This window comes from Pseudomonas sp. GZJR-8 (assembly GCF_002916705.1).
Classification (GTDB): domain Bacteria; phylum Pseudomonadota; class Gammaproteobacteria; order Pseudomonadales; family Pseudomonadaceae; genus Aquipseudomonas; species Aquipseudomonas synxantha_A.
This window is the reverse complement of sequence record NZ_JXSI01000015.1, coordinates 1-57,671: the sequence shown is the minus strand read 5'-3', so window position 1 is coordinate 57,671 and position 57,671 is coordinate 1. Positions and strand designations below refer to the sequence as shown.

General features: G+C 63.9%; 36 protein-coding genes. 15 read left to right on the top strand and 21 right to left on the bottom strand.

Annotated features, from left to right (window positions below; all coding sequences use genetic code 11):
* Positions 1 to 126: 126 nt before the first annotated feature.
* A complete protein-coding gene (locus TK42_RS23955; protein ID WP_103735306.1) occupies positions 127 to 1,332 on the top strand; it encodes a XylR family transcriptional regulator in 1,206 nt (401 codons plus the stop codon).
* Here the strand turns inward: TK42_RS23955 and TK42_RS23950 are convergent.
* From TK42_RS23950 to TK42_RS23885, 14 genes are read right to left on the bottom strand one after another with little or no spacing between them, the layout of a single operon-like run.
* The gene (locus tag TK42_RS23950; RefSeq protein ID WP_103735305.1) at positions 1,220 to 2,647 is read right to left on the bottom strand and encodes an isochorismate synthase; all 1,428 of its coding nucleotides are present in this window, start codon (positions 2,645 to 2,647) and stop codon (positions 1,220 to 1,222) included. The genes TK42_RS23955 and TK42_RS23950 overlap by 113 nt on opposite strands.
* A complete protein-coding gene (locus TK42_RS23945; RefSeq protein ID WP_005787433.1) occupies positions 2,644 to 2,952 on the bottom strand; it encodes an isochorismate lyase in 309 nt (102 codons plus the stop codon). The genes TK42_RS23950 and TK42_RS23945 overlap by 4 nt, the downstream gene beginning before the upstream one ends.
* On the bottom strand, positions 2,949 to 3,695 hold the full coding sequence (locus tag TK42_RS23940; RefSeq protein ID WP_103735304.1) for a thioesterase II family protein: 747 nt from the start codon (positions 3,693 to 3,695) through the stop codon (positions 2,949 to 2,951). Before TK42_RS23940 ends, TK42_RS23945 begins: the two co-directional genes overlap by 4 nt.
* Complete coding sequence (locus TK42_RS23935; protein ID WP_103735303.1) at positions 3,692 to 5,290, bottom strand: (2,3-dihydroxybenzoyl)adenylate synthase; 1,599 nt, start codon at positions 5,288 to 5,290, stop codon at positions 3,692 to 3,694. Before TK42_RS23935 ends, TK42_RS23940 begins: the two co-directional genes overlap by 4 nt.
* On the bottom strand, positions 5,283 to 6,002 hold the full coding sequence (locus tag TK42_RS23930) for a VOC family protein (protein ID WP_032876535.1): 720 nt from the start codon (positions 6,000 to 6,002) through the stop codon (positions 5,283 to 5,285). Before TK42_RS23930 ends, TK42_RS23935 begins: the two co-directional genes overlap by 8 nt.
* Positions 5,999 to 7,138, bottom strand: a complete 1,140-nt coding sequence (locus TK42_RS23925; protein ID WP_078821034.1) for a Gfo/Idh/MocA family oxidoreductase — start codon at positions 7,136 to 7,138, stop codon at positions 5,999 to 6,001. Before TK42_RS23925 ends, TK42_RS23930 begins: the two co-directional genes overlap by 4 nt.
* Positions 7,135 to 8,313 (bottom strand): cytochrome P450, encoded by a 1,179-nt coding sequence (locus TK42_RS23920; RefSeq protein ID WP_103735302.1) that lies wholly within the window; start codon positions 8,311 to 8,313, stop codon positions 7,135 to 7,137. Before TK42_RS23920 ends, TK42_RS23925 begins: the two co-directional genes overlap by 4 nt.
* Positions 8,310 to 9,986, bottom strand: coding sequence for a class I SAM-dependent methyltransferase (locus tag TK42_RS23915; RefSeq protein WP_103735301.1), 1,677 nt, complete (start codon positions 9,984 to 9,986; stop codon positions 8,310 to 8,312). Before TK42_RS23915 ends, TK42_RS23920 begins: the two co-directional genes overlap by 4 nt.
* 2 nt (positions 9,987 to 9,988) lie before the next feature.
* The gene (locus TK42_RS23910) at positions 9,989 to 11,017 is read right to left on the bottom strand and encodes a class I SAM-dependent methyltransferase (protein ID WP_103735300.1); all 1,029 of its coding nucleotides are present in this window, start codon (positions 11,015 to 11,017) and stop codon (positions 9,989 to 9,991) included.
* Positions 11,014 to 12,117, bottom strand: coding sequence for a saccharopine dehydrogenase NADP-binding domain-containing protein (locus tag TK42_RS23905; RefSeq protein ID WP_103735299.1), 1,104 nt, complete (start codon positions 12,115 to 12,117; stop codon positions 11,014 to 11,016). The genes TK42_RS23910 and TK42_RS23905 overlap by 4 nt, the downstream gene beginning before the upstream one ends.
* Positions 12,111 to 13,856: an ABC transporter ATP-binding protein gene (locus TK42_RS23900; protein ID WP_103735298.1), complete on the bottom strand. Its 1,746-nt coding sequence runs from the start codon at positions 13,854 to 13,856 to the stop codon at positions 12,111 to 12,113. Before TK42_RS23900 ends, TK42_RS23905 begins: the two co-directional genes overlap by 7 nt.
* Positions 13,853 to 15,592, bottom strand: coding sequence for an ABC transporter ATP-binding protein (locus tag TK42_RS23895; RefSeq protein ID WP_103735297.1), 1,740 nt, complete (start codon positions 15,590 to 15,592; stop codon positions 13,853 to 13,855). The genes TK42_RS23900 and TK42_RS23895 overlap by 4 nt, the downstream gene beginning before the upstream one ends.
* Positions 15,589 to 21,042: a non-ribosomal peptide synthetase gene (locus TK42_RS23890; protein ID WP_103735296.1), complete on the bottom strand. Its 5,454-nt coding sequence runs from the start codon at positions 21,040 to 21,042 to the stop codon at positions 15,589 to 15,591. The genes TK42_RS23895 and TK42_RS23890 overlap by 4 nt, the downstream gene beginning before the upstream one ends.
* A 38-nt stretch (positions 21,043 to 21,080) precedes the next feature.
* Entirely contained in the window at positions 21,081 to 27,491 is a 6,411-nt protein-coding gene (locus TK42_RS23885) for a non-ribosomal peptide synthetase (RefSeq protein WP_103735295.1), read from the bottom strand.
* 300 nt (positions 27,492 to 27,791) lie between these two features.
* Between TK42_RS23885 and TK42_RS23880 the strand changes: the two genes are divergently transcribed.
* The 3 genes from TK42_RS23880 to TK42_RS23870 are packed head-to-tail and all read left to right on the top strand — an operon-like array spanning position 27,792 to position 33,916.
* Complete coding sequence (locus TK42_RS23880) at positions 27,792 to 28,676, top strand: ABC transporter ATP-binding protein (RefSeq protein WP_032876507.1); 885 nt, start codon at positions 27,792 to 27,794, stop codon at positions 28,674 to 28,676.
* Positions 28,673 to 31,735: a hypothetical protein gene (locus TK42_RS23875; RefSeq protein ID WP_103735294.1), complete on the top strand. Its 3,063-nt coding sequence runs from the start codon at positions 28,673 to 28,675 to the stop codon at positions 31,733 to 31,735. The genes TK42_RS23880 and TK42_RS23875 overlap by 4 nt, the downstream gene beginning before the upstream one ends.
* A gap of 33 nt (positions 31,736 to 31,768) precedes the next feature.
* A complete protein-coding gene (locus tag TK42_RS23870; RefSeq protein WP_103735293.1) occupies positions 31,769 to 33,916 on the top strand; it encodes a TonB-dependent receptor in 2,148 nt (715 codons plus the stop codon).
* A 617-nt stretch (positions 33,917 to 34,533) separates the two neighbouring features.
* Here TK42_RS23870 and TK42_RS23860 read toward each other — a convergent pair.
* Entirely contained in the window at positions 34,534 to 36,582 is a 2,049-nt protein-coding gene (locus TK42_RS23860) for a TonB-dependent receptor (protein ID WP_256584794.1), read from the bottom strand.
* 238 nt (positions 36,583 to 36,820) lie between these two features.
* Between TK42_RS23860 and TK42_RS23855 the strand changes: the two genes are divergently transcribed.
* Positions 36,821 to 37,804, top strand: coding sequence for an AraC family transcriptional regulator (locus TK42_RS23855; RefSeq protein ID WP_248131616.1), 984 nt, complete (start codon positions 36,821 to 36,823; stop codon positions 37,802 to 37,804).
* Here TK42_RS23855 and TK42_RS23850 read toward each other — a convergent pair whose 3' ends face one another.
* The 3 genes from TK42_RS23850 to TK42_RS23840 all read right to left on the bottom strand — a co-directional run bounded on the left by TK42_RS23850 (position 37,805) and on the right by TK42_RS23840 (position 42,502).
* Complete coding sequence (locus TK42_RS23850) at positions 37,805 to 39,049, bottom strand: carbohydrate porin (RefSeq protein ID WP_103735291.1); 1,245 nt, start codon at positions 39,047 to 39,049, stop codon at positions 37,805 to 37,807.
* Positions 39,050 to 39,103: 54 nt separating this feature from the next.
* Positions 39,104 to 41,512 carry a glucose/quinate/shikimate family membrane-bound PQQ-dependent dehydrogenase gene (locus TK42_RS23845; protein ID WP_103735290.1) on the bottom strand — a complete coding sequence of 803 codons (2,409 nt, stop codon included), beginning with the start codon at positions 41,510 to 41,512 and terminating at the stop codon, positions 39,104 to 39,106.
* 114 nt (positions 41,513 to 41,626) lie between these two features.
* On the bottom strand, positions 41,627 to 42,502 hold the full coding sequence (locus TK42_RS23840; protein ID WP_005787467.1) for a bestrophin family protein: 876 nt from the start codon (positions 42,500 to 42,502) through the stop codon (positions 41,627 to 41,629).
* 331 nt (positions 42,503 to 42,833) lie between these two features.
* On the opposite strand from TK42_RS23840, the gene TK42_RS23835 reads away from it, so the two are divergent.
* Both TK42_RS23835 and TK42_RS23830 read left to right on the top strand, forming a co-directional pair.
* A complete protein-coding gene (locus TK42_RS23835) occupies positions 42,834 to 43,685 on the top strand; it encodes a hypothetical protein (protein WP_228309729.1) in 852 nt (283 codons plus the stop codon).
* Between the two features lie 2 nt (positions 43,686 to 43,687).
* Positions 43,688 to 44,716, top strand: coding sequence for a GGDEF domain-containing protein (locus TK42_RS23830; protein ID WP_103735289.1), 1,029 nt, complete (start codon positions 43,688 to 43,690; stop codon positions 44,714 to 44,716).
* A 15-nt stretch (positions 44,717 to 44,731) separates the two neighbouring features.
* Here the strand turns inward: TK42_RS23830 and TK42_RS23825 are convergent, their stop codons facing one another.
* On the bottom strand, positions 44,732 to 45,031 hold the full coding sequence (locus TK42_RS23825; RefSeq protein WP_057704144.1) for a helix-turn-helix transcriptional regulator: 300 nt from the start codon (positions 45,029 to 45,031) through the stop codon (positions 44,732 to 44,734).
* Positions 45,032 to 45,122: 91 nt separating this feature from the next.
* On the opposite strand from TK42_RS23825, the gene TK42_RS23820 reads away from it, so the two are divergent.
* The 3 genes from TK42_RS23820 to TK42_RS23810 all read left to right on the top strand — a co-directional run bounded on the left by TK42_RS23820 (position 45,123) and on the right by TK42_RS23810 (position 49,394).
* Positions 45,123 to 46,214: an NADH:flavin oxidoreductase/NADH oxidase gene (locus TK42_RS23820; protein ID WP_032876480.1), complete on the top strand. Its 1,092-nt coding sequence runs from the start codon at positions 45,123 to 45,125 to the stop codon at positions 46,212 to 46,214.
* A gap of 204 nt (positions 46,215 to 46,418) precedes the next feature.
* The gene (locus tag TK42_RS23815; RefSeq protein ID WP_032876478.1) at positions 46,419 to 48,554 is read left to right on the top strand and encodes a TonB-dependent siderophore receptor; all 2,136 of its coding nucleotides are present in this window, start codon (positions 46,419 to 46,421) and stop codon (positions 48,552 to 48,554) included.
* A gap of 240 nt (positions 48,555 to 48,794) precedes the next feature.
* On the top strand, positions 48,795 to 49,394 hold the full coding sequence (locus tag TK42_RS23810) for a hypothetical protein (RefSeq protein WP_032876475.1): 600 nt from the start codon (positions 48,795 to 48,797) through the stop codon (positions 49,392 to 49,394).
* A gap of 16 nt (positions 49,395 to 49,410) precedes the next feature.
* Here TK42_RS23810 and TK42_RS23805 read toward each other — a convergent pair whose 3' ends face one another.
* Both TK42_RS23805 and TK42_RS23800 read right to left on the bottom strand, forming a co-directional pair.
* Positions 49,411 to 50,133, bottom strand: coding sequence for a FadR/GntR family transcriptional regulator (locus TK42_RS23805; RefSeq protein ID WP_005787481.1), 723 nt, complete (start codon positions 50,131 to 50,133; stop codon positions 49,411 to 49,413).
* 48 nt (positions 50,134 to 50,181) lie between these two features.
* A complete protein-coding gene (locus TK42_RS23800) occupies positions 50,182 to 51,918 on the bottom strand; it encodes an IlvD/Edd family dehydratase (RefSeq protein ID WP_103735288.1) in 1,737 nt (578 codons plus the stop codon).
* 191 nt (positions 51,919 to 52,109) lie between these two features.
* Between TK42_RS23800 and TK42_RS23795 the strand changes: the two genes are divergently transcribed.
* The 5 genes from TK42_RS23795 to TK42_RS23775 form a co-directional block, all read left to right on the top strand.
* Positions 52,110 to 53,432 (top strand): MFS transporter, encoded by a 1,323-nt coding sequence (locus tag TK42_RS23795; protein ID WP_078821050.1) that lies wholly within the window; start codon positions 52,110 to 52,112, stop codon positions 53,430 to 53,432.
* Positions 53,433 to 53,448: 16 nt separating this feature from the next.
* Positions 53,449 to 54,441: an AraD1 family protein gene (gene araD1, locus TK42_RS23790; RefSeq protein WP_103735287.1), complete on the top strand. Its 993-nt coding sequence runs from the start codon at positions 53,449 to 53,451 to the stop codon at positions 54,439 to 54,441.
* Between the two features lie 10 nt (positions 54,442 to 54,451).
* Positions 54,452 to 56,032: an aldehyde dehydrogenase (NADP(+)) gene (locus TK42_RS23785; RefSeq protein WP_103735286.1), complete on the top strand. Its 1,581-nt coding sequence runs from the start codon at positions 54,452 to 54,454 to the stop codon at positions 56,030 to 56,032.
* 16 nt (positions 56,033 to 56,048) lie between these two features.
* Entirely contained in the window at positions 56,049 to 56,912 is an 864-nt protein-coding gene (locus tag TK42_RS23780) for an SMP-30/gluconolactonase/LRE family protein (protein ID WP_103735285.1), read from the top strand.
* Positions 56,913 to 56,949: 37 nt separating this feature from the next.
* Positions 56,950 to 57,671 (top strand): substrate-binding domain-containing protein (locus tag TK42_RS23775; RefSeq protein WP_103735284.1); only part of this gene is annotated, 722 nt, incomplete at its 3' end.

Sequence of the window (57,671 nt, the reverse complement as noted above, 5' to 3'; positions counted from 1 at the left end):
TGTTCTGGGCGGTGTCTGGATACTAGCAACGGCGCCCTGGGCGCTGATTATGAAAATCACCAAGGTGTAGTGCGATTTTGCACAGCGAGGTCTAGTCTGCACCTACCGGCCCCAAGGACAAAAACAATGAAAACCCTACCGCCCGTGCACCGCATCGCTTTGCTCTTCAACGGCAGCAAAATCTACGACCGCGGCATCATCACCGGTATCGGCAATTACCTGAGCAGCACCCGCGCGTCCTGGGACTTGTTCCTGGAAGAGGATTTTCTCTGCCGTCTGCGCGGTATCGAGCGTTGGCAGGGAGACGGCATCATTGCCGACTTCGATGACCCGTTGATCGGCGAGGCGCTGGCCGGGAGTCGGATACCGGTGGTGGCGGTGGGGGGATCTTACGAGGATGTCAGCGCGTACCCCAAGGGCATTCCCTATGTCGCGACCGATAACCACGCCTTGATGAAGCTGGCCTACGAACACTTGATCGAGGCCGGGCTGACGCGCTTTGCCTGTTTCAGCCTGCCCGAAGCCCAGGCCAATCGTTGGGCGCAGGAGCGTGAGAAAGCCTTTCGCGGCTTGGTGCAACGCGATGGCTTGCCGGTGGAGATCTATCGCGGCCTGGGCACCAGTGCGCCGTTGTGGGACAGCGCGGTGGAGCAGCAGATTGCCTGGCTGCACAGCCTGCCCAAGCCCATCGGTATTATCGCGGTCACCGATGCTCGCGCCCGGCAGTTGTTGCAAGCTTGCCTGACGGCGGGCATTGCGGTGCCGGAGGAGGTGGCGTTGATTGGTATCGACAACGACCCGCTGACTCGGACCCTGACGCGGGTGCCGCTGAGTTCGGTGATCCAGGGCACCGAGACCATGGGCCGTACTGCCGCGGCCTTGCTGCATCAGATGCTGCACGGCAAGCCCTGCACCGGCACGCAGGTGCTGGTACCGCCGGATGCGATCAACGTGCAAGCCTCCAGCCTGCATCAGCCCTTGGGCAACCCTTATGTGATGCAGGCATTGCTGTTTATCCGCCAGTACGCGTGCCAGGGGATCAAGACCGACCAGGTCGCCGCCTATGTCGGGGTCTCACGCTCGTCATTGGAAGCGCACTTTCGCAAGGTGCGCGGGTGCAGCGTGCATGACGAAATCCTGCGCTTCAAACTCGCGGCCGCCGCCAAGGGCCTGGAGAACCAGGACCTGGCCATCGCCGACATCGCCGCCCGCTGCGGCTTCACCTCTGCGCAGTACTTGCATACGGTGTTTCGCCGCGAGTTTGGCTGTACGCCACGTCAGTATCAGCAGGGCAGGCCAGTTGCAGCGCCTGTTGCATGCTTGCCAGCTTGATCTGGGTTTCTTCGTACTCATTGGCCGGCAATGAGCCTTCGACAATGCCGCAGCCGGCAAACGCATGACAGTGCCTGGGGGTGATCAGCGCCGAGCGCAGGGCCACGAGAAAATCGCCATTGCCCTCGGCGTCCAGCCAGCCCACTGGCGCGGCATACCAGCCGCGATCAAAGCCTTCGTGTTCACGGATAAAATCCAGCGCAGGCGTGCGCGGTAGGCCGCCGACCGCGGGGGTAGGGTGCAAGGCTTGGATACCGTCCAGCAGGCGCTTGCCGGTGTTGAGCCTCGCGGTGATGGGCGTGCTCAAATGCTGCACGGTGGCAAGTTTCAGCAAGTTGGGGTGTGGCGCGGCGTGCAGGTCGCTGACCTTGTCACCCAAGGCTTGGGTAATGGTCTGTACCACCAGTCGATGCTCGTGCTGCTCTTTCGGATCGGCCAATAAACGTTCCCCCAGCGCCTGATCTTCATTGGGCTTTAACCCACGACGGGTGCTGCCTGCCAGGGCGTGGGTGGTGAGACGGCCCGCCTCGCAACTGAGCAACCGCTCGGGTGTGGCGCCCATGAAGCAGTGTTCGCCCCGGTGAATCGCGAACAAGTGCGAGGCGTTACGCCGAGCGTGCAGGCGGCCCATCACCGCGCCAGTGTCGAGCGCGGCGTCCAGGTGGTGGTCGATATGCCGCGCCAGCACCACCTTGCTCAAGTCACCCCGGGCGATGACGTTCAAGGCGGTGTCGACCTTGGCCTGCCATTGATCCCGCGGCAGTGCGACGCGTTCCACTACATGGGGGGCGGGGGCAACGTGGGTGGCTGGGTTGAGCAGTTGTTCAAGGGCGGCCAGGCTTGCTTGCACCAAGGTCGCAGGATCGCTGCCGGGCTCGACCACACGCTGGCAGCGCAGCCAGCGCCCGTGGCTGTCCTCGCTGAGCAACCAGTGGGCAAGGTGGAAACTGGCATCGGCAAACGGCGCCCAATGGGATGCGCAGGGCTGCTGCTCATCAAAGCGCATACCGCCCAGCAGCAAGGGCGGATGCGGGCCGTCCACCAGCGCATCGGCGCACAGTGCGAACCATTGGCGATCCACTTCGGCCATGCGCTGGGGCCCCGAGGCTTCGATCTGCCAGGTGCAGCCGAGGCCGAACAAACTTAAGTCCGGCGAGTGCGCACACCAGAAGAAACCCTGGCGATGGGCCTTGTACACTACCAGGGGCGCCAGCGTCGGCGCGGGGTAGGCGCTGACGGCAATAACGGGGCGCTGGTACGCCACCGCCCGTTGGTGCGCGGCCTGGAAGGTCTTGAGCAAATCGGCCGCGTTCATACGCACTGGCTCTTTTTCTGTAGCCAGAAGGCCGTCTGCTCGGCGATGTACCAGTGGATGATCTGGTTGAACAGGCCCTCGACAAACTCGCCATCCAGCCCGACCTCCTGCGCCCACTGCCGGCGCTGGGGCAACATCGCCGCAACGCGATCGGGTGCGGCAATGCTGGCCTGGTCGGGTTTGAATGCGGAGGCGGCCTTGACGTATTGCATGCGCAGGCCGAGGGCGTCGATGATCTGCTTGTCGAGGCTGTCGATGGCATGGCGAATGTCGTGAAGGCCAGTGCAGTGTTCCGGGGTTTTCATCGTGCGTCTCCCTGAAGGTAGGCGGTGCGCTGCAACAGGTGGTCGATCACCGGTCGCGGCTGATGCTTGAGGTAAAAGTGGTCGCCGTCGAACAGGCGGATGTCCGGGGTATGGCGGCTCAGGTCGGCCCAGGCGCGAGCCTGCTCCAGGCTGACTTCGGCGTCATCGCGGGCCAGCAGCACGTCCAGCGGTGCCGTTAACGGCTGCAGGTTCGCGGGCCGCCAGGTTTCAATGGCCTGGTAGTCGCTGCGCAACGCCGGCAGAAACAGCGTGCGTAACTGCGGGTTGGCCCACAGGTCTGCGGCCTGGCTGTCCTGGCGCAGGATGTCGGCAATCAACGCGCTGTCGTCCTGGCGATGCAGGTCGCTGGACGGCTGCCGGTGCGGCGGTGCGTGGGCCGAAACAAACACGTGGTCAGGGCCGACACCGTCGGCCTCCAGCAGCGTGCCGACGGCATAGGCAAGCGCCGCGCCCATGCTGTGGCCGAACAGCCACAGGGGCCGCGCAGGCAAGGTCAGCAACGCCTGGCTGATGTGCTCGGCGAGGGTCGCCAGGCATGGGATATGCGCTTCGTTGAAGCGCTCTTCGCGCCCGGGGTACTGCACTGCCAACAGGTCAATGTCACCCGGCAAATGCGCCAGCCACGGCCGAAAAAAGCTCGCGCTGCCACCGGCGTGGGGCAGGCACACCAGGCGTGCGCGGGGCTGTTGCCCCTCACGCAATACACGTAGCCACGGGCTCATAAGGCCAGCACCTGTTCCGCCAGGGCCTTGCGGTTGACCTTGCCCAGGCGCGTCAGCGGAAACTCGCGCAGCACCTGCAAGCGGTCTGGCAACTTGTAGGCCGCCAGCCCACGCTCGCGCAGCCAGGCGTTGATCGACGCCAGGTCCAATGGCGCGCCGTGGGCCAGTACGCAGGCGCAACTGCGCTCACCCAGCAACTCGTCGGCCAGCGCCACCAGCGCCACATCGCGGATCAGCGGATGGCCGAGCAGCAGGTTCTCGATCTCTTCCACCGGAATCTTTTCGCCGCCCCGGTTGATCACATCCTTGCTGCGCCCCTCGACGATCAAATGCCCTTCGGGCAGGCGCCGTACCAGGTCGCCGCTGCGATAAAAGCCATCGGCGGTAAAGGCGCGCTGGTTGTGCTCGCGAGCGTTGTAGTAACCGCGAATGGTGTAGGGCCCGCGCACCAGCAATTCACCGACGGCGCCGGGAGCCACCGGCACATCGTCGGCATCGACGATACGGATCTCATCCGCAGCGGTCAGCGGCAGGCCCTGGGTGTCGAAGACCAGCGCCTGCGGGTCATCCAGCCTGGTAAAGCACAGCAATCCTTCGGCCATGCCGTACACCTGTTGCAGGCCACAGCCCAGGGTGGGGCGGATGCGTGCGGCGATCTCGGCCTTGAGGCGTGCGCCACCGACTTGCAGCCATTGCAGGCTGCTGAGGTCGTTGTCGGACCATTGCGCCACTTCCAGCCACAGCAACACCAATGGCGGAATCAACGCCGTGTGGGTAATGCGTTCGCGCTCGATCAGTTCGAAGGCGGTGTCGGGGCTTGGTTCCGGCGCCAGTACCAGGGTGGCGCCGACACTGAACACCCCGAGTGCCCCCGGCGAGGCCAGCGGGAAGTTATGTGCCACCGGCAGCGCCGCCAGGTAACGGGTGTGGCGGTCGAAACCGCAGGCTTGCGCCGCCAGCCGGGCATTGCACGCATAGTCGTCATGGGTGCGCGGGATCAGCTTGGGCAGGCCAGTGGTGCCGCCGGACAGCAATAGCACCGCCACATCGCGAGCGTCCGGCGCCGGGAACGGGTGAGGCGCGGCGACGCAGTCGGCCAGGGCCACGAATTCCTCGGCCGCGCCTACCACCCACACCTGTTGCAGGCTCGACACCTGGCTACGCAAAGTGCGCGCCAGGGGCCGATAATCGAAGCCCAAGTGCTGGTCGATAATCACATAGGCCACCGCTTGGCTAAGGTGCGCCAAGTGGGCCAATTCATGTTCGCGGTGGGCCGGCAACGCAAACACCGGGATCGCTCCCAGGCGCAACAGAGCGAAGGTCAGGCTGAAAAACTCGGCGATATTGGGCAGTTGCACCAGCACTCGCTGGCCGGCGACCAGCCCGCGCGCGGCGAGGCCGGCGGCCAGGCGGTCGGCGTGTTGGTCCAGCTCGGCGTAGCTCCAGCGTCGGTTGCCGTCCACCAGCGCCTCTTGCTGCGGCGTACGCTGGGCTTGCTCACGCAGCAGTTGGCCCAGTGGCGCGCCTTGCCAGTAGCCTTGCTCGCGGTAGCGGCGGATAAAATCTTCGGGCCAGTCTGTGAATCCATCAAGCATGGCTATCTCCATGTGCAGTCGGGCAGCTCAGCAATTGCGCACCGTGTAACGTCAATGGTTGCGCCAGGCCGGCGACTTGCACCGCCTGTACGCCGGTAAATTCGGCGGGTTGCAGGTGCAACATCGGGTCATCGCCCGCGAGCAGGTTGAGGGCGGTGCGGTCGGCGGGGCTTACGCCCAAGTGAATGGCCGCCAGCCCCGTGGCGCCGTTGGGATGGATCAGTCGCTGCGGGTGCTGGGAGGGTGAATAGGGCGTGACCAGAAACGGCAGGCGCTCATGCCGTGGGTAAACAAACCGAAAGCGCGTCTGGCTGCCGTCCGCACAGGTGCGTTGCCACTTCACCACACGGCCCATGGCCACGCCGCCGGCCGCCAGGTTTGTCAGACGGGGTGCCAGGGCCAGGTCATCGCAGAGCAGCGCGAGGTCGCAAAACCCCTCACCCTGGGCAGCCCAGCGCAACATGCGCCGCCCGGCGCCACGCCCGGCCAGGCAGTCGATGGGCCACTTGAACAACCAGGCATGACGCGGGGTGGTGAGCAGCTCGATGATCGGCCCGCGGCTGAACCAGATATGCGCATGTTGCGCGCGGGCCTCGGCGGTGGCGTAGATGACCTCGAAACCGGCGGCGCGAAAGTTCGCCACCGCCTGGTGCAGGTCGCGAACCCACAGCAGCACATGGCTGCAGGACGAACGGGATTGGGCAGTGTTCAAAAGGGCAGGGCTCCCACGAGTTGCGCGCTGGGGTCAGCGCCAGGCGGCTGTACGGCGTCGGCGCAGCGATGCAGTTCGGTCATCGGCAGCGCACGGGGAATCGGCGGTTCAATCAGTTCCGGCATGCCGATCAGGCTGTTCATTTCACGCCAGGCCATCGACACCTCGGTGGCCCACATGCCGCTGCGCAGGCGCTGCGCCGGTTCGGCGATGTCGGCGCACAGCGCATCCAGGGCGAGGCTGACCGCATCGGGCCAGAGCTGGTTGAACACCTGGTGATAGCTGGCGGGTATGTGCGGGTCGAGCACCACCATGCTCGGCCCGGCCAATCGTTCACTGCCTTTGCCTGCCATGATCAGGCGGTCGGTGTCGTCCCGTGGTGCGTGCAGGCGTGGGTTCCACAGCACCGGGCCGTGGGTGTCGCACAGGCTCAGCACGCCGCCTTCACAGCCGACTTCAAGGCGATGCAGCAGGAACGAGTGGTTATCCGGGTCCTGGGGGTGCACCTGGTTTTGCACGCGCAGGCTGATCGGCACGCCATTGAAGCTGGCGTTCAACCGCGTGAAGGGCTGCGCACCGACACTGGCGGCCGGCGCCGCAAATACCCAGGGCCGCAAACCACCGGCCAGGCGCCCGAGAATATCCAGCAACGGGTAGGCCACCTGGCTGTTACAGGCCGCGTCGATATAGGCCAGCCCTTGTTGCTCACGCAGGTACGCGGCTACCGCCAGAAAACGCCGGATCGCAAGGATATTCGGGTACAGCGTATTGACCGCATAGGCCGCCTGGCCCTGACGCGCCGCCTGCATGCACGCGGCGATTTCGCGGTGATGCACCGGGTGTTCCTGCAATACGTGAATGCCACGGCGCAAGAACTGCTGGGCCAGTTCGCTGCCCACGCCACCGGTGGCGCCGGAACGCACCACCACGCAGGCAATGTCGACGCTATCGGGCACCTGCTCGACGGCCTCGTACAGCGCCACCCCGTAGTGATCGGCGCAGGCCTTTGAATAGGCATTGCCACGCGACAGGATGCCGACCAATTCATAGCGCTCATGGGCACGAGCCAAGGCTTGCAGGTAGATGCGGCCGAACGCGGTGCCGGCGACGATCACGCGTGGACGAGCGCGGCTCATGACCAGGTCACCGGCAGGCAGTGGGCACCGCGAAAGAACGTCGCCGTTTTCCACTGCACCTGCCCGCAGCGTTGCAGGTTGGGCAGGCGTTCTACCAAGGCTTGCAACGCCTCTTGCAACTCCACCCGCGCCAGCGCCGAGCCGATGCAGTGATGCAGGCCGTGGCCGAAGCCGAAATGGCCGCCGGCATCGCGTTGCAGGTTGAGGGTTTGCGGGTCGGCAAAGCGCGCCGGGTCATGGTTGGCCGCACCGATGGACGCGAAAACGGCTTCGCCCTGGCGAACCAGGGTTTCACCCACCTGGATATCTTCGAGGGCGTAATGCACAAACATCGCCGCCGACGCCAGCGGGATATAGCGCAGCAGTTCTTCCACCGCCTGCGGAATCTGCTCGGGATGGGCCTTGAGTTGTTGCCACTGTTCGGGGTTGTCCAGCAACACCAGAATGAAATTGGGGATCTGCGAAGCACTGCCTTCGTAGCCGGCGACGAGGATGGCGATGCACAACAGCAGCAGTTGGTCTTCGCTCAGGCGCTCGCCTTGGTCATCGGCCTGGGCCAGGGCGGTCATGAAATCGTCCTGAGGCTGACGGCGCCGCTCGGCGACCAGGCCCTTGATGTACTCGGCCAGTTCACCCAAGTGCTGTTGGGTCAACGCGGCGTCTTCGGCGCGGGTCGACAGCAATGAGTCGTTCCATACCTTAAAGCGTTCACGGTCTTGCAGCGGTACGCCCAGCAGCTCGCAAATCAACGCCAGGGGCAACGGTAAGGCATAGTCGCTAACCAAGTCGGCGGGCGGGCCGGCGGCGAGCATACGGTCGATCAACTCATGGGCGTAGGCCCGGGCATGGGGGCGCAGTGCTTCGACGCGCCGCCGGGTAAACGCCTGGGCGGCGCGGGAGCGGATCCGAGTGAGTTGCGGCGGGTCCATCATCACGATGCCGCCGGCAATTCGCGGGAATGCTCGCGGGGCATCGTCGCGGCGAAATGCTTCGCTGCGGCTGAAGCGCCGGTCGCCCAGCACCAGGCGCACATCGTCATAGCGCGTGGCGAGCCAGGCGGGCGCGCCGATGGGCATCTGGATACGCAGCAGGCCCGGTGCTTGCTGGGCATGGCGGTAAGGCTCGGCGAGCTCCAGGTCGGTGAAGGCATTGAAAGGGTAGGCCAGCGGGGTCATGGCAAGTCCTTGGCGGTAGGCAGGTCGGGCAAACGGTCGAGCAGTTCCAGGTGCAGGTCTGGGTGTTCCAGGTGCGCGGCCAGCGCGGCGCGGCTCAAGCGTTGGCAGGGCACTTGGGCGACGAACACACGATGGCCGAGCGACGCCAGCGGGTGGTCGGCGGCGGGCAGGCTGCGATTGCCCTGGAACCCGGCGCGGGCCAGGGCGGTTTGCCATTGGTTGAGGTCCAGGAAGGTACTGCTGCTCAGCGCGCGCTCATCGCTGGCCTGGTTGAGCATGAAAGCCTGGGAGGCCATCACCCAGAACTCCTCCTGGGTCGGCTCGCTGAACACCAGCCAGCCGCCGGGTTTGAGCAAGGCGAGCAGGGTGGCCAGGGAGCGCTCGGTGTCGCGGGCGGCATTCAGCACGCCCCCGGCGACGATCAGGTCCCAACTCTGGGTGCGATAGCCTTGGGCAGGGGCGGGGCGGTCGATATCAAACACCCCGTGGCGCACCCACGGCCAGGCGTGCAGACGCTCGGCGGCCTGTTCGCTGAAGTAGCGCGACACGTCGGTGCACAGATAGTCCACCGTGACCTTGGCCAGGGCCGGCACTACGGCCTGGGTGGTGGAACCGGTGCCGGCACCGACTTCCAGCACCCGCAAGGGCTCGGTGCCGCTCTGGCGCGCAGCCCAGGCGCCAATCCAGTGAGCCACGGCGCGATGCTGGTACTGCGCCGCCAGGCTTTCGCGGTACAACGCTGCCGCACGTTCGGTGCGGCCTTCGGGAAACAGCAGGTGCACCGCTGCGCACTCACCGCGCATCAACGCCGGCAACTGGCGAGCGTTGTCGCGCGCGTAATCGAGGGTGGCGCTGCCGCCAGTGTTGCGCGCCCAGTCCAGGCTCAACTGTGCCCAGATTCCCTCCAGGCTGGCGTCGCTCCAGGTGCTGGCGTCGAGGTTGGGATGCAGGTGGTCGCCTTGGCGGCGCAGCAAATCCTCGGCTTGGAGCACGTCGAGCCAGCGTGCGATGAGCGGGCGGTGGCCGGGGGCGATGCCGGCATTGGCGAGGCTGTGCGCCACATCGTTGAGCGGTGCGGGCAGCAGGCCGCACTGCTCCAGGCCATTGAGCATCGACAGCAAAGCGGCGTGGCTCAAGCGCTGGTTCAACTGTACGGCGTCGGTCAGCTGCGTGACGCTGAACTGCTGATCGACGGCGGCTGCGGTCGCGTCCAACTGATCGTCCACTGTCGCCGGTTTGCAAGGCTGGGGCACCGCGAACAGCGTCGTGCCGTGCAGCGCCACCGCATTCACCTGGGGATGTTCCAGTGCCCGCTGGCACCAGCGCTGGTGCTCACGCTTGACGCTGACCAGGTCGCGCCCGTCATCGGTAAAACCCTCTACGTGGCAATCGAGCTGCGCCGCTGCCCGTTCCGCCAACTGCCAGTCGCCCGGTCGGAGGCTGATGAACAACAGTTGTTGCAGATGGCTCAGATCACTCAGGGCCAGGGCGGGAAAGTCCAGCAGACGCTCCAGTTGTTCGGCGCTCATCATTACCACCGCCGGACGCTGGCGTTCGAGCACTGCCAGCAAACGGGCCGGGGCCTGTTGATGCAGGCCCAGGTCGGTAAAGACCGGCAAGCGCCAGGGGTGCTTGCCGGCGGGCAGTTCGATCAGCAAGGTGTCGATATTCATGCTCAAACTCCTCTGGCCTGGAACAAGCGCTGCCCCGCAGCAGCGAGCGGTTCGCCCGCGTCAGGCCATACCTCCAGCAACTCAAAACCTGCGACCTGCAAGGCCTGGCGCCACGCGTCGACGGCCATGAAGGCTTCATCGCCAGCACGCAGCGGCGCATCGGCCGGCGGCGACAGCAACAGGTGCATGAAGGTCAGCATCGCCGGGTTGTCGGCGATGGATTCACTGAACAGCAAGGCGCCGCCGTCGCGCAGGCTGGTGCGGATCTGGCCGAGGCAGTTGGGCAGGTCGCGGGCGTTGTGCAGCGCGTTGCCGGCAATCACCAGGTCTTGGCTGCGGGGCGCTATGCCCTGGTCGCTGAAGCGGCGATTGAGATCGAGCAGGCCGAACTGCATCCCCGGCTCAAGACGAAACTGACGCTGGGCCGCACTGGTGAACAGCGAGCTGATGTCGGTAAAGCGATAATCCTTCTCGCGTTCTTGCAGCGCCGTCAGCACCGTAGCGGTGGTGCAACCGGCGCCGCCGCCCAGCTCCAGCACCTGCAGCGGCCCGGCAGCGGCGCTGACTTGCCGCGCCCGGGCCCCCAAGGCTTGATTGATCGCCGCAGTGAAGTGGTTGTGCTGGTAGGTGCCCATCACCTTCACCGGGTCCCCGCCAAGCATCAGCAAGTGGGTGAGGGTGAACTGATCGCGCAGCAGGTCGGGCAGGCATTCGATCACTTGGGTATGCAGGCGCGCCATGCTGGCTGGAAAGCCCAATGCGGCATACAGGCGCGGCAGTTCACCCACTTGCGGGTCATCGGGGGGCACTTGCCAACCCAGGCGTTTACCTTCCTCGTGCAGCAGGCCGGCACGGGTCAACGCGGCCAGCCAGCGGCGTACCACCCAGGCATGACGGGCCGCCGTGCCCAGGGCCTGGTTGATGTGCTCGGCAGTGCGCCACGCCTGCAACGGCAACGCCTGGCTGTGCAGTAACACCTGGGCCATCACGCCCAGGCTCAAGTGTTCCAGCTCGTTCAGGGCGGTGTTCATAGGCAACCTTCTTGGGCGACATGCAGTTGATCGAGCGGGCCGTGCAACAGGTTCAAGCTAAGAATCGCCGAGGTGCACAGCAGGCGCTCCAGGCTGGCGGCGGGCGGCAGGGCCTGGGCCGCTTCATGGCAGCCGGCGCTGATCTCACCCTCCACCACGCTGATCACCGTGATCGCGGCCATGGCTGCGGTGAGCGCCGCATTGCCTGCGCCACTGAGCACCAGGCTGCGGGTCCGGACCTCGCTATCGTGCAGGCCCTCCAGTTGCAGCAGCAGGGTGACGAAGGGCGCCTGGCCGCTGAGGTCCAGGCGGCTGGCTTCGCACAACCGCTGCACCGCTTCTGCCCTTGGCAAGCCGTGAGCCTGGTCAAATGCCTTGAGCACGTAGCCGTCGGTGATCACGTTGAACCACTGGCCGACGTCCAGGTTCAGGTCCATGGCCAGACGTTCACCCTCAAGGTTCAGGTAGGGCAACAGGTGAACCGAGCCGGGAAAGCACGGCACCGACACCTCGCGCCGGCGCCGCAGTGCGCGGCTGCGACGCCCGTGTTGCCAGGCCGCCAACGGCTCGCTGCTGCCGTCCACCGCACCGTGCAAAAAGTCGTCGGCAGCCACGGCGGTAAAGTGATCGCGCAAGCCGAAATAGCTGGTCAGGCTGCGCACCTGAGTGAACGCCTGCTCGGCCAGCCAGCGCGGCAGCAGGCCGGTGAGCCCCGGTTGCAGGCCTGCGCCCAATATCGCGCAGCGGCCACGCCATTGGGCGGGGTCGAGGTGCATATGACCGGCGGCGTCGACGTAATGGGCGTCGGCCTGCAACGCTGCCAGCGCGGCACGGTCCTGCACGCGCCACGAGGGGCCCGCGCAGTTGAGCAGCACATCGCAACCGCGGGCGAAGGTGGCCAAAGCCTCGGCACCGTTGAAGTCCACTGCGGCCCATTGCAAACGGGCTTGGGGCCATTGCTGCTGGAGAACCTGCACGCAGTGCGCGCCCTTGGCGGCATCGCGCCCACCCAGGCGCAGCTCGTTCACTCCCAGCGTCAACAACGCCTTGGCGCTGGCCAGCCCCACGTCGCCACTGGCGCCCAACACCCCGATCAGCATGGCTGCGCCTCGGCTTTCAAGCGCCAGCCGCCGGCGCGCTGGCGGTCATGCCAGAACCCGGCGTAGCGACCGTTTTGGGCAAGTAATTGTGCGTGCGTCCCCGATTCCACCAATCGGCCTTCATCCAGCACCAGTATCTGGTCGGCGGCCATGATGGTGGGCAGGCGGTGGGCGATCACCAGCACTGTGGCATTTTTCATCAGGGCGTGAATCGCCGTCTGCACGAAGGCTTCGTTGTGCGGGTCCAGGGCCGCCGTGGCTTCATCCAGCAGTACGATGGGCGCCCGCTTGAGCAGGGCCCGGGCCAGGGATACCCGTTGGCGTTCGCCGCCGGACAGCGCCGCGCCACCTTCGCCTACCGGGGTGTTCCAGCCCTGGGGCAGGCGCGCGACGATTTCATCCACACCGGCCAATCGCGCCGCTTCGGCCACTTGCTCGGCGCTGGCGTCCGGGTTGCCGACGCGAATGTTGGCCTCCAGGCTGTCGTCGAACAGGTAGACGTCCTGCATCACCAGAGATAACTGCGCCATCAGCGCTGCGTTGGACAGCTCGCGTACGTCTACACCGCCAACCCTGACGCTGCCCTCGCTGGCATCGAAAAAGCGCATCAACAAGCGGGTGACAGTGGTTTTGCCCGAGCCCGAAGCGCCGACAATCGCGGTCATCGAATGCGCCGGTGCGCTGAAGGTCAGGTTATGCAGCACCTTTGGCCCGCTGGGGTACCCGAAGCTGACCTTGTCGAAGGCCAGGGTGCCGGGTGCCGTCAGCGGTTGGCTCACCGCGGGTTCCGGCAGCGGCGGCTCGCGCAGGATGCCCACCAGTTGCTCCAGGTCGTTAGCGGCCATGCGTAACAGACCACTGCGCGCCGCCGCTTCGGCCAGCGGCCCGACAAAACGTGCCGCCAGAGCGAGTAAGGCGACCAACTGGATGGCGTCGATTTCGCCATGGGCGGCCAGGGCGATTCCCACGCCCACCAGCAACGCAAACGCCAGTTGCACGGTCAGGCCACCGGCCAGCAACTTGGGAAAGGTCTGCGACAGCATCGAGCCGCCCGCGTGTTTCTGCACCAGGTTGGCGGCCTGCAACGGCGCGTAGCCGTCCTGGGTGCGACCAAAGGCGCGCAGCACTGGCTGGTAGCGGGCGAACTCGACCACGCGGTTACCGGCCAGAGTCGCGGCGGCTTCCACGCGCGCATCATTGCTGCCGATGGCGGCGGCCGACCAGTGATGGGTGAAGTAGATCAGCGGCGCGCACAATGCGGCGGTCAGGCCCAGGCGCCAGTCGAACACGAACAGGGTCAGCGCCACGGTAGCCGGCACTACCACGCCAGACACCACCGGCCCCAGGTAATGGGCAAACAAGCCGGTGACCATCAGCGTGCCGCTGGTGGCACTGCGCGACAGACGCCCGACCTTCTCGGAGTTGAACCAGCCCAGCGGCAGGCTGACCAGGTGCTGGCCAAGGCGGTCATGCAAGGTGGTCAACACCAGCAGCGCCAGGGCAAAGCCCTTCATGGCCTGCTGGTAATGGGCGATGCAGGTCAGCACCACCATCGCCGCCAGGCCAGCCAGCCAGAGGGACGCGCTGTGCAGGTCACCGGCAATCAGCGCGTGCAGGATCGGCACCAGCAACGCCACGGCCAGCCCTTGCAACACGGCACTGGTCACCAGCCAGGCGAGGTAGCGGTACAGGCGTGCGGCGTGGGCCGGGCCCAATAAAGTCACGAGGCTGCGGATCACAAGGACATCTCCAGGTCGGGGGCGGTGGTTTCGGTGCCGGCGCGCCACAGGCGGGCATAGGTGCCGTTCGCCGCCAGCAATTGCTCGTGAGTACCGTTTTCCAGCACGCGGCCCTGGTCGAGCACCACGATCTGGTCGACGCCGCAGATACTCGCCAGACGGTGGGCAATCACCAGTACCGTGCGGCCGCGGGCCAGGGCAGAGAGGGCATCCTGGATCAGCGCTTCGGATTCAGGGTCGGCGTGGGAGGTGGCTTCATCGAGGATCAGCACCGGCGTATCGGCCAGCAGCGTGCGAGCGATGGACAAGCGCTGGGCTTCACCGCCGGAAAAAATCGCGTCTTCGCCGATCACCGACTGATAGCCGCGGGGCAGGGCGCGGATGCGTTGATGAATCTGCGCGGAGCGTGCCGCGGCCTCGACGTCGGCATCGCTGGCCTCGGGGCGGCCCAAGCGTAGATTGTCGGCGACGGTGCCGTGCACCAGTTGCGCGTCCTGCAACACAAAGCCCACGTGTTGATACAGCTGGCGCGGGTCAATCTCGCGCACATCCACACCACCCACGCAGACCCGCCCGGCGTTGACGTCGTGAAAGCGCGGTACCAACTTGGCCAGGGTCGATTTGCCCGCGCCGGAGGCACCCACCAGCGCAGTGACGCTGCCGGCCGGGCAGTGCAGGTCGACGCCATTGAGGATCAGGTGCTCGGGGTCATAGCCGAACTGCACCTGTTCAAAACGAATATCACTGCCCTGGGGCATCCTGCACACCTTGGGCGTGGGCAGTTCCTCAACCTCAAGCAGCGCCTCGATGCGGTCGGCGGCCGCGAGGGCAGTGCGCTGGGCGGTGAGGCTCTGGTTGATCACCAGCAACGACTGCGGAATCACCACGGCTACCAGGGTTTCGGCGAACAACTCCAGCGCTGTAATCCAGCCCTGGGCCAGCAACAGGCTGCCCACCCCCAGGCTCACCAACAGAATTACCGGCACGCTCAGGGCCATCGATGAAAACGCTTCCAGGCGCAGCAGCGGCCGCACCCAGCCAGCGTATTGCGTGCTGAACTGGTCGACCGCCTGCTGATAGCTGCGATGGGCCTGGCCCACCTGGCCGAACGCCTTGACCACGGCAATACCGTGGACAAACTCGACAATCGCCGCGCTGACCCGGGTCATGCTCTTGTCGAGCAACTGCATCTTGGCGCCGAAGCCGCGCATCATCAGGCTGTAGGCCACCGCGTAGATCGGCTGGGTCAGCACCGCCAGCAGCGCCAGGCGCCAGTTCAATGTGGCCAACCAGATCAGCCCTGCCAGCGGGGTGACTATCGCCGCCGTCACTTCCACTGCGTGATGGGCAACCAGGTGGTGCAGGTCTTCCAGGTCGTCCTGCACCACTTTGCGCACCGCGCCGGAGGTGGTGTCGGTGTACCAGCCCAGCGGCACGCGCCCCAGCTTGCGCACCATGGCTTCGCGCAAGCTCGATTGCAGGCGGTGGTCGGCCAGGTGGGTCAGCCACAGCGCGACGCCGCTGGCCATCCAGCCAAGGCTCAGGGCGACCACTACCAGCGCCGCCCACAGCCACAACGTGTGGCTGTGGGCATTGCCGGCCAGCAGCAAGCGGCCCAGTTCGGTCAGGCCGATAAAGGGCACCAGGTTGACCAGTGCGCCGACGGCGGCGAATACCACACCGAGGCGGATCAGGCGGTTGACCGGGCGTTTGAGGGTATCGAGTGCGGTGCTCATGAGTTTTTCCGAAGGGCCTCAAGCAGGTGCGCGGTGACGGTGTGCACGTGGGGTGGCTCGATCACGCTGAAATGGTTGCCCGGCACGTCGATCAGGTTGAATTGCCCCAGGCACGCGTCCTCCCAGAACGGCGCCGCCAGATGGCCGACGCCGCCGGTGATCCCGAACGATTGCTGCTCCAGACAGCGCAGGTAGGTCATGTTGCCGAGGAACGGCGGCGGATCGAACCGTGCCGCCCGCATACTGTGGCGGCATACGCGGAACAGCGTGGGCACCAGCTCCGAGCCGATGGGCACCCCGGCCTGGCCGGACGCCAGGCGCGCATACTCGGCCAGGCGTTCTTCCTGGCTGCGCGCCGACTGTTGCTGCACCGCCAATGCCAGCGCCTCCAGGCCCGGGTCACCGCCCAAGGCAGCCATGGCCCCGGCGGGGACGCGGCGGTTGTCGCGGGCCATCAGCAGGTCGATGGCGCGGTACACGTCGTAGTCTTCGATATGCGCGCCGAACACGGTTTTCACCGGGTCCAGGTTGAGGTTGGGCACGAAGATCGCCTCATAGGCCAGCTCTTCGTCGGTGTCGATAAACATCGGGATACTGTCGATCAGGCTCAGGTCCACCACCTCCATGCCACGTTCCAGCAGGCGCCGGGCGACTTCGGTGGCGAGCAGGCCGCCCAGGCAGTAGCCGATCAACTGGAAGCGCTGATGGCCGTCGGCGATCAAGCGTTCGGTGTAGTCCTGGGCCACGCTTTCGATCAGGCGCTTGGGTTCCAGGGCCAGGTACTGCGCGGTGTCGGCCACCGCAAAACCGATCACCGGGCCGGCCTGCTGAGCGGCGAGTGAGCGGCCCAGGTGCTGGAAATAATCCAGGGTGCCGAGGGCCGCGTGGAACATCACCCGCACCGGGCCGACGTCGCCGCCGCCAAAGGGCACCACCAACGCGTTGCTGTTGGATGAACGCTGGGATTGGCCGGGCTTGACCGCAGACGGTGCGCTTTCTCCATGGTTGAGCAGGCGCGCCAGTGCGCTGACAGTCGGCTCGTTGAGCATCTGCCGCAACAGGGTGTCGTAGCTCAGGCGTTGCGCCTGGGGCAGTTGTTCGCGCAACTGGCCGGCGACCCGGGCGAGGATCAGCGAGTCGGCGCCTTTTTCGTAGAAGCTGTCGTCGGCACCGATCTGCGCCAGGCCCAGGGCCTCGGCCCACACTTGGCAAAGCTGCGCGGTGAGTGGGTCACTGGGTACCTGCTCGCTGCTGGCGGCTTGGGTATCCACGGCGGGGCGCCAGTTGGCCAGAGTCTTGCGGTCGACCTTGCCGTTGGCGGTCAAGGGCAGGCGGTCGAGTACTTGTACGTGCGCCGGCAGCATGTAGTCCGGCAGGCGTTGCGCGAGAGCGCGGCGCAGGCTGTCGACGCTCAGACGCTGGAACCCGGCCTTGAAGCGTGCGGCGAATACTTGCATACCCAGGGCCGCCAGCGGGTGGTCGGCGTGGGGCAGGGCCGGCAGGCTTTCGCCGCCGAATGCCTGGATACGCTCACGCCAGGTGTCGGCGCTGCACAAGCCGCTGCGGCCTTGGTCGTGATCGCCGCCTGACGGCGTCATCATGAAGCCCTGGGTCAGCAGAATCGGCGGCCATTCGCCGGTCGGCTCGCTGAACACCAGCCAGCCACCCGGGCTGAGCAGTTCGGTGATCTGGCCGAGGGCGTTGTCGATGTCCTTGACGCTGTTGAGCATGCCCGCGCACAGCACGATATCCACGCTGTTGCTGGCCAGGCCCTGGGGGCGGATGGGCTGATCGATGTCCAGCACGCCATAACGCACCCAGGCGTGGTCGGCAAAGCGTTGCCTGGCCGTCGGCAGGAAAAACGCGGTCATGTCGGTGAACAGGTAATCCACTTCGAGCCCATCGAGCAGGCTGATCACCGGTGCACTGGTGGCTCCGGTGCCCGCGCCGATTTCGAGGATGCGCAGCGGGCCGTCGCCGTCGTGGTGGGTAGCAAGGCGGTTGATCAGCGCAGCGATGCTGTGGTTGTTGTAGCGTGACACGGCATCCCCGCCATACAGCTGCAATGCCAGGTCTTGCTCGCCCTGAGGGAACAACAGGTCGAACGGGTTGACATCGCCGCGCAGCAGTTTTTGCAGTTGCCCGACGTGGTTGAGCTGGTAGTCGAGCAGCGTCTGGCTGCACAGCCCGGATGCGACCGCCTGTTCCACCCGGCCCCAGGCCAGCGCCGGGTTTGGCGCGCTGTCGAGCAGGCGATAGCGGGACTGTTCACCGTGCAACAGGCCCGCGTCACACAAGGCCGCGAGCCAGCGCCGCACCAGCCAGTGATGGCGGGGCTGCGCTTGCAGGGCCTGCAGGACGGTGGGTGCATCCGGTTCGGCCCACGCGCCGCTGAATAGATTGGCCTTGAGCATCACGTCCAGCATCGAACTCAACGCTGCGCCACTGAGGTCCGCCTGATAGTCGCGTACCTGTTGGGGGTCAAAGCTGCCGACCTGGCTGTCGGCGTAGCGCTGCACCGCCGTCAGCAACGGCGCACCGGGTAGCGGTTCGGGTTCGGCCCGCGCAGGCGTGACGAAGGCCAGCAGTTCGTCGCTGAACAGGCTGACCGCGCTGTCCACGCCCGGGGTGGAGAGCAGTGCGGCGTCGATTTCGCCCAGTTCCACCCGATGTCCACGGATCTTGACCTGGCCGTCGTTACGGCCGAGGAACTCCAGTTCACCCCCCGGCAGATAGCGGCCACGGTCACCGGTGCGGTACAGGCGCTGACCGTCGAGCGGGTGTGCAAAGAAGCGTGCCTCAGTCAACGCCGGGTCGCCCAGGTAACCCTGGGCCAGGCCGACGCCGGTGATGTACAGGTCACCCGGCACCCAGGTCGGCGCGTCGCGCCATTGGTTGTCCAGCACGCGAAAGCCCTGGTTGGCCAGCGGCAAGCCGTAGGGAATGCTGCGCCACGCGGGGTCAATTGCGCCGATGGGATGCAGGTTGGACCAGATCGAGGCTTCGGTGGCACCGCCCAGGGCCACCAGGGCCAGGCCCGGCAACAGCGCGTGCAGTTGCGGCGCCAGGTTCAGCGCGATCCAGTCACCCGACAACAACGCCAGGCGCAGGCTGTCGAGGGGGCGCGGCTCGGCTTGCAGGTAGTGGGCCAGCATCTGCAATTGCGCCGGTACCGAGTTCCACAGAGTCACCTGATGGCGCTGCACCAGCTCGGCCCAGTGCGACGGGTCGGCGCCGCGTGCCGGGTCGGGCAGCACCAGGGTGCCGCCCACCGCGAGGGGGCCGAACAGGTCATACACCGACAAATCGAAACTCAGTTGCGCCAGGCCCAACACGCGGTCGGCGGCGTTGACCGCAAAGCGCCGGTTGATGTCCTGCACGGTATTGAGCGCAGCGCGATGGCTGATCATCACGCCCTTGGGTTCACCGGTGGAGCCGGAGGTGTAGATCACATAAGCGAGATCGTCGGGGCTGCCGTGCGGTGCCGGGAAGTCCGATGGGGTCGACGCCAGTTGATCCACGGCATGCCAGTGCAAGCCCTCCGGCAATGGGGTGTGGGGCAGGGCCTGGGACTGGCCGAGCACGTGGCGCACCTTGGCGCTGTGCAGCACGCGGTCGCGGCGGGCGGCCGGGGCATGGCTGTCCAGAGGCAGGTAGGCGGCGCCGGCCAGGAGCACGCCGTAGGCCGCCACCACTTGGTCACGGCCCTTGGGCATCAGGATCGCCACCGGTTCCTGGGCGCGGCAACCGGCGGCGCTGAGGGCGGCAGCGACTGCCAAGGCACGCTCCATCAGGGCGGCGTAGGTCAGGCTGCCGTGGGCATCGATCACTGCCAGGGCCTGCGGCTGTTCCCAGGCCATGCTCAGCAGGCTGTCATGCAGGCGGCCGGTGGGCAGCGGCGCGGCGGTGGCATTGGCGGCCAGGCGCTCACGTTGTTGCCAGGCCGGCAACGGCACTTGCATGGGGTGGTCCCAGGCGGCCGGGTCGAGGGCCAGTAACTGTAACTCGGCGACGAATGCCTGCTGCATGTCTTCGATCAGGCCGTCGGGGAACACGCCTTGGCGCACATCCCAGTGGATGTGCAAACCCTGCGCGTCGTCCATCACCTGGCAGTCGAGGGTCACCTGCGGAGTTTGGGTGATGCCGTGGCCGACCTGTCGCTGGCTGGCGGGAGGTGGTTCGATCGCCAGGCCGATAGCACTGGTGAACACCACCGGCATGGACGCCGCTTCACGCCCGCGCCGGCGACCGATTTCGCGCATCACCTGGATGCCGGAAAACAGCCGGTGCTCCAGGTCGGCAAACAGTTGATTGCCCAGTTGGCGTGCTTGGCTGGTGAAATCCTGGCCCTGGGGATCATTGACCTGCAACAGGCTGACCGAGGTGAAATCCCCAACCAGTTGACCCACTTGCGGATGCAGTGGCAAGCGGTTGAGCAGTGTCAGATTGAGGCTGAAGGTGGGTTGCTGGCTCCAGCGTTGCAAGGTGCCGACGTAGGCGCTGAGCACCACGATGGACGGGGTAAGGCCGAGGGCGCCTGCGGCGCTTTTCAAGGCTGCCCATGACTGTGTGTCGAGTTGCGCGCAGTGGCGCTGGAAGCGCGGCACGCTGGTGTCTTCGCCGCTCAGGGGCGCCGGCAGTTGCGGGGCGGGGGGCAGTTCATCGATACGCGCCATCCAGTAGTCACGGTCGCGTTGGTGGCGGCTGCCTTCGAGCAGGCCCCGTTCGGCCAGCAGGTAGTCGCGAAAGGTGATGTCCAGGCTGGGCAAGTTGGCCTGGGGGTCGTGCAGTAGCTGTTCCAGTTCATTGAACAGCAGTTGCGCGCTGGCCCAGTCGGCAATCAATGAGTCCATGGAGAAGTGCAGGGTGTCGCCGCTGTCGCTGCGGCTCAGGCGCAATTCGAATAGCGGCCAGATATCGGTAGGGTAGAGCTTCTGCTCCATGGCCTCACGTATCTGCTGCACGGCGTGCTGGTGCTGTTCACGAGTGGCGCCGCGCAGGTCGGCGACGTCCACCGGGTAATGGGCGACTTCGGCCAGCACGCGCTGGGAGCCTTCGCTGGCGATCACCACGCGCAGCATGTCGTGCCGGGCAATCAGGCGGTTCCAGGCGTGTTCGACCTGCTGCGGGTCGAGGCTCGGCCAGCTCAGTTCGAGGTAACCGTGGCAGGCCACGTTGCCGTAGCCGAATGATGACTGGCGGCCGAGCAGGTAGGCGTTCTGCACATCGGTGAGCGGGAACGGCGCGTGACGCTGTGCCGGGTCGGCCATTACCTGGGGCCGCTCCTGGGTTTGCAGCAGGTGCAGGATCTGCTGCTTGTGCTCGCGCAGTTGCGCCAGGCGCTCGGCGTCGAGCAGGCCCTGGGGCGCGCGGAATTTGAGTTGGCCATCCTGGGGCCAGAGTTCGACGCCCAGGGACTTGAGTTCGCTTAACAGTTTGGCGGCGGGCATGGGGGCAGCTCCTGGGATAAGGGCAGGTTGCGCGGGCATCAGATGACGCCCTCTTCAACGGTGTGCGGGGTGGGTTGGCGCTCTACCGCGTGGGCCACTTCCATCAGGCTGGCGGCGCCGAACAACTGGCCCATGGGCAATTCCAGGCCAACACGGCTGCGCAGCATTTCGAGAAACCGCGTGGCCAGCAGGCTGTCGCCGCCCAGGCGGAAAAAATTGTCGTGGCGCGACACGCTGGGCACGTTGAGCAACTGCTGCCACAGCTCGGCGACCAGTTGTTCTGCGGCGCTCAGCGGGGCTTCATCCACGACGCAGTGGGACCGGGCAGCTGCCGCCAATGGCGCAAGCAAGGCACGGCGATCCACCTTGCCATTGCTGCTCAGGGGAAGGCGTTCCAGCACCAGGATCTGTTCCGGGCGCATATAGGCGGGCAGGCATTGCACCAGGTGCTTGGCCAGCACCTCGGCGCAGGTGCTGGCGGTGACAGCAGCCAGCAGGCGCTGATCCTCGACCAGCACCACGGCACGGTTCACGCAGGGATGACGGGCCAGCGCGGCTTCGATTTCCCCCAGCTCGATACGATGGCCGTGAATCTTCACCTGGGTGTCGGCACGCCCGAGAAACTCCAGCAACCCACCCGGGTGGTAGCGGCCCAGGTCGCCGGTGCGGTACCAACCCTCGACAAAGCGCTCGGCATTCAATTGCGGCGCATGGCGATAGCCGCGTGCGACGCCGGCGCCGCCAATCCACAACTCGCCCGTGACCCAGTCCGGGCAGTCGCGGCCAAGGGCGTCGACCACGCGGTAAGCCTGGTTCGCCAGCGGCACGCCGTAGGGGATCGAGCGCCAGCCCGGCAACAGTTGCCGTACCTCGTAATGGTTGGACCAGATCGCCGCTTCGGTGGCGCCGCCCAAGGCAATAAAGCGGCAATCCTGGGCTTGTTGGCGCAGGCGTTGCGGCAGGTCGAGGCCGATCCAGTCGCCCGACAGCAGGGCCACCTTCAGCGCCAGGGGTTGGCGCTCAAGGGCGTTGGCTTCCAGCAGCATGTCGAGCAGCGCCGGTACGCTGTTCCACAGGCTCACGCGGTGGTGTCGCAGGGCCTTGAGCCAGGCGCGGGCGTCGCGGCGCTGGTCTTCGTCGATCAACACCAGGGCCGCGCCCGCCGAGAGCAGGCCGAACACGTCATACACCGACAGGTCGAAGTCCAGCGCCGACAGCGCCAGACCGCGGTCCGACGCGTCGATGCCGTAGCAGCGGTTGATCTCGGCCACGGTGTTCATGGCGGCGCGGTGGGTGATTTCCACGCCCTTGGGCTGGCCGGTGGAGCCGGAGGTGTAAATCACGTAGGCCAGTTGGTTGGCGCACACGGCCAGCGGTGCCGATAGCGGTTCGGCGCTTTGCGCCTGGGACGGCTTCAGATGCTTGACGCCTGGCAGCTGTGGGTCGTGCTCGGCGAGGATCAGGCTGACGCCGGCCTGTTGCAGAATGCGTTGGCAACGCTGCAACGGCTGGTCGACACCCACTGGCAGGTAGGCGGCGCCGGCGGCCAGCACGGCCAATACACTCGCGATCTGTTGCGGGCCCTTGGCCAGGGACACCGCCACCAGGTCACCGGCTGTCACCCCTGCGTCCATCAGGCTACGGGCGATGCGCAACGCCCGTTCGGCCAGTTCGCCGTAGCTCAGGCTGTCATGCTCACCCCACAACAGCGCAGGGCGATGCGGGGCGTGGTGCGCGTGCTGGAAAAAGCCCTGATGCAAGGTCGGATCAACCGGCACGCCGGGGCCGGGAGCATTCAGGCGGGCGCGCAGTTGCGCCTGGGCCAGGGGCAGCAAGTCTGGCGGCGCGTCGTCCCAGGCGTGTTCGGCCAGCCAGTGGAGGCTGCGCAGGTAGGCGTCGAACATGGCTTCGACCAGCCCTTCGGGGAACAGGCCGACCACGCGGTCCCAGTTCAGGGCGATGCCGCCGTCGGCTTCCACCACCTGATGATCGAGCCATACCTGTGGGGTTTGGGTCAGGCCGAATACCTGCCGGGCGAACGGCCCGTCTACCGGTGCGGCGGTGCCATCCGGCACCCCCAGGGCACTGGTGAAGACCACCGGCATGTTGACCTGCTGTTCGCCGCGTTGCCGCGCCAGTTGACGCAGCAAGTTCACCGAACCGATGCAGCGGTGTTCCAGCGCATCGCCGAGTTGCTGCTGGGTGCGCCGTGCGCAGTCGATCCAGCGTTCGCCGACCTTGGGCGCATAGCCGAGCACGGTCAGGGAGGTGAAATCGCCCATGACCTGATCGATCTGCGGATGCACCGGCCGGCGGTCAAACAGGGTCAGGTTGAGACTCAGGTCGGGGCGCGCACTCCAGCGCCCGAGGGTTTCGGCAAACGCGCAGAGCAGTACCGCCGAAGCAGTCAGGCCGTATTGCTGGGCCTTGGCCAGGATCGCTTGCCAGGCATCGGCCTTGACCTGCCCTTGCAGGCGCTCGAAGCGCGGTTGGCCCACGTTGGCGGGGTCGGTTGCCAGGGGCAGTTGCGGGTGCGGCGGCAACGTGGGCAGGCGTTCCTGCCAGAACTGTTGCGCGGCGTGCAATTCGTCAGGTTCCACATGGGATTGCACTTGATAGTCGCGAAATGAAAGCTGCAGCGGTGCCAGGGCCAGCGTCGGCTCGCGGTACAACGCGTCGAGTTCGGCATAGAAACGCAGGATGCTCAGGGCATCAAGAATCAGGTTGTCCAGGCTGATCGCCAGCCGCGTGTGCCGGCCCTGGGTCACGGCCTGCACATCGAACAGCGGCCATTGGGCGGGATCGAACACGCGGTGGGCACAGTGTTCGCGCAGGTCTTCAAGGCAGGCGTAGCGCTGGCCGATCACGAAGGTGGGCACCTGGGGGAGGATGCGTGCCTGGCCTGTGTGGTCGAACACCGTGCGCAGCGTTTCGTGGCGTTCGATCAGGCGTGCCAATGCGTGTTGCAGGCGTGGCAGGTCGAGGTCTTCGACGTCGTATTCGCGGTAGAAGTGGCAGCTCACGCCGCCCAATACCAGGCTGGGGTCGCGGCCCAGCCAGTAGGCTTGCTGCACCTCGGTCATGGGGAAGGGCGCGTGACGTTGGTCGAGGTCCGGTACCACGGTGCGTTGTGTTTCGGCCTGGGCCTGTTGATGCAGGCCTGTGCAGAACTGCGCCAGCACCGGCTTGGCAAACACCTGGGCGATCCGTGCGCCCCCCAGCCCTTGTTCGGCCAGCAGGCGCACCAGGCGCGTGGCGCTCAGGGAGTCGCCACCGAGGGCAAAGAAGTTGTGCTCACGGCAGACCTCGCCACAGCCGAGCAATTGCTGCCAGGCGCGGGCCACCTGTTGTTCGATGGCTCCGCAGGGTGGCGACAGCTGGGCAGGGACGGCGCTGCTGTGGTCGGCCAGCCAGCCGTTGAGTGCGTTGCGATCCACCTTGCCATTGCTTGTCAGGGGCCACTGCGCGCAGCCGAGAATCAGGCTGGGAATCATATAGGCCGGCAGGCGCTCGGCCAGGTCCGGCAGCTCCAGCACTGTGGGCTGCTCCGGGCCATTTGCAAGGCGCACCGCCGCTGCCAGGTGCTGGCCGACCAGCAGCGCCACCGCCTGTTCGACGCCGGGGCACGCCAGCAGCGCCTGTTCTACTTCACCGGCTTCGATGCGGTAGCCATGCAATTTGAGTTGGAAGTCTGTGCGCCCCAGAAACTCGACCGTGCCGTCGGGGTGGTAGCGCGCACTGTCGCCGGTGCGGTACCAACGCAGGCCCTGGTACTGCACAAATCGTTCGGCGCTGCGTACCGGGTCGCCACGGTAACCCTCGGCCACCCCGGCGCCACCGATCCACAGTTCACCGGCCACCCAATCCGGGCAGTCATGGCCATGCCGGTCGACGATGCGCAGGCTGACGTTATCCAGCGGCTTGCCGTAGGGCAGGCAATGCCAGTGCAGTGCCTGGCCGGGGGCGACTTCGAACAGCGTCGAGTGAATCGCCGCTTCCGTTGCGCCGCCCAGGGCCATGAAGCGGCAACCGGGCGCCTGGGCCCACAGACGTGGCGCCAACTGCGGCGCGACCTTGTCACCACCGAGCAATACAGCGCGCAGGGGCAGTGGGGCGTCGGCGCAACTCAGCAACATGTCGAGTAGCGCCGGCACGCAATTGAGCACAGTGGCGCGGTGCTGCACGGCCAGTTCACGCCAGCGTGGGGCGTCGCGTTGCAATTGGGGCTCGATGAGGATCACCGCCGCGCCGTTGGCCAGCGCGGCAAACAGGTCAAACACCGACAGGTCGAATTCCAGCGCGGAGAGCGCCAGGATTCGGTCTTCGCCATTGAGCTGCAAACGCCGTTGCAGGTCTTCCAGGGTGTTGGCGGCGGCCAGGTGGCTGACCTCTACGCCCTTGGGCTCACCAGTGGAACCGGAGGTATATAGAACATAGGCCAGGTCGCTGATCGCACCGGGGCGCGGCGCCTGCAACGCGGTGTCGGCGTGCGGCAAGCGGGTGAGCAGCAAGCGTGCGCCGGACGACTGGCAGATCTTGCGGCAACGCGCCTCGGGCTGGTCAGCGCCGATGGGCAGGTAGGTGGCGCTGCACGCCAGGATGCCCAGCACAGCGATCACCTGCTCGGGGCCTTTGGGCAGTTGCAACGCCACGATGTCACCGCGCAGCACGCCCTGGCCTTCGAGGTAGGCCCCTACGGCGAGGGCTCGCTCGGCCAGCTCGCCGTAGCTGATGATGTGGTTGCCGTGCAGCAGTGCGGGCCGGGCGGGCGTCAACTGCGCCTGGGTGAAAAAACCTTCGTGCAGGCGTGTTACCGGTAATGCTGTGCGCTGGCCCTGGGTGGCGCGGCGTACGTCAAGCTGGCTGGCGGGAAGCAGCGCCGGCACCGTCTGATCCCAGGCCGCAGCGTCATGGCACAGGCGCTGCAACAGGCCGGTATAGGCATCGAACAGGCCATCGAGCACGCCCTCGGCGAACAACCCTTCGCGGGCGTCGAGGTTGACCAGAATGCCGCCGTCCAGCTCGGTGACCTGGGCGTCCAGCCACACCTGCGGGCCCTGGGAAATGATCCAGGCCGGCTGGCCGAAACTCTCCTGCACGCCCTCGGCGAACAGTTCCCCCAGGCCCAGCGCGCTGGTGTACACCACCGGCGCCAGCACTTGCTCGCCGCGATGGCGGGACAGTTCACGCAACACCTCAAGGCCGGAAAACGCACTGTGTGCGGCATCGCCATGAAAGCGTCGTTGCAGCGCCGTGGCTCGGGCGGCGAAGGTGCCGGTCATGCGGCCGTCCCAGGCCAGCAGGATCGAGGAGGTGAAGTCACCGACCAGGCGCTCGACATCGGTATGTAAAGGCACACGGTTGAACAGCGGCAGGTTGAGCAGCAGCTCAGGCGTCTCGCACCAGGCGCCAAGGGCTTCGCAAAACACCGCGGCCAGGGCCATGGCCGGGGTCAGGGCGTGCTCGCGGGCGTGGCGTTCGAACGCCTGGCGTTGGGACGCCGACAACCAGTGGTGACGGCGGCGCACCTGGCGCTCATCGCCCTGGCTCTTGATGGGCAAGCGTGGGGCGCCGGGCAAGGCGTCCAGGCGCTGCAACCAGTAGTCGCGGGCGTGTCGATGGCGCTCGCGGTGCTCGGGGCTGGCGTGCTCCAGGCGCAGGTCGGCCAGGTAACGGGGGAAGCTGTAATCCAGCGCGGGCAGCGGCTGTAGGCGGTACAACTGCACCAGGTCGCCGAGCAGGGTACGCAGGCTCAAGGCGTCGGCGGCGAGCATGTCGAGGTTCAGGTGCAGGCGCGTGCCCTGGGGCAACAGTGATAACTGGATGTCCAGCACCTGGCCGTGTTCCACGGCCAACTGGCGATGGGAAAGTTCGGCGCGCAAGACGTGCAGATGGTGTTGCCGCTGTTCGGCATCGGCCTGGCGCAGGTCATGCACTTTGAGTCCCGGCCATGGACTGCGGGGCAGGATCTGCTGGCGGCCATCGTCGAGGAATTGCGCCCGCAACATGGGGTGGCGGGCCAACAAGGCGTGCACGGCGGCTTCCAGGCGGGCCGGGTCGACGTCGTGACCGTCGAATTCGTTATAGAAGTGTGCAGCCACACCACCCAGTGCCTGGCCAGGGGCACGGCCGATCCAGTACGCATGTTGCATGGGGGCCAGTTCGAAGGGCTGGCCATCGTCGGCGCTGTGATTGACGGGCGCGGCAGGAGCCGGCGCGGTGTCGAGCAGGGCCAGCCAGGCGCACAGGCGCGGGTCGGCCACCAGCTCGGCGAAACGTGCGGCCAGACCCTGACGCCGCCATTGGCCTGCCAGGCGGATCAGGGTGACCGAATCCAGGCCCCATTCGATCAGGTTGGCCTCCAGAGGGATCTGCTCGGCAGGCTGTCCCAGGGCTTCGGACAGGGAACGGCGCAGCAGGGTTAGGGTTGAGGTGCTGGGAGTGGCCATGGCTCAACGTCTTCTCATCGCTAGGGCCCGGACCGGCGTTGGCCCAGGCGCTGAGGGGCAGGTAATTGCGTGGAAGGAGATGCTAGTCATTCTCATTGTCTCGACTACCCGGATCGAATCGTTTTTGCCCCGTATCCGTTTCCCTCGCGCGGTTTCGGGCGTGTGAGGGGTGGGGCATAACGCCGATCAGCGTGCGGGATACGGTTGGAAAATGACTTGAATCGGGTAGAGCCGCGCCGCCGCCCTTGACTACCGTCGCTCGCCGCCCTTTTGCAGGGCTTGTCCTTGAGGGAGTTGTGGATGTCAGTCGATTCGGGTTTGCAGGTGCGCGGTTTGTGCAAGCGCTACAACAATGGCGTTGAGGCGCTGCGCGGCGTTGACCTGAATGTGGGGCCGGGCATGTACGGTTTGCTCGGCCCCAATGGCGCGGGCAAAAGCAGCCTGATGCGCACCCTGGCGACCTTGCAGCAGCCGGACGCCGGCAGCATCCACTTGGATGGTGTGGATGTGTTGGCCGATGCCGAGCATTTGCGTCGTCGCCTGGGTTACTTGCCACAGCAGCTGGGGGCGTATCCGGGGGTGAGTGCGCGGGATTTGCTTGATCGGTTTGCCTGGCTCAAGGGGCGTACCGACACTCGCCAGCGCCGCGAGGAAGTCGAGGGCTTGCTGGCCAAGGTCAACCTGCAGGAAGCCGCGCACCGGGCGCTGGCCACGTATTCGGGCGGCATGTTGCGTCGCTTCGGCATCGCCATGGCCCTGATCGGCTCGCCGCGCTTGCTGATCGTCGATGAGCCGACCGCCGGGCTCGACCCGGCCGAGCGCAACCGTTTTCACCGAGTGTTGGCGGATGTGGCGGCCGAGTCCATCGTGTTGCTCTCGACCCATATCGTTGAAGACGTCGAGAACCTGTGCAGCCGCCTGGCGGTGCTGGCCGCTGGGCAGATTATTGTCGAAGGGCGCCCGGCGGATTTGCTCGAGGCTGAGCAGGGCCGTTTATGGGAGGCGTCGTTCGGTCGTGGTGAGCCGCTGCCCGACGCCTTGCATGTGGCGGCGAGCCCCGACGGCAGCCGCGTGATCGTGCACGGCGAACGTCCGGCTGACCCGCGCTTCAGGCCCCACGCGCCGCGCCTGGAAGACATCTATTACCTGGCGCTGGCCCAGGCTGGCGAGGCAGTCGCGGCATGAATACCTTTGCTCTCTTGATGCGCGAGGCCTGGGTGCAAGTGCGCGCCGGACTGCGCAGCGGCATTCCACTCCTGGTGTTCCTGGGCCTCACCGGCTATTTGCTGATGTCCCTGACCAATGCCGACTATGTGCAGAAAATGGGCGCCAGCGACATCGCACGCAATGCGCCGAGCCTTATCTACCTGATGTCGTGCGGGTGCATGTTTTTCCTGTTTTTCGCCTGGGCCTGGGTGTTCGCCCAACCGGCACTGCGCGACCGCGAGGCGCAATTGGAAGAGGTGCTGCTCGCCTTGCCGCTGTCGCTGCCGGCGCTGCTGTGGGGGCGCTTTATCGGCGCGGCGCTGGTGGGTGGCTTGCTCGCCAGTTCGCTGATCGTGGGCTTTCTGGTCAGCCCGGTACTGGGCTGGCTCGGCTGGGTGCCGGCCGCGAGTATCGGTGCACCGATGTGGTCGGCGCTGGGGTTTGCCTGGGTTGCGTTGCTGTTGCCGGTCAGCACCGGGGTTGGGGCCTTGTATTACCTGCTGGCCTTGCGCAGCCGTGGCCTGGCGGCACCGTTTGGGTTGGCGACGGTGTTGATGCTGCTGTGGATGTTTGCCGTGGTGGTGCTCAAGGGGGGGCATATCAACCCGCTGTTGGCTGCCAGCCTGGACCCGTCGCTGTTCACCTTTGCCCAGGCCCAGGTCGAGACCTGGAGCGCCGCGCAGAAATCCCAATCGCTGTTGGCCTTGACCCCGGGGTTCTGGCTTAACCGGCTGTTGTGGTGTGTTGTGCCGCTGCTGTTATTGGCCGCTGTATTGGCGCGCACCACGCGCCAGGGCTTGATGGGCAAACGCAGCGGGGCAGTGCTGGCGGAGCCGCCGATGTTACTGACAGGCGCAGTGACCTTGCCTGGCCCGCTGACCCATAGCCAATGGTCGCGCGCCCTGGGGCATGAGGCACGTTGGCAGGTACGCCAGCTGTTTGCCCGGCGCCTCTGGTGGGTGGCGCTCGGCTTGCTGTTGGTGATGGGCGTGCTCAGTGGCTTTGTCCACGGCGTGTGGCATGCGCGAGGGCCGATGGTGCCCCGGGCGGACCTGACCCTGCCGTTGTTGTCGAGTGCGTTGTTCCTGGTGATGGCCTTTATGGTTGCGGCGCTGGTTGGGCTGGTGTGCCGACGCGATGACGTCGAAGGGTTTGGCGCTATGTTGCAGGCAACTGCGGCCCCGGCGTGGTTGCGATTGCTGGGGCGGGTGGCTTGTGTGCTGCTGGCGACCCTGACGCTTGCGCTGGTGCCGGGCCTGGCCAGCTTGCTGATCAGTGCGATTGCCGCGCCCGACAGCCTGGCGCCGGGCTTTGTGCTGGTGTATCAGGCGTTGGTGTTCGCGCCTCCATTGGTGGAGCTGGCGATGCTCACAGTGCTGGTGCATGCGCTGATCCGCCGATCCGGGCTGGCGTATGCCGCCTCGATGCTGCTGACGTTTTTCCTGGTACTCAACCATGAGTTGGGCCTGGTCACCTATCCGCCCTATGCCATGGCGATTCCTGCGCATGTGAGCGTGTCGCTGCTGACCGGCTGGGCGCCGTGGCTGGCGTTTCTGACGACCTTGGCCGGTTGGAAACTGGCCGGTTGCCTGGTCATGCTCGCGATCGCGGCACTGGCCTTGCCCCGTGGGCCGGAGCGTCGTCGATTGAGCGACGTGCGCCGCGGTTTGCTCGGCTTGCCCGGTGTGTTGCTGGCTCTGGGTGCTGTCGGCTTGCTTGGCAGCGGCGTGTTGTTGCAGCTGCATTTGGTGGAGCAGGGCGATTACCAGTCTGTCGCCGAGCAACGCGCCGAACGCGCCGACTGGGAACGGCGCTGGCTGCCCGGGGCGAGTGCCTGGCAGGTGGCGGGCGGGCAGTTGCAGGTGCAGGTCGATTCGGCCGCCCGGCAGGTGGTGGGCCAGTGGACGTTGGATGGGGTGCTCACTACCGGCCTCGATGCCGAGTTGCCACCGGGTATGCAGGTGACCGCGGTCAGCGTGATGGGGCGCCCCGTTGTGTTTGAACACGCCACCGAGCACCTGCGGGTGCCGTTGGAGGGGTGCGCGGCGAGCGGTTGTCAGGTGGTGTTGAACTGGACGGTGAGTGCTGACGGCTGGCCTGCCGAGGGTGAAGCATTCTGGCTTGGGCCTCAGGGTGTGTGGCTGCAAGCGCACCGTGTGGTGCCACGCTTGGGCCTGGACAGCGAGCGGTTGTTGCGTGCACCGGCCCAGCGTAGCGAAGCCGGGTTGCCGACAGCGGTGCCCCGGTTGCCGACGGGCGCTGCGGTGGCGGTGGATGCCGTTGCACCGGCCGGGCACTGGCAATGGCAGCTTGAGGTCGATGGCCAGGCCATTACCGGCAGCAGTGAGGGGCCGCTGGACTTTGCCTATGCCACGTCGGCTCAGAAGGATATCAGCCGCGAGAACACCGCCCGTGAAGTGCAGGAGGACCTGGACGCGATGAGCGCCTGTGTGGCGCGGCGTCTGGGCAGCCGTCCCAGCGTCGAACAACTGAGTCAGTGGCCTGTCGGCATGGGTGCCAGCCGTCTGAGTCATGGCCATTTACTGCTTGGCCAGTCACCCAGTTGGGACGTGGCGCCGACAGGCGTTGGGCGCTGGACGCGCCGTGCCCATATCGCCGAACTGCTTGCCCGCCAATCGCTGGTCGAGGCGAGCAACCTGCGCCAAACCCCCGGCTACCTGTGGCTCAGCCAGGGTGTGGCAGGTGCGCTGGGCCTGCTGTGTGTGGAGGACATCGACGGTGCTGATGCCCGTGCAGCGTTGGTCAAGCTGATGGCCGACGACCTGACCCGTGCCCTGGGCAATGACGGTGAGCCCGTCGGCACCCTGGCCGATGCCCGCGAACAGGGGTGGGCCGCCAGTTATGCCGCACTGGTCAGCCTTGACTGGGTCGCCGGGCAAACTCCCGAACAGCTCACGGCGCTGACCGCCGATGTCCGTAACGGCCAGGGATGGCCAACCGCGATCCAGGGCCTGCTGGGCGCGCCCTCCGATCCTGTGATTGCTGCCGCGCTCAAGCGCTGGGGGCCTGTGCAATGAAGTTGAATCATCCCTGTCTTTTGGAGCTTTGCCATGTCATCTGAACTGTCTATCCAGCCGTTGCGTCGTCCTTTCGGTTGGCGCGCTAACGTATTGACCCAAGCCATGGCGCTGACCTTGTCCAGCCAGATGTGCACGGCCTATGCCGCTGACTATCAACCCGCCGCCAGTAGCGAGACCATCGAGCTGGCGCCAGTAACGGTCAGTGCGCGGTTGAACCAGGAAAGTGCCAAGGACATTCCGTTCGGCCTCTCGGTGCTTGACGGGCAAACCCTGGAGACGCGTCGCCTGCGCACCCTGGAGGATGCCTTGCGCACCACGCCGGGGGTGGATGTGAACTCCTGGGGCGGCGCCAACGATGCCAACGTACGCATCCGCGGGGTCGGCTCGCTGAACCAAATGAGCATGGATGACGGCTCGGTGGTGCTGAACGTGGACGGCGTGCCGATGTCGGTGCGCAACGCGGCAATGGCCACCCTCGACGTGCAGCAAGTGGAAGTGCTCAAGGGGCCGCAAGGCACGTTGTTCGGACGTAACAGCGAGGCCGGCGCGATTAACGTCACCACCCGCAAACCCACCCGTGAGCTGGAAGGCTATGTGCGCGGCGAAGTGGGCAACCAGGGCCAGTTCATGACCGAGGGCGCAGTGGGCGGGCCGCTGACCGAGTCCCTGGCCGGGCGACTTGCCGTGCGGCGCAGCGGCTTTGATAACTGGGTCGATGACCAGCAGGATGGCGACCCCCTGACCAAGCCCCGCGACCTGGCATTGCGCGGCAGCCTGTTGTGGGACAACGATGAAGGGACCACCGGCCTGCTGACCGTCGAGCGCCAGCGCGCCGATCATTATGCCGGCTCGGAGATCCTGCGCCCGTTCGGCAATCGCCCGAGTCTCGATTACACCCCGGGTACGTTCAATGGCAACAAGAAGACCAACGAGCGTTATTCCTTCGAGCTCAACCATGACCTGGCCCAGGCCCGGATCACCTCGATCAGCGCCTACACCAGCACCGACTTCAATGCGGTCAAGGGTTATGACCGCAACATCACCCAGGCGCTGTATGGTCAACCGTTTGAATACCTGATCGAAGACTCGGCCCACGAGCGGGTCTGGAGCCAGGACCTGCGGCTGGGTTCGCTGGCGGATGCCGAGGTGTTCTGGGTGACCGGGGTGAACCTGTCGCGCTCCGAGCGCAGCTTTGACTCCAACAACTTCACCAACGGCGCGAAGCAGTTGCGCGACTTCACCACCAACAGTTATGCCGCCTACGGCGAAGTCACCTTCCCGATTGCCGAAGACTGGAAACTCACCACCGGCCTGCGCCACACCTGGGACCGCAAGACCTACGGCGCCGACTACAGCGGTGGCGGCAAGCTGGTCAGCGACAGCCGACGCTTGCAGGACGATTACAACACCGGGCGCGTGGCCCTGAACTACGCGTGGACGCCGCAGACCAATGTGTATGCGGTGTTGTCGCGGGGCTATAAGTCGGCCGGGTTCAACGACTACGCCACCTCGATCAAGGACAGCGAACCCTACAAGGCGGCCAAGGTGAACTCCGCCGAGGTCGGCTTCAAGCATGAAAGCGAAGGCGGTGCACTGAGCCTGGAAGGCGCGTTGTTCATTACGCGTGTGCAGGATGATCACTTGCTGGGTTATGACTTCACATCCCTGGCAGTCAGCGCAGTGAATGCTGATACCCGCAGCAAAGGCGCCGAGTTGTCGAGTACCTGGCATGTCACCGATGAACTGACCCTGGGCAGCGCCATCAGCTACACCAACGCGGTAGTGACCTCGGACGCACCGGGTGTGTCCGGTGGTGATGTGGCCAAGGGCAGCCGTGTGCCGGATGTGCCGTTGTGGAGTGGCAACTTCAGTGTGGCCTGGAAGAAGCCTTTGGGTGAACTGCTGGGCTTGCCCGCACCGCGCTTGAACACCTTGCTCAACTACCGCGTACAGAAAAACCGCCCGGCTGATCCGCAGAATCACTACGATCTCAAGGGCTATGCCAAGCTGGACTTGCACCTTGGAGTAGAGAGTGGGGGGTCGGAGGTATATCTGTGGGGCGATAACTTGTTGGATGCGCGGTATGACCTGTATGGCGCGTATTCCACTGATACGGTGCTGACCGGGATGCCGGGGCGCGGGCGTTCGGCGGGGGTGGGGTATAGCTATCAGTTCTGAGGCAGCCACTGGGTGCAATGTGGGAGGGGCTTGCTCCCGCTGGCGACCTGACAGCCTATAGCTATCTAACTGATGCCCTACGATCCAAATGTGGGAGGGGGCTTGCCCCCGATGGCGACCTGACAGTTGACCAGGATGTTGGATCAGACCGAGTACATATCCGTTATTTAGGTAACGGCTGCTATTGGTTCCGCTTTTACAGCGGGTCACTTTGAAAAGCGCAAAGTAACCAAACGCGCTTGCCCCACCACTCGGCACCTCGCTTAGGCTCGGTGTGCCCGTAATCCGCCATGGATTTGGGGGGCCGCCGCCACGCGCCATCCATGGCGCGGGGCGGCTAAACCGGCATCCCTGCCGGTTTACCCCCCAAATCCCTGTCGAATTCCGGCCAGCGTGGTTTAACGGGGCGCCTGAGATCAAAAGCAGATCAAGATCAAGATCAAGATCAAGATCGGCTCGCTGCGCATCGTGGTTACCGTCGGCTGCTACACAGCTGTGTAGATACCCATGCCCCGATGGGGGAGTGTCAGTCAGGACATTTGTGACTGATCCACCGCCATCGGGAGCAAGCCCCCTCCCACATTTGAACTCAGGACAGCCGGCCGAATCGCGTCGGTTCAGAATTGATAGGTATAGCCCACGCCCACCGTCCTCCGACGCGACGGCCCACCATAGGCCACCGGGTCACTGTAGAAACCATAGGTGTCATACGTCTGGTTCAACAGATTGTCGGCAAACGCATACACCTCGCCAAACTTGCTCTCCAGGCCCGCCCGCAGGTCGAGTTTCTCGTAGTTGTCCAGGTTGAAGTGGTTCTGCGGGTCAGCCGCGCGTTCACCAACCAGGTGGTAGTTGAGGCTGGTGTTGAGGCTGGTCTGGCCAAGGCTGGCGAAGTTGCCCAGGGGGTGTTTCCAGCTGGCGTTGACGTTGCCGCTCCAGCGGGGCACATCCGGGGTGCGGTTGCCGGCGGCGACGTCACCGGCCTGGATGCCTTGCACGCCGCTGGTGATCTTGGCATCGAGGTAGGTCGCGCTGGCGGCCAGAGTCAGGCCGTAGTCGAAGCGCCAGCTACCTTCCAGTTCGGCGCCGCGGGTGCGGGTGTCGGCGTTGAAGGCGTTGGTGGCGAAGGTCGCCGCGTCGTAGCCAAGCAAGTGATCATCGTGCACGCGGGTGTAGAACAGCGCGCCGTTGAGGCTGCCGCGACGGTCGTCGGTCTCGCTCTTGAACCCCAGTTCGGCGGCCCTGCTGACGGCGGCCTTGTAGGGTTCGCTGTCGCTGACCTGGGAGGCATAATCATTGAACCCGCCGGATTTATACCCTCTTGCCAATTGCACGTAGACGTTGGTCTGTGGGGTGATCGCATAACTCAGGGCGACGCGGCCGGTGCCATAGTGGTCGGTGAGTGCGCGCGAGTCGTCCACGGCGCTCGAACCTGCGAAGTATTGGCCGTCGTAGGTCTTGCGGTCCCAGGAATGGCGGTAGCCGGTAGTGAGTTTCAGGCGTTCGGTGAGCGGGACAGTCACTTCGCCGTAGCCTGCGTAGGTGGTGGTAGTGAAGTCGCGGAACTTGGCGCCGGAGGTGCCGTAGGTGTTGCGTGGGGTGTCGTAGCTGCGTTCATTGCGGCTGGCGGCGACGCCGGCGACCCAGAACACGTCGGAATCGGGCAATGAGCCCAGGTGTATATCCTGGCTCCAGCTGCGCTCGAAGGATTTGTCCACCACCCAGAACTCACCGGGCGTGCCATAGAGGGCGCCCATCAGCTTGCTGTCGTAGGCGATCAAGCCGGTGAAGTCGGCAGTGCCAGTGGCGGTGGTGGAGGTCAGCCGACTGTTGGCGAAGTCGTGGTCGACCTTGATCGTGTAGCGCTCGGTGGTCTTTTCGTTGTCGTCGAACAGGCCAGGCGTCAGGTCCAGGCTCGGGTGGCTGCCGTAGGGGCGCAGTACCAGGGAATTGGTGGCGCGTTCGGTCTGCTGGCGTTCGGCGCTGAACAGCACGTGGGTGTCATCGTTGAGGTCCCACAACAAGCTGGCGCGATAGGCTTCGTTGCGCGGTTTGGTAATGGGGTTATGGGTCTGGTCGTTGTCGATCCAGCTGTCGTAGCCGGCACGTCGCACCGCCAGGCGGCCGCTGAGGCTGTCACTGAGCGGTCCGCCAATGGCGCCTTCGGTGAGGAACTGGCCTTTCTGGCCGACTTCACCACGCACATAACCTTCGAGTTCCCGGCTGGGTTGGCGGGTGGTGATATTCACGGCACCGGCCTGGCCGATTGCGCCGGACAGTGTGCCCTGCGGCCCCTTGAGCACTTCGATGCGGTCGACGTCGAGGGTGCCGAACCCCAGGCTGCGCGACGACACAGGTACGCCGTCGATATTGAACGCGACCGAACTGTCGTCCATGGACATCTGGTAAAGCGAACCGACACCGCGGATCAACACGTTGAAGTCGTTGGGCCCGCCGGAAGAATTGACGCTGACCCCTGAGGTATTGCGCAGTGCGCTTTCCAGGGTATCGAGGCGTTGGGTACGCAGTTGTTCGCCATCGACCACACTGACGCTGATCGGTACTTCCTTGGAATCTTCCTGGGCCAAGCGCGCCGTTACCGTGGAGGCGGGCAGTTGCAGAGGTTCGCCGAGGGTGGCGGCGAAGGCGGTAGGGGTCAGTGTCAAAGCAATCGCTATTGTTATACTATTACGTTTGTAGCAAGATTGACGGGTAGCCGCCGTGTTGCATCGTGCAGACATGATGGGACCTTGACTGAGAGTTCTGATCGGCGTGCGTTGCTCAGGGGCAGCAGCAATCTGGCTTGGCACGTGCGGTGCGCCAAATGCTAATAATTATCAATTGCAGAGTTCTACCCCGATGTGGTCTGATTCGAGCCGTATCCGGTCAGCCAGGAGATTTACGATGTCAGCCGTTCAGGGAGGCGCAGGAGAACCGATGCCGGTCTCGCGAATCATTACGGGAGGGTTTGGTAGCGATCTGGGGCCGGGAGCGCATTGCCGGGTCACGCGTATGACCCTGCAGGAGGGCCTGGACATCGTTCGTTGGCAGAGCACCTTTGAGCAGCCGGTAGAGTTGCCCTTGCAAGACGACAGCGAGTGCATTCACTTCAGCTTCACCAACCTGTTAAAGGGCAAGGCCGCGTGCAGCTTTCGCGATGGGCGCCGGCAACGTCGCTATGTGATTGATGAAGGCGCGGGCAGCATCAGCTTTGGCCGTTGCCGCCATGGCCTATATCATCAGCACGGCGAGATCGACAACATCACCGTCATGATTCGCCCCGAGTTGCTGGCCCAGTGGGAATTGAAGCTCGACCCGCTGCTGAACAAGGCATTGGCCTGCGAACATTGCTTCCTCGACGGCCATCGCAGCGGTGAAATGAGTGCTACCGCGCACATGCTCGGCCTGGCCATGGACCACGGCGCCAGCCTGCCATCGGCCCCGCCGCGCAGCAGCCTGTGGCTGTACGGGCAAAGTGTCACGCTGGTCAGTCTGTTCCTCGAAGCGCGCCAGGATGGCGAATGCACCTGCCGCGTCAGCCACACCGACCGCCAGCGCCTGGTGCGGGCTCGCGATCGTTTGCTGGAAGACCTGGGCAAGGCGCCAAGCCTGTCGGAGTTGGCCCGTGAGTCCGGCTTGAGCCAGCCCAAGCTCACCCGCGGGTTTCGCCAACTGTTCTCCAACAGCGTCTATGGCGTGTTCCAGCAGACGCGCATGATCCAGGCGCGCAGCCGCTTGATGAGCGGCAATGAATCGGTGATGCGCATCGCCTCGGACCTCGGTTATGCCAACGCCAGCCATTTCGCCACTGCGTTCCGCAAGCAGTTCGGGATCAATCCGTCGATGTTGAAAAATGGCGGGCGCGGCAGAGCCCTGGATGCCGGCTGACTAGAAGGTCGCTTTCACCTGCAGTCCCAGCACCAGCGCGTTGTCGATGTTCTGTGCGGAAAACGCCCCCGGCTCGATGATGTATTGCACGTCCGGGCGCAAGGTCAGCCACGGTGTGGCCTGGTAGCCGTAGCTGAGTTCGATCAGCTGTTCAGCGTTGTCCAGGTTGGCGTAGGCCGCATCCGCGTTATCCCGGCTGCGCGGGTTGGGCACTGCACGGCCATAACCGAGGGCGACGGTATCCCGTGGGCGACTGTCGAACGGTTTGTACAGCACCAGCCCCGCGCCATACCACTTGGTGAACGGCGAAGCCGCTTCGCTGGCGGCAGAGTATTGGCCGAAGGCGTGCAAGCTGCGGCCTTGGGAGGATTGGGAGGCCCACACCGCCTGGTCGATCAACAGGTAGTGACCGCCGCGCCCGCTGACGTCCTTGTTGCTGCCAATGCGTTTTACATCGGAACTGTCGTAGTAATAACCGAGTTTGTATTCACCCGGCAGGCTGCCCGCGTGCTTGTAGATCAGCTCGATGGGCACCACGGTGCCGGTGGTGTGCTTGGGCCCCAGGTGCCAGGCGCGGCTGGAGTTGCCATTGCTGGAAGGGTCGACGTTGAACGCCGCCACCCGCAGTTGCCAGTTTGGCGAAAAGTCATATTTCACCCGCGCGCCCAGGTGCGCATTCGGGTAATTGGCCCATCCACTGCCGCCCGACATGTTCAGCGGATGCCCGCAGAAGCCGGCGTTCATGAAATTGCACAAAATGCCGCTGTCCAGGCCGCCGAGGTCATTGCCCATGGCCATGTAGCCGAGCTTGATGTTGAGTGCGGGGGTGAACAGCGTGCGCTCGTAGCTCAACTCGGTGAGGCGCGTGTAGAGGCCGCCGTAGTTTTCCTGGATCGGCAGGCGGTTGCCCACCAGGTCTTCGGAAGCGCTGTTGCCGCGCCGGTCGTTGATGGTCAGCTGGATGCGGTCGCCGTTGTTGAAACCGTAAAGCTTGCCCAGGTCGAACTGCACGCCGAGCTTGAGGTTTTGCGAATAGCGGGCCGAGCGATGCTGGCCGCCGTGGGCGTTGTAAGCGGTTTCGCCGCTGTAGTCGCCGGTAAAGCGGATGCCTTGTGCGTCGAGCTCACGGCGCAGGCCGCCCCAGTCGCCGGTCAGGGTGGTGTCGTCGGCTTGAACGGGCAGGGCAGCAGTCAACGCCAGGCCGAGCACCAGGCGCCCAAGGGAGGTATGAGAAGTAGGGTTCATGCGGGGTTCCAAACGCAAAGCGCGGTGCGGGAGCACCGCGCGAACAGAGGGGGGTTACGGCAGGGCGTAGGCGATCACGTAGTCGCCGCGGTCGGTGGACTGGCGCGCGCCGCCGGCGGTGACGACGATGTACTGCTTGCCGGTTTTTGGCGACACGTAGGTCATCGGGCCACCCTGGCTGCCGACCGGCAAACGGGCTTTCCAGATTTCGTCACCGTTGCCACTGTTGAAGGCGCGCAGGTAGAAGTCCTGGGTGCCGGCGATAAAGATCAGGCCGCCTTGGGTGGACAGCGTGCCGCCCAGTGTCGGCAGGCCGACTTTGATTGGCAGGTGCATGCGGATGCCCAGGGGGCCGGTGTCTTCAACCGTGCCCACCGGCACTTGCCAGGCAACTTTTTGCGTCTTCATGTCGATGGCGGTCAAGGTGCCGAATGGCGGTGCCTGGCAGGGAATGCCGGCCACCGACAGGAAGCGGTTCTTGTTGACCGCGTAAGGCGTGCCCTTGAGCGGCACGGCGCCCATACCGGTGTTCAGTGCTTCACCACCGGAAGAGGCCTGGGCCTTGTTTTGCGACGGCACCATCTGGATCCACAGCCCCAGGCGCATGTCGTTGACGAAGATAAAGCCGTGTACCGGATCGGTGGAGATGCTGCCCCAGTTCATGCCGCCGAGCGAACCCGGAAAGCTCAGGGATTTATCGGTGCCCGGCGCGGTGTACAGGCCGTCGTAGCGCATGCCTTTGAAGTCGATACGGCACAGCAACTGGTCGTACGGCGTAGCACCCCACATGTCCGATTCGGTCAGGGTCTGCGCGCCAATCTGCGGCATACCCACCGATTTTGGCTGGGTCGGGGAGTATGGTTCGTTGGGAATGTTCGCGGCCTTGACCGGCACTTCCTGCACGTCGGTCAGCGGCTTGCCGGTGGCGCGGTCGAGCACGTAGATCTGCCCGGCCTTGGTGCCGATCACCACAGCCGGTACCGTTTTGTCGCTGCCTGGCGGGGTGAAGTCGATCAGGCTCGGCTGCATCGGCAGGTCGAAGTCCCAGAGGTCATTGTGGACGGTCTGGTAGACCCACTTTTCGGCACCGGTGGACGCGTCGAGCGCCAGCACGGAGGCGCCATATTTGTGGTTCAGCTGGGTGCGTTCCACGCCGTAAATGTCGGTGGAGGAGCTGCCCATCGGCAGGAAAACGGTGTTCATCAGCGGGTCGTAGGACATCGGCGCCCAGCTGTTCGGCGTGCTGCGCACATAGGTGCTGCCCGCGGCCGGCGCTTGCTTGTCTTCAGGGTTGCCTGGGTCGAACGCCCAACGCATCTGGCCGCTGATCACATCAAAACCACGGATCACGCCGCCTGGCATATCGGTCTGCACGTTGTCGGCGACACGGCCACCGACAACGACGGTGGTGCCGGCGATCAAAGGCGCCGAGGACAGTTGGTAGTAGCTGTCCGGCACATTACCCAGGCCGGCTTTCAAGTCCACTTGGCCATGGGTGCCGAAGTCTTCGCAGAACTTGCCGGTGTCGGCATCCACGGCGATCAGGCGCGCATCAATGGTGTTGGTCAGCAGGCGACGCTGGCACTGCGCACCGGCAGGCACGCTGGCGGCAATGATCGGCGAGCTGTTGGGCTGGGTCGGCTGGGCAATCGGCGCAGTGGCGTCGAAGTAGGCCATGCCACGGCAACGCTGCCACACCGCTGACTGGGCGTTGACCTCGTTCTTCCACAGCTCTTTGCCGGTGTCGGCGTCCAGGGCGATCAAGTTGTTGTGCGGGGTGCAGATGAAGACTTTGTTGCCGATCTGCAAGGGCGTCAACTGGTCTTCGGCGCCGTTGCCGTCGCTGATGGCCACGTCACCGGTGTGGTAGGTCCAGGCGACTTTGAGTTTGTCGATGTTGTCGCGATTGATCTGGTCCAGCGCGGCGAAGCGGCTGCCGCCCTCGGTGTTGCCGTAGTGCGCCCAGTCTTTCTGTGCATCGGCTTCGGCTACCGGGGTGATGCCAGGGCCGGCACCGGTCGGCGCCACGCTTGGGTGAGCGACGAACATATTGCCTGCCGCCACCGCCACGCCGACTGCCAACAAAGCCGCGACCGCATAAGCGCCACGCGCCGGTTTGCCGGCCAGCAATGGATATACCAGCGCCACCACCACGCCGATCACCGCGAACATGAACAGCCGCGAGAACAGCGGCCAGTACACTAGGCCCACGTCGGCCACTGCCCATACGGCCGTACCGACGAGGAACGCGGCAAACCACCACGCCCCGGCAGGCTTGCGCCGAGCGATCAGCAGCCCGGAGACGGCCATGGCCACGCCACCTGCCAGGAAGTACCAGGAACCTCCCAGGCTGACCAGTTTGGCGCCGCCCACGGCAAGCGCAAGGCCGAGCAGGGCGATGACAACGCCCAGGCCCAGGAGTAGAAATCTAGAGACGCCAGCGGCGCGCGATGCTCGTTTCATGTCGAATAGACTCGAGTGAGAGAGGGCAAAGACGCGATTTTAGCAAGATAAGTAACCGGTTAGTACATTGTGCCTCGTAATAGTCTTTTACAACTACGGCGACGATGCCTTGGCTCAGGCCAACGCATCGCGCTGCATCGATTGCAGGTTCTTCTCAATGGTTTCGCAAATTGCCTCCATCTGGATCTGATGTTCGCTGGAGTGAAACGGGCTTTGCAGGTCGGTGCCGATACGCTCGATGGCCAGCAGCATAAAGCCCACTACCGTGGAAGCCAGTGGGGTAAACCAGCCGAGGGATTCCACCAGGCCCACCGGTACGATCAGGCAGAACAGCGAGATAAACAGCCGCGGGAAATACACGTAGGGGTAGGGCAATGGTGTATTGGCGATGCGCTCCATGCCGCCTTGGGCATTGGACAGGTCGACCAGGGTCGACTCCAGTCGCGCCAGGCGGATGCTGTCCAGGTGGCCGGCCTTGTATTCCTTGGCCAGCAACGCCGCTGACCCGGTCAGGATGTCATTGGCAAAATTGTTGGTCGCGCCATTGCGGGCGAATTCCTCGGCGGGGATAAACGCTCGTACTTCATCCGGACAGGGTTCGCCCTTGAGGTGGGCGGCCAGGCAATTCACATACGCCACATGGCGGCGCAGCAGTGTGGATTTGATCGGATTCACTTCGCCGTCGGGGTCATCCAGCAGCGTCAGCACCTGGCGCGCAAAGCTGCGTGAATTGTTGACCATCGCCCCCCATAACGTGCGCGCTTCCCACCAGCGGTTATAGGCGCTGCTGTTGCGAAAACTGATCAACACCACCAGCGCCGAACCCAGCAATGTCAGTGGCATCAGCGGCAGGTTGATCTTGGTGGTGAGAAACAACATGAAGTCCACGGTTACTGCCACATCCCACAGCAATAGCCAGAACAGGGCCCAGCCCACATAGCCCATGGTCTTGATGATCAGGCGGTATTTCTTCAGGACGGCAGCTTTCAAACGAGAACCTCGCGGCGGGCGGTTGGCAACAATGCTCTGTTACGACGCCACGCAAGGGAGAAAGGTTCGCCGGTTGCTGAATCGATTCGTCGACCAGTCACTCGCTTCGGAGGATGTAACGAGAAGTTACGCGCAGGTGTGCGCAGAGGGTCCACTTGAATCTGGAACAACTTTGGTACTGATGACGTCTTGTCCGGCAATCGCTGTACATTGCGTTCGAGGCAAAAAGCCATTAACCGTAGGGTTTACCACGTGATTTGTTTTGGGGCCGGGCTGCAGGGATTTCGTAGCTGAGATCAGTGGAATCAAGTTGGATGATCAGGGCTCTTTCATGCATGTCAGTTCGTTGAAGTCGGCTATGTGTAATACCGCGCAAGCGCTCGAACGTCATAAGGATTTTGAATCGTGCCTGAGAGCGCATTACCACGTGCTGCTCGTGCCCTATTCCCGAAGACCGTTTTTCTACAAGAGTGCACTTAAATACAGCCGTTTGATGGTGTCGTTTGCCTTATTGAGTGAATACTTCGCCACACCCTTACCGTTATTGTCGGAAGTTAAGACCCTGTGTGTGACGCGCAGGTATTGTTCAAAAAACAGCCTGGAATCAATGTTCCTGTTATTGCGGGCGCTGGGCTTCATGGACGTCGCGCCGCACCCCGAAGACAGTCGCTTCAGGGTCTACGCGCCGTCGGATGAGGCCTGTCGCGAAGCGCGTTTGATGTTGACCTCGCTCACCGAGTCATTGGCGCGGCTTTACCCTGAGCGGGCGATTTTCCGGCAAATGCGCGAGTTGGATGACCGGGGCTTCCTATCCCTTTATTTCAAGGGCTTTGCCATTATCCTCGACGCCGATCTCACGGTGGATGTACTGCTTCCCGAGTGTTACTGGTTGGTGAAAAGAGACGCCGGGCATCTGTTGATGCTGGCGATTTATAACGATGCCTTCGCGCCGGAAAATGATCGGGCCACGTTCCGGTCATCGTCTTATCTGGCCTTGGCCAAGCAACTTTCCGTGTCCAAGACTCACATTATTCGAATGGTCCAGGAGGGCGTCGAGAAGGGGTATTTCAAAGCTCACTCCAAGACCCGGCTGGAAGTGCTGCCGCCTTTTGTCAGCCTGGTAAAACGCTTTATGGCCTTTTCTTTTGCGCTGGGCCTGCATGCTATTGAGATGGGAGCGTAAGGATGCCTGCTAACTTGAAGTTAAGGCCCAGGATGCGCAGGTTGTTGTCGCCTGCGGTGACCCAAGCGGAATGGATCGGGATCATTGCCTGGGTCGGTATCTGGCTGATTCATCCAGCCATGCAGTTCGACCTGTCCATGTTGGGTGTCACCATTGGCCTGTTGCTGGTATGCCGGTTTCACTCCAAAACCGCCAACTTTCTACTGTGGCGGATGCTGGGAGTGGCCTATATCGTGATGTTGTCCGTGGGGTTTGCCTATGTCATTGGCCTTAATCAGGAGTTGCGTATCTACGGCTTGCCCCTGGCCGTCACCCTGGTGGTCGGCAGCGCTATCTTGTTTATCAGTGTTCAGGATTATCTGGTCGGCGCCCTGTTGGTCTGGTTCATATTATGGTCGCCGATGCAGGCCGATATATATGCAGGAACACAGGCTTATCTGCTGATATTTTGCGCATCTTCGGTCTCCATCGGTTTTATCCTGAGTTATTCGTATTTGAAGAACCTGCGTTCGGTGTTGTTGGTGGAAAGCGAGTTTCGCGCCTTGGCCGAAACCGATTATTTGACCTCGATCCTTAACCGTCGCGCTTTTATGCAAAGCTTCGAACAGTTGCTCGACAGCGGCCAGGCTGGCTACTTCATCATGTTGGATATCGACAGCTTCAAGGCAAAAAATGATGTGTACGGTCACGATGTCGGTGACAAGATCCTGCGGGCCATGGCCGTGTGCCTGAAAAACGCCAAAGGCAGCCACAGCTTTGGAAGAATCGGCGGGGAGGAGTTCGGCGTGTTGTTGCAGGACGATGACCCGGTCTTCGCCCGTGAGTTCGTGCTGGGTTTGTTGCAGGCCATACGCTCAAGTGTTGCCGCGCCTCACAACTACACCTGCAGTGCGGGCATGGCACGCTTCGCGCCAGGTGACGAGTTATCGGCGGTGCTCAAGATGGCGGACAAAAATCTTTACGGCGCCAAACGCAATGGCAAGGACTGCGTTCACCTTAATGGCGTGTTGCTGCAGCCTGTTGCGTCCTGAGGGGCAAAACGCCCGCTAGGATTGCGCAAGAACACTCGCCAGCAACCCGGGAAAGCGGCTCTCAAGCTCTTCACGGCGCAACGAATTCATATGGGTGGTGCCCACATTGCGCGTGTGTACCAGGCCCGCATCACGTAACACCCTGAAGTGGTGAGACATGCTGGACTTGGGCCGCCCGCCGTCCAGTTCACCGCAGGTGGCTTCGGCCACGCCGGCCAGGCAGCGCACGATGTCCAGGCGCACGGGGTCGCTGAGGGCGTACAGCACGCGCTCAAGCGTCAATTCTTGCAGGGTAGGGTGTTTGAAGGCTCGCATGGGGCGGATCATAACAGGGGGGTAGCGTTCAATACCATAGTTCGATTACCATCGAACTATCGAATCACACACGCTTCTCTCGGAGTATCTGATGTCCGCATTGTTCGAACCGTTCAAACTCAAAGACGTTACCTTGCGCAATCGCATTGCCATCCCGCCGATGTGCCAATACATGGCCGACGACGGCATGGTCAACGACTGGCACCATGTGCACTTGGCCGGCATGGCCCGGGGCGGTGCCGGCCTGCTGGTGGTCGAGGCCACAGCAGTCGCACCGGAGGGGCGTATCACCCCAGGCTGCGCCGGTATCTGGAGCGATGCCCATGCCCAGGCGTTCGTGCCGATGGTCAAGGCCATCAAGGCCGCAGGTTCGGTACCGGGCATCCAGATCGCCCACGCGGGCCGCAAAGCCAGCGCCAACCGCCCATGGGAGGGCGATGACCACATCCCGGCTTCCGATGCCCGCAGCTGGGAAACCATCGCGCCGTCGGCCATTGCATTCGGCGCCAATTTGCCCAACGTGCCGCGTGCCATGACCCTGGAAGACATCGCCCGCGTCCAGCAAGACTTCGTCGATGCCGCCCGTCGCGCCCGCGATGCCGGTTTTGAATGGATCGAACTGCACTTCGCCCACGGTTACCTGGGCCAAAGCTTTTTCTCCGAGCACTCCAACCAGCGCACCGATGCCTACGGCGGCAGCTTCGATAACCGCAGCCGTTTTCTCCTGGAAACCCTGGCCGCCGTACGCGAAGTCTGGCCGGAAAACCTGCCACTGACCGCACGCTTTGGCGTGATCGAATATGACGGCCGCGACGAGCAGACGCTTACCGAATCCATCGAGTTGGCGCGCCGCTTCAAGGCCGGTGGCCTGGATCTGTTGAGCGTCAGTGTCGGTTTCACGATTCCTGACACCAACATCCCGTGGGGTCCGGCGTTCATGGGGCCAATTGCTGAACGTGTACGTCGTGAAGCCGGTATCCCGGTGACATCGGCGTGGGGCTTTGGTACTCCGCAACTGGCCGAAGGCGCGCTGCAGGCAGGTCATCTGGACCTGGTTTCGGTAGGGCGTGCGCATTTGGCCGATCCGCACTGGGCGTACTTTGCCGCCAAGGAGTTGGGCGTGGACAAGTCCTCCTGGACCTTGCCGGCGCCTTACGCACATTGGTTGGAACGCTACCGTTGAGGCCAGCCAGCCGGTGATATGAGCCACTCGATTGAGTGGCTTTTTTTCGCCCGTGGTTTTTGCAGTACCCGCTCGATACAACGCCGATACTTGAAAAATAACAAATGAGAATTGATATCAAACGAGAATATGCTGAGATATGATGCGCGGCGAATTATTGGCAGGTTTGCCGCCCCATCTGGCTCATTCACTAGGTTTACATCCATGCGTCGTACCCTGATTTCAATCTGTGTGCTCCAGGCGTTTTCCCCTTTGACCTGGGCAGAGGATGCCCCTGCTGAAAAAGCCAGTATCGAGCTGCAAGCCACCAATGTGACCGCTACTGCAGACTTCGAATCGGCGCAGGGCCCGGTTCAGGGCTACCACGCCACCCGTTCAGCCAGTGCGACGCGCACCGACACCTCGATTCATGAAACCCCGCAGTCCATCAGCGTTGTCTCCAAAGACGTGGTCGAGGATATCGGCGCAACCCGCCTGCAAGATGCTCTCGACTACGCCGGCGGCGTCGGCCGCGCCAACAACTTTGGCGGCCAGGGCCTGACCACCTTCACCGTGCGTGGCTTCACCACCGGTGAGTTCTACCGCAATGGGTTCCCGATCAACCGGGGTTACCCGAACATGCCGGATGCCAACACCATCGAACGCCTTGAGGTGTTGCGCGGCCCCGCAACCATGCTCTACGGCCGTGGCGACCCCGGTGGTACGTTCAACGTGGTGTCCAAGCAACCCTTGGCCGAACGCACCGTCACCTTGGGCAGCCAGGTGAATGACCAGGGCATGAAGCGCGGCACCCTGGATGCCTCCGGCCCTCTGGACGAAGAGGGCCGTCTGGCGTATCGCCTCAACGTGGTGGGCGAGGGTGGCGATACCTTCCGCGATCATGTCGAGACCGAGCGCTACGGCGTGACGCCGGTGATCACCTGGCAGGCCACCGATGCCACCAAGGTGACCTTCGAAGGCGACTTCATGCGCAACAACCACCCGCTGGACCGTGGCCTGACGCGTTTCCCCAACCAGCGCGGCACGCCATCGCGCGATACGTTCTGGGGCGACAAGGATGCCGGCAAGCTGCACAACGACAACAACATGGCCCAGTTGCGTTTCGAGCACGCGCTCAACGACAACTGGACCCTGGGCGGCGGTTTCCAATGGTTGGACGGCAGCTTGAAAGGTAACGCCATTGAAGCCAATGGACCGAGCAGCCTGGGCGCCGATGGCCGTACCCTGCAACGCAACTTCAACTACCGCAAGCTGGAATGGACCGACAAGGATTACCAGCTCAACCTGACGGGCCACTTCTCCACGGGCGGGTTCGAGCACACCTTGCTCACCGGTATCGAGTACGAGGATTACGACTACAAGTCGATCATCCAGCGTTCCAGTGCGGCCCTGGGCACTTACCCGATCGACATCTTCAATCCGGTGTACGGCCAAACGCGACCGGCGCTGACTCGCACGCCCACCCACGATAAAGAAAACCTCAAGACCTACGCCGCCTTCGTGCAGGACCAGGTGGCACTGACCGAGCGTCTGAAAGTCTTGGCAGGTGCGCGTTTCGAGCGTTTTGAACATGACTACCAAAGTTATGTGGCGGGAGTAAAACCGTGGACCGCCGCCGACAACGCCGTCACCCCGCGTGTGGGCGTGATCTACGACCTCACCGACACCGTCGCGGTCTATGCCGACGCCGCCCGTTCGTTCAAACCCAACACCGGCGCCAGCCGCGAAGGCGGTGGTTTCGCGCCGGAGAAAGGCAAGTCCTACGAGATGGGCATCAAGTGGGAGGCGCTTGATCGTCAACTGAGCGTCGACGCGGCGATCTACCAGATCGAAAAGAAAAACGTGCTGGCCACCGACCCTTTGGACAATACCCTGAGTGTCGCGACCGGCCAGGTACGCAGCCGCGGATTTGACCTCAACGTGGCGGGCAACCTCACACCCGAGTGGCGTGTGATCGGCGGCTACGCCTACGTGGACGCCGAAGTGACTCGCGACACCACCCTGCGCGCCGGCACCCGCTTGATGAACATCCCGCGCAACAGCTTCAGCCTGCTCAACGTCTACGAGTTCCAGGACGGCGCACTCAAAGGGCTGGGCCTGGGTGCCGGTGGCAAGTACGTCGACCAGCGCGCCGGCCAGACCGCCAATACGGCCTTCTCGATGGACGCCTACACCGTGGTCGACCTGCTGGGTTACTACAAGGTCAACGAGCAGGTGCGCCTGAACCTGGACGTGAAAAACCTGTTCAACCGCGAGTATGAGGAAGGCGCGTTCGGCAATATCTACGCTTACCCAGGCGCACCGCGCACCGTGCAGGTCGGAATCTCCTACACCCTATAAGGCTATACACAGTACTCAATGTGGGAGGGGGCTTGCTCCCGATAGCGGTGAGTCAGTCTCAATGTTTTTGACTGATACACCACTATCGGGAGCAAGCCCCCTCCCACATTTGCAGCTGCGTTACTGTCAGGTTTGACAGTAGACAGTGAAGGGCGATGGAGGGATGTTTGCCGTTAACGTGTCAGCGTAGTGGTCGGCGCTTATTATTTTTCCAAGCCACGCTTAATAGGGATATTAAAAATGGAACAGGAACTCATAAATGAAGTTGAAGAACTGATTAAAAAAACCAACGATGCGGAGCGTCTGTTCACCCGGTACGCCACCAAGTGCTACACGTCAGCCTTGCAAAAATACGCCAAGGAAATCAGCGAGACCTCATACACGTATCTGTTGGCCGAGCTTGCCGAAAGTTCGTTGAGCTCCGAAATCCTCGGCCGGCCAGGTGCCAATATCAGCCTGGTCAGGATCGAGATAGAGGAGGTTATGCTCGAAGCCGACGTGATCAAGAAATTGAAACGGGCCGAAACCCACTATCTGGAAACGTTGGAATCGGTGCGTAAGTTCGAAGACCTTAAACGCTTTGAAAAGATGCAGGACACGTCCGATATCGTGCGCTCGATAAAACTGGGTGTGTCACGTTTCAATATCCTGTTTGTCATCCTGCTGATCGGCGGCTTGACGTGGGCGGCGATCAATCTGCCCAAAGAAGCCCTGGCGCTTATATCTGCCGCTATCGGCGGGGCTATCACCCACTTGTTGTCCGAGCGCCAGGCGGTGCTGGCGCTGAAAAAAGAGGGCGATAACACCTGCCCCAGAGCCAACAATAACACTCAGGAGTGAGTGCGACGGGGTGGGGTTACAACGGCGTCAATACATTCATCACCGTATCCAGCGCCACCCGCGTGTCATCCAGTTGTACCAGCGAGGCATGCCTTGCGCCCAGTGCATCGCGGTTCTGGATCGCGGTGAGGATTGCCTTGTGCCGGGGCAGGCTCAGGCCCTGGATATCCGGGCGGCGGTTGGTGATATTGATCGACTCGCGCAGCGGCAATGAGAGCATGTTGCACATATAGGCGAGCAGGTCGTTGCGGGTGGCGTCGGCAATCGCGCGGTGGAAGTCCAGGTCGGCCTGCAACAGGTCCTCGTGGGTCTTGGCGGTTTCCATGCCCTGATACGCTTGTTCGATGATGGCGATGTCTTCATCGGTGGCAGTTGTCGCGGCCATGGCAGCGATTTCCGGTTCGAGGATGCGGCGTACCCCGGCCAGCGTATTGAAGAACTCACTGTGGGGCGTGGACTGCATCAACCAGGACAGCACATCCGGGTCGAGCAGGTGCCATTTCAAGCGTGGCCGTACCACCGCACCCACCCGTGGCTTGGAATACACCAGGCCCTTGGCGCTGAGCACCCGCGTCGCCTCGCGCAACACCGAACGGCTGACCTGGTATTCCTCGCACAGCGTGGCTTCCATGGGCAACCGTTCTTCGGGCTTGAAGCGACCGGAAACGATGTGCATGCCCAGGTCCTGAACGATCTGGGCATGCTGGCTCTTGCGCGGCTTGGGCGGCTGGTGATCCATAACGACGGGCAGGCTCTGGCTTGAATTCGCCGCATCATAGCATCCCAATTAGTGGGAATGCCGTGGGACTTCCGCTCCGCGACAGCCCACCAGGAAGTCAAAGTCGCAGCCCTGGTCGGCTTGCAGCACATGGTCGATGTACAGTTGGCGATAGCCACCGACGATCAGCTTTTGCGGTGGCGCCAGATCAGCCATGCGCGCCGCCAGCTCGGCGTCGGGGATGTCCAGGTGCAGGCGGCCATTGGCGCAGTCGAGTTCAATCCAGTCACCTTCCTTCACGGCCGCCAACGGCCCGCCGGCAGCGGCTTCCGGTGCCACGTGCAAGACCACCGTGCCGTAGGCGGTGCCGCTCATGCGCGCATCGGAAATGCGCACCATGTCAGTCACGCCCTGGGCCAGCAGTTTGGCCGGCAGTCCCATGTTGCCGACCTCGGCCATGCCTGGGTAACCCTTGGGGCCGCAGTTCTTCATGACCAGGATCGAGTTGGCGTCCACGTCCAGCTCCGGATCGTTGATGCGCGCCTTGTACATGTCGAAGTTTTCGAACACCACCGCACGGCCACGGTGTTGCATCAGTTCGGCGCTGGCGGCAGACGGCTTGAGCACCGCACCCAACGGCGCCAGATTGCCGCGCAGCACGCAGATGCCGCCGTCGGCGCGAATCGGGTTGTCGAGGGTGCGGATCACTTCGTCCTGGCCGTAGATCGGCGAGTCCTTGGTGTTCTCGCCCAGGGACTTGCCGTTGACGGTCAAGGCGTTCGGGTGGGGGATCAGGTTGGCCTCACCCAGGCGACGCAACACGGCAGGCAGGCCGCCAGCGTAGTAGAACTCTTCCATCAGGAAGCGCCCTGAGGGTTGCAGGTCGACGATGGTCGGTATGCCGCGCCCGATGCGGGTCCAGTCATCCAGGTCCAGCTCCACGCCGATGCGCCCGGCGATGGCTTTAAGGTGAATCACCGCGTTGGTCGAACCGCCGATGGCCGCGTTCACGCGAATCGCGTTTTCAAACGCTTCTTTGGTGAGGATCTTCGACAGCTTCAAGTCTTCGCGCACCATCTCGACCGCACGCATACCGGACATGTGCGCCAGCACATAACGCCGCGCATCCACCGCTGGGATCGCCGCGTTGTGGGGCAGGGACGTGCCCAGTGCCTCGGCCATGCACGCCATGGTCGAGGCGGTGCCCATGGTGTTGCAGGTGCCTGCCGAGCGCGACATGCCGCCTTCGGCCGCGAGGAAGTCATCCAGGGTGATGGTGCCGGCCTTGACCTGTTCGCTGAGCTGCCACACCACCGTGCCCGAGCCGATGTCCTGGCCCTTGTGTTTACCATTGAGCATCGGCCCGCCGGTGACCACGATAGCCGGGACATCACAACTGGCGGCGCCCATCAGCAGCGCCGGGGTGGTTTTGTCGCAGCCGGTCAGCAGCACCACACCGTCAATCGGGTTACCGCGAATCGCTTCTTCCACATCCATGCTTGCCAGGTTGCGGGTCAGCATCGCGGTAGGGCGCAGGTTGGATTCGCCGTTGGAGAACACCGGGAACTCCACCGGGAAGCCACCGGCCTCGATCACGCCGCGCTTGACGTGCTCGGCGATCTGGCGGAAATGCGCGTTGCACGGGGTCAGCTCCGACCAGGTGTTACAGATGCCGATGATCGGCTTGCCATGGAACTGGTGGTCGGCAATGCCCTGGTTCTTCATCCAACTGCGGTACATGAAGCCGTTTTTGTCGGCGGTACCAAACCACTGGGCGGAGCGTAGGCCGGGCTTTTTGTCAGGCATGATCGATTCTCTTATTGTATGACTATATGTTCTATGCGTGCTTAAACATAAGCGCAAAATCGCTGCTTTGGAAGTGTTGTTTTGTAAATAGTCCTACTATATAGTCTTTCTCAACTGAGGTATGACCCTGGCGGATTTCGCGAGAGGCGTCCCCCGAGCTTCTATAAAAACAACAATCGGAGATCGACCCCATGAGCCAGGAATTGCGGCTTATTCGGCGCATCACGCTGAAACTGATTCCCTTCCTGATCCTGCTGTACCTGATCGCCTACGTGGACCGTTCCGCCGTAGGGTTCGCCAAGCTGCACATGGGCGCCGACGTCGGCATCGGTGACGCCGCCTATGGCCTCGGTGCCGGGCTGTTCTTCATTGGCTACTTCCTGTTCGAAATCCCCAGCAACCTGATGCTCGACCGCTTCGGCGCGCGGCGCTGGTTTGCGCGCATCATGATTACCTGGGGCGCCATCACCATCGGCATGGCCTTTGTGCAGGGGCCGCACAGTTTCTATGTGATGCGCTTTCTGCTGGGCGCGGCGGAAGCGGGGTTCTTCCCCGGCGTGCTGTACTACATCACCCAGTGGTTCCCGGTGCGCCATCGCGGCAAGATCCTTGGGCTGTTCATTCTCTCCCAACCCATTGCAATGATGATCACCGGGCCCGTGTCCGGTGGTTTGCTCGGCATGGACGGCATTCTTGGCCTGCACGGTTGGCAGTGGCTGTTTATCGTGATCGGCACCCCGGCGATCCTGCTGACCTGGCCGGTGCTGCGCTACCTGCCGGACGGTCCCAGGCAGGTCAGCTGGATGAGCGAGCAAGAGAAAACCTGGCTTACCGGCGAGCTGGAAAAAGACCTGCAAGCCTACGGCCAGACCCGTCACGGCAACCCGCTGCACGCGCTCAAAGACAAACGCGTGCTGTTGCTGGCGCTGTTCTACCTGCCGGTGACCCTGAGCATCTACGGCCTGGGCCTGTGGTTGCCGACCCTGATCAAGCAGTTCGGTGGCAGTGACCTCACCACCGGCTTCATCTCGGCCGTGCCGTATATCTTCGGCATCATCGGCCTGCTGATCATCCCGCGCAGTTCCGATCGATTGAACGATCGCTATGGCCATCTCGCCGTGCTCTATGTGCTCGGCGCCATTGGCCTGTTCTGCAGTGCCTGGCTGAGTGTGCCGGTGCTGCAGATGGCCGCGCTGTGCCTGGCAGCTTTCGCGATGTTTTCCTGCACGGCGGTGTTCTGGACTTTGCCGGGACGTTTTTTTGCCGGTGCCAGCGCGGCGGCCGGCATCGCCTTGATCAACTCGGTGGGCAACCTTGGCGGTTATATCGGCCCGTTCGTGATCGGGGCGCTCAAGGAGTACACCGGCAACCTCGCCTCTGGCCTGTATTTCCTATCCGGCGTGATGCTGTTCGGGTTGCTGCTGACCCTCGTGGTCTACCGCTTGCTGGAGCGCAAGCACGTACTGCCCGTCGATCAATTTGCCGCCAGCGCCCGTGGCGCCACACGTACTTAAATCCAGGAGAACCTGCATGCGTTTAGTTCAGTTCGAGTTGAGCAACGGTGAGCGCCGCGTCGGCGTGGTGGAAGGCGACACCCTGCGGGAAGTGCAGGGCGCACACAGCGTGCGCGAATTGGCCCTGGCCGCCATCGAAGCCGGGGTCAAATTGCAGCAACAGGTACAGAGCCTGGGCCTGGGTGCCAGTCATGACTACGCGGCGCTGCTGGCCGAACTTAAAATCCTGCCACCGCTGGACCACCCGGACCCGGCCCATATGCTGATCAGCGGCACCGGCCTGACCCACCTGGGCAGTGCCTCGGCCCGCGACAAGATGCACCAGCAGGCCGGTGATGACAGCGCGATGACCGACACCATGCGCATCTTCAAATGGGGCGTGGAGGGCGGCAAACCCGCTGCCGGCCAGGCCGGTGTGCAGCCGGAGTGGTTCTACAAGGGCGACGGCAGCATTGTCGTGCGTCCAGGCGCCGCCTTCCCGGTGCCGCCGTTTGCCGAAGACGCCGGCGAAGAGCCGGAGATCGGCGGCCTCTACGTGATCGGTCACGACCGCAAGCCTTATCGCCTGGGCTTCGCGGTGGGCAACGAGTTCTCCGACCATGTGATGGAACGCAAGAACTACCTGTACCTGGCCCATTCCAAACTGCGCAGTTGCAGCTATGGCCCGGAGTTGCGCGTGGGCGAGTTGCCCGCGCATCTGGCCGGTACCAGCCGCATCCTGCGTAACGGCGAGGTGATCTGGCAGAGCGAATTTCTCAGCGGCGAAGCCAACATGTGCCACAGCCTGGAAAATCTTGAATACCACCACTTCAAATACAGTCAGTTTCTCAAACCGGGCGATGTGCATATTCACTTCTTCGGCACCGCCACCCTGTCATTCGCCGACGGTATACGTACTCAACCGGGCGATGTGTTCCAGATCAGCCAGGCTGAGTTCGGCGCGCCATTGATCAACGGCATCGGCATGGTCGACGCGGTATTCGAACCCGGCCACGTCATCACCCTTTAAGGAGACCTACATGACCCAGTTCCTCGGCCACAACTACATCGGCGGCCAGCGCAGCGCCAACGGCAGCGTCAAGCTGCAGAGTATCGATGCCACCACCGGCGAAGCCTTGCCCCAGGATTTCTACCAGGCCACCCCGCAAGAGGTGGATGCCGCCGCCAAAGCCGCGGCGGCCGCTTACCCGGCCTACCGCGCCTTGAGCGCCGCACGGCGTGCGCGGTTTCTGGACGCGGTGGCCGATGAGCTGGACGCGCTGGGCGATGATTTCGTCGAGTTGGTCTGCCGCGAAACTGCGTTGCCTGCTGCCCGTATCAAAGGCGAGCGCGGGCGTACCAGTGGCCAGATGCGCTTGTTCGCCACCGTGCTGCGCCGTGGTGATTTCTACGGGGCGCGTATCGACAAAGCCCAGCCCGACCGCCAGCCGTTGCCGCGTCCGGACCTGCGTCAATACCGTATCGGCCTGGGCCCGGTGGCTGTGTTCGGTGCCAGCAACTTCCCCCTGGCGTTTTCCACCGCCGGTGGCGACACCGCCGCTGCGCTGGCCGCCGGTTGCCCGGTGGTGTTCAAGGCGCACAGCGGGCACATGGCGACCGCCGAGCGCGTGGCCGATGCGATCATTCGCGCCGCCGAGGCCAGCGAGATGCCGGCGGGCGTGTTCAACATGATCTTCGGCGGCGGTGTCGGTGAAGCGCTGGTCAAGCACCCGGCAATCCAGGCGGTGGGCTTTACCGGTTCGCTCAAGGGTGGTCGTGCCCTGTGCGATATGGCGGCCGCACGCCCGCAACCGATCCCGGTATTTGCCGAAATGTCGAGCATCAACCCGGTCATCGTGCTGCCCCAGGCCCTGCAAACGCGTGCCGAGAGCGTCGCCCGCGACCTGACTGCCTCGGTGGTACAAGGCTGCGGCCAGTTCTGCACCAACCCCGGACTGGTGATTGGCATCGCTTCGCCTGCGTTCACCGCGTTCACGCAACAGGTCGCGCAATTGATCGGTGAGCAACCGGCGCAAACCATGCTCAACACCGGCACCCTGGACAGCTACGGCAAGGGCCTGGAAAAACTCCTGTCTCACCCGGGCATCCAGCATCTGGCAGGCAGCGCGCAAGTGGGCAACCAGGCTCAACCGCAACTGTTCAAGGCGGATGTACGCTTGCTGATCGACGGTGACGAAGTGCTTCAGGAAGAAGTGTTCGGCCCCACCACGGTGTTTGTCGAGGTCGTCGACCAGGCTCAACTCAGCGCCGCCCTGCATGGGCTGCACGGCCAGTTGACCGCCACGATCATCGGCGAACCGGCTGACCTGCAACAGTTCGCCGAGTTGACGCCACTGCTGGAGCAGAAGGTCGGGCGCATCCTGCTCAACGGTTACCCCACGGGGGTGGAAGTCTGCGATTCGATGGTGCACGGCGGGCCGTATCCGGCGACCTCCGACGCCCGCGGCACCTCGGTCGGCACCCTGGCCATCGACCGTTTCCTGCGGCCCGTGTGCTTCCAGAATTACCCTGATAGCCTGCTGCCCGACGCGTTGAAAAACGCCAACCCGTTGCGTATCCAGCGCTTGGTGGATGGCGCACCGTCTCGAGAATCGCTGTAAGTCATCAGGAGGCTTCATGTCGTTGAGCGCAGTCACCCCACACCGTGCCCGGTTGGGCGAAGGGCCGTTCTGGGATGTTCGATCCCAGGCGCTTTACTGGGTGGATATCGCCGCCAAACAGGCACTGCGCTGGATGGACGGGCAGTTGCAGGTGTGGCAGTTGCCCGAGCATGTCTCGGCGTTCATTCCGTGTGAAAGCGGCGATGCGCTGGTGACCTTGAGCAGCGGTGTGTATCGCCTCGACCTGGCTACCCAGGCGCTGACCCTGCTGTGCGTGGCCGACCCGCAACCGGGCAACCGTGGCAACGAAGCGCGCTGCGATGCCCCGGGCCGGCTGTGGCTGGGCACCATGCAGAACAATATCGGTGAGCAGGGCGAAGACCTGCCCATCACCCGGCGCTCCGGCGGCCTGTTCCGTGTCGATGCCGATGCGCGGGTCACGCCGTTGCTGACCGGACTGGGCATTCCCAACACGTTGCTTTGGAACGAGGAGGGTAGCCAGGTGCATTTCGGCGACAGCATGGACGGCACGCTGTATCAGCATTCGATCCAGTCCGACGGCCAGCTCGAACCCGCCCAGGTATGGTTTGCACCCCATGAGCGCGGTGGGCCGGACGGCTCGGCCATGGACAGCGAGGGCTACATCTGGAATGCCCGTTGGGACGGCAGTTGCCTGCTGCGCCTGACGCCCGCAGGTGAGGTCGATCGCATCATCGAGCTGCCGGTCAGTCGTCCCACCAGTTGCGTGTTCGGTGGGCCCGACCTCACTACCTTGTATATCACCAGTGCCGCGAGTCCCTTGGATCACCCTTTGGACGGTGCGCTGTTGGCCATTGAAGTCGATATCCCTGGCAAGCCTTGCCATCGTTTCGCCGGTTAAACCCAAGACTCAAAAACAACAACAAGAGGTGTCGTTCATGAAAAAGGTTCTACGCGTTCTGGCTGCCGCTGTTGCGTTAAGCAGCCTCAGCAGCATCGTATCCGCCGAAGAAGTGAAGATCGGCTTCCTGGTCAAGCAGGCCGAAGAGCCGTGGTTCCAGACTGAATGGGCTTTCGCCGAAAAAGCCGGCAAGGAGCATGGCTTCACCGTGATCAAGATCGCCGTGCCCGACGGCGAGAAAACCCTCTCGGCCATCGACAGCCTCGCCGCCAACGGTGCCAAGGGCTTTGTGATCTGCCCACCGGACGTGTCCCTGGGCCCGGCCATTGTCGCCAAGGCCAAGGTCAATGGCCTGAAAGTCATGGCCGTGGATGACCGCTTTGTCGATGCCAAGGGCAACTTCATGGAAGACGTGCCGTACCTGGGCATGGCCGCGTTTGAAGTGGGCCAGAAACAAGGAGCCGCCATGGCCGCCGAAGCGAAAAAACGCGGTTGGGACTGGAAGGACACTTACGCGGTGATCAACACCTTCAACGAGCTCGATACCGGTAAAAAGCGCACTGACGGCTCGATCAAGTCCCTGGAAGAAGCCGGCATCCCCAAGGATCACATCCTCACCGCTGCCCTCAAGACTCTTGACGTGCCTGGCAGCATGGACGCCACCAACTCGGCCCTGGTCAAGCTGCCCGGCGGCGCTAAAAACCTGATCATCGGCGGCATGAACGACAACACCGTGCTCGGCGGCGTGCGCGCCACTGA

Coding starts and splice junctions, on each gene's coding strand:
- TK42_RS23955 (WP_103735306.1), top strand. CDS start 127: ATGAAAACCCTACCGCCCGTGCACCGCATCGCTTTGCTCTTCAACGGC.
- TK42_RS23950 (WP_103735305.1), bottom strand. CDS start 2,647: ATGAACGCGGCCGATTTGCTCAAGACCTTCCAGGCCGCGCACCAACGG.
- TK42_RS23945 (WP_005787433.1), bottom strand. CDS start 2,952: ATGAAAACCCCGGAACACTGCACTGGCCTTCACGACATTCGCCATGCC.
- TK42_RS23940 (WP_103735304.1), bottom strand. CDS start 3,695: ATGAGCCCGTGGCTACGTGTATTGCGTGAGGGGCAACAGCCCCGCGCA.
- TK42_RS23935 (WP_103735303.1), bottom strand. CDS start 5,290: ATGCTTGATGGATTCACAGACTGGCCCGAAGATTTTATCCGCCGCTAC.
- TK42_RS23925 (WP_078821034.1), bottom strand. CDS start 7,138: ATGAGCCGCGCTCGTCCACGCGTGATCGTCGCCGGCACCGCGTTCGGC.
- TK42_RS23920 (WP_103735302.1), bottom strand. CDS start 8,313: ATGACCCCGCTGGCCTACCCTTTCAATGCCTTCACCGACCTGGAGCTC.
- TK42_RS23915 (WP_103735301.1), bottom strand. CDS start 9,986: ATGAATATCGACACCTTGCTGATCGAACTGCCCGCCGGCAAGCACCCC.
- TK42_RS23910 (WP_103735300.1), bottom strand. CDS start 11,017: ATGAACACCGCCCTGAACGAGCTGGAACACTTGAGCCTGGGCGTGATG.
- TK42_RS23905 (WP_103735299.1), bottom strand. CDS start 12,117: ATGCTGATCGGGGTGTTGGGCGCCAGTGGCGACGTGGGGCTGGCCAGC.
- TK42_RS23895 (WP_103735297.1), bottom strand. CDS start 15,592: ATGAGCACCGCACTCGATACCCTCAAACGCCCGGTCAACCGCCTGATC.
- TK42_RS23890 (WP_103735296.1), bottom strand. CDS start 21,042: ATGCCCGCCGCCAAACTGTTAAGCGAACTCAAGTCCCTGGGCGTCGAA.
- TK42_RS23885 (WP_103735295.1), bottom strand. CDS start 27,491: ATGGCCACTCCCAGCACCTCAACCCTAACCCTGCTGCGCCGTTCCCTG.
- TK42_RS23880 (WP_032876507.1), top strand. CDS start 27,792: ATGTCAGTCGATTCGGGTTTGCAGGTGCGCGGTTTGTGCAAGCGCTAC.
- TK42_RS23875 (WP_103735294.1), top strand. CDS start 28,673: ATGAATACCTTTGCTCTCTTGATGCGCGAGGCCTGGGTGCAAGTGCGC.
- TK42_RS23870 (WP_103735293.1), top strand. CDS start 31,769: ATGTCATCTGAACTGTCTATCCAGCCGTTGCGTCGTCCTTTCGGTTGG.
- TK42_RS23855 (WP_248131616.1), top strand. CDS start 36,821: ATGTCAGCCGTTCAGGGAGGCGCAGGAGAACCGATGCCGGTCTCGCGA.
- TK42_RS23850 (WP_103735291.1), bottom strand. CDS start 39,049: ATGAACCCTACTTCTCATACCTCCCTTGGGCGCCTGGTGCTCGGCCTG.
- TK42_RS23845 (WP_103735290.1), bottom strand. CDS start 41,512: ATGAAACGAGCATCGCGCGCCGCTGGCGTCTCTAGATTTCTACTCCTG.
- TK42_RS23835 (WP_228309729.1), top strand. CDS start 42,834: ATGCATGTCAGTTCGTTGAAGTCGGCTATGTGTAATACCGCGCAAGCG.
- TK42_RS23830 (WP_103735289.1), top strand. CDS start 43,688: ATGCCTGCTAACTTGAAGTTAAGGCCCAGGATGCGCAGGTTGTTGTCG.
- TK42_RS23825 (WP_057704144.1), bottom strand. CDS start 45,031: ATGCGAGCCTTCAAACACCCTACCCTGCAAGAATTGACGCTTGAGCGC.
- TK42_RS23820 (WP_032876480.1), top strand. CDS start 45,123: ATGTCCGCATTGTTCGAACCGTTCAAACTCAAAGACGTTACCTTGCGC.
- TK42_RS23815 (WP_032876478.1), top strand. CDS start 46,419: ATGCGTCGTACCCTGATTTCAATCTGTGTGCTCCAGGCGTTTTCCCCT.
- TK42_RS23810 (WP_032876475.1), top strand. CDS start 48,795: ATGGAACAGGAACTCATAAATGAAGTTGAAGAACTGATTAAAAAAACC.
- TK42_RS23805 (WP_005787481.1), bottom strand. CDS start 50,133: ATGGATCACCAGCCGCCCAAGCCGCGCAAGAGCCAGCATGCCCAGATC.
- TK42_RS23800 (WP_103735288.1), bottom strand. CDS start 51,918: ATGCCTGACAAAAAGCCCGGCCTACGCTCCGCCCAGTGGTTTGGTACC.
- TK42_RS23795 (WP_078821050.1), top strand. CDS start 52,110: ATGAGCCAGGAATTGCGGCTTATTCGGCGCATCACGCTGAAACTGATT.
- araD1 (WP_103735287.1), top strand. CDS start 53,449: ATGCGTTTAGTTCAGTTCGAGTTGAGCAACGGTGAGCGCCGCGTCGGC.
- TK42_RS23785 (WP_103735286.1), top strand. CDS start 54,452: ATGACCCAGTTCCTCGGCCACAACTACATCGGCGGCCAGCGCAGCGCC.
- TK42_RS23780 (WP_103735285.1), top strand. CDS start 56,049: ATGTCGTTGAGCGCAGTCACCCCACACCGTGCCCGGTTGGGCGAAGGG.